Source organism: Azospirillum largimobile (assembly GCF_977007025.2).
In genome coordinates, this window is record NZ_CDRMUA020000001.1 from 911,256 (window position 1) to 968,926 (window position 57,671).

A 57,671-nucleotide genomic window follows, 5' to 3' on the forward strand; every position below is an offset into this window, starting at 1 on the left:
AGCCCATGCTGTCGGCGATGGCCTTGCGGCTGGCATCGTCGGCGTTCTCCGGTGCGTCCAGACGGCGCATGGCGTGGGCGACCAGCGCGTCCAGCGTCTCCGGCACGCCTTCGCTGAGGCCGTCATAGAGCAGCGCCTCCATCGTGCTGACATGCAGGCCGGCGCCTCCGATCGATGCGGCCAGCGCGGTGCTCTTGCGGCCCTCGCTGGTGGCGAGTTCGTTGGCGGCGGCGCGGTTGTGGGCCAGCACGCCGGGTAGCGGCGTCACCGTTTCCGGCGGGTTCGGAACAGGAATGGCTTGGCTGGAGCCGGTCAGCATGCCGGCGATCTCCACCGCCGACAGGTTGCCGCCGGCCCGCCGGATTTCCGGCAACTCCATCAGGTCGCCGATGCGGCGGGGTCCCTCGGCCAGCGCGTCGAAGATCGGCTCGTAATGCTTGGCCTCCAGCGTCGCCTCGCCCAGCGGCACCTGGATGGTGGTGCGGGCATCGGCGCGCGGGATGATCATCGCCATCGCCATGTCCATCAGCATCGCGTCGCGCTTGGCCACGCTGATCCGCCGGGCGCCGCGGACGAACACGTCGCGGCGGAAGGGGCGGCCGACGCAGTAGTCCTTGAAGGTCTCGCGCAGGCTGGGCACGCCGATGCTGTCCAGCGCCGTGCGCTGGTCGGGCGTCAGCGACAGGTCCGGATAGTTCTCGAAAAGGGTGGCGGAGCCGGCATAGGTCAGCTTGGCCTCGCCCAGTTCGCGGGCGACATCGACATGGTAGAGCGGCTGCCAGCTGCCGTTCAGATACTCATGCGCGAGATAGACCGACTGCTCCGTGCTGTTCTTGGCTTTGGTCTCGCCGCGCAGCTTGCCGAACATCGCCTCGTCGCCGAGGATCTTGGCGCCGGCCTTGTAGAGCTGCTCGGCGAAGTCCAGGCCGGCCTTCACCTGAACGTCGCTGCGCTGGTGGACCAGCCCCGAATACTCGTACAGCAGACGCTGCAGCGGCATCATCGGCGCCCAGCCGGGCATGGCGTTGTAGCTGACATAGACCAGCCCGCCGGGCTTCAGCTTCTTCGCCAGGAAACGCGCGATGGCGCCGCGGTTCATCGGGCTGACCCAGCTGTAGACGCCATGCAGCGTGACGAAGTCGAACTCCGGCAGCTCCGGCCCTTCGCCATCGGCCATTTCGGCGAAGCTCGCCTCATGGAAGCTGATGTTGGTCAGGCCGGCCGCCTCGGCGGCATCGCGGGCGCGGGCGATGTGGGCGGGGTGGAAGTCCACCGCATGGAACCGCCCCTGCGGGTTGGCCGCCGCGAACAGCGCCACCGTCGTGCCGTGACCGCAGCCGAGCTCGCAATAGTCGAAGCCGTTCGCAGTGGAGGGCGGGGCGATGCCGTTGATCAGGCAGCTCAGCGTCAGATGCGCGGGGCCCTGTTCGCGGTAGAAGCCCGGCAGATATTCGATGTCCGACACATAGCCGGCGCTCCAGTCGCTCATTGGGTCCTCGTTTCAGCTCAAGCCGTCGGCCCCCACCCCAACCCTCCCACGCTCTCGGCGGACCGTAGGTCCGTCCGACACAGGGGAGGGGGCAAATTGTCCCTCCCTTGCGAAGCGGGGGAGGGAGGGACCCGCGAAGCGGGAGGGTGGGGGCACGCGGGCAACCACTCACAAATCCTGCATCGGAAAAACCGCGTCCTTGCGCTCGACCGGGCTTGGCGCGTGCAGCACCCAGCCGTTCCAGCCCAGACGCGAGGCGTTGGAATCGTCGTCGCCGGCGGCCAGCCGGGCGGCGGGCACCTCGGCCGCCTGCAGGCTCACCTGAAGCTCGAAGTCCAGCTCCGGCCCGACATACATGCGGACCAGATCCTGCAGCTTCCGGAACTCGCGGCCTTCCGGCATGAAGTCGCGGAACTGGTCGTGGTTCAGCGGGCCGATGCGCAGGCGGAACTTGCCTTGGACATCCCAGGCGCGGTCGCCGGCCAGCGCGTCGATCCCCAGCCTGCAATGCTGGCCCTCGGGGTCCGACAGGCTGGGCAGGCGCGTCTGCCCGTCCGGCGCGATCGGCAGCCAGCCGCCGACGAAGCTCTCCACCGTCACCGGTCGGCCGAGGAAATCGGACAGCATCTCCTGCAGATCGTTGGCCGAGCGCGTGCCCCGCGACATCAGGCCGGAATAGTGCAGAAGCGTCTCGTCCTCCACCACCAGCCGCTTGGCGAGCGAGGGCTGGCCGATGCCGACGAAGCTGGACAACGTGGTGCTGACCGGATCGGGTTCGCGCTGGCCCTGGCTGCGCTCGAAGGACACCGGCAGCCGGTATTTGGCCCAGGCGCGGTAGAACAGCGAGAAGCTGCGGTGGTGGAAGACGTCGAAGAAGTCGCGCAGCGCCCGGTTCCGCTCGCGCAAAGACCGGATCATCAACTCGGTATAATGCTGCGGCAGAACGCCCAGCGGCCCGACCAGCCCCAGGAAGGCGCCCACCACCGTCGGCGGCCGACCATCCTGGCCCGGCTCGGCCCCGGCCACCTGGTTGCCGGGGAAGGTCAGCGAGGTCTCGGCGCGCAGGCGCACCACCTCCTCTCGCGGGTCATGGTCGTGGCCCACGGCATGGCGGCGCGTGTTGCGCGGATCACGCGCATCGCGCCGGGCCTGCCATTCCAGCACCCGCACCGCCTGGAAGAAGTCGAAGCGGTGGGGCGCGCGGAACAGCCGGTCGATTACAGAAGCGGGCGGTTGCCGGCGCGGGCGGGCCATGTGCGGAGCACTCCGGTGCGGCCCTTGACCGTAGCGGTCAGCCGCGTGAAGGAATTGATCGAGCAGTACAGCCCCAGGAAATGGTCGAGGATCATCGCCAGCAGGAACATGCCGCTGCCGCTGAAGCGTTGCGGGTCGAATTCGATGCCGACGTCGATGCCGCGGCACATGGCGTCGCCCCAGGCGACATCGCCCGGCCGGGACGGCGCCCGCGCGGTGCCGCGCTTGGTCGTCACCTTGACGATGCCGTCGGCGATGCCGCGGGTCTCGGCCGAATCGCGGAAGTCGTAGAGCCGCAGGATCTCGCGCAGCGCCTCCGTCCCCTCCGCCCCGCCGGAGATCGACAGGTGGTTCAGCAGCAGGTGTGAGACGAGGCGCCAGCGATGGCCCTTGCGTTCGGCGATGCGCAGGGTCGGCGTCGGCGGCGTCAGGCAGGACAGGCCGGCGACCGCCGCCATCCCCTCCGTCAGCTTCAGGTGCGGGTGACCGCCGCCATAGGGCAGCTGTCCCGGCAGATCGCGGTTGAGGCAGGTCGTCTCCACCGACAGCACGGACTCCGCCGGGCTCGACGGGTCGAAGTCGAGATCGACCAGCGCCAGATGCACCTCGGTGCCGGGATCGCGTCCACCCGCCGGGCGGCGGCTGGCGGTGTAGTAGGTGCGGCTGACCGCTTCGACGCCGCCGTGGCGCAGGCCGTAGAAGGGCAGGAAGCGCCGCTGCTTGCCGTCGGGATCGGTGGCCAGCACGCTGTCGACCGAATAGACCTCCAGCGCGCCGGGTCGGCGGGCATCGGGAACCACGCGGTGCTCGTGCTGGGTCTGGGTCAGGGCCACCGGCTCCGCCCGCTGGCGGAACAGGTTGACCACCGGGGTGCAGCCCAGCGCGAAGTTGTCCTTCGACACCGCGCGCTCCAGGTCGCCGTCGGTGTTGTTCAGGTAGATGAAGATCTCCAGCGTGTTGCCGGCGCGGCGCAGCACCTTCGGCGACACATGCAGGTCGAAGAACAGGAACTTCTCCGGGAAGGCGAAATATTCGGTCAGCAGCCGGTAGCCGCCATGGGAGCGGGCGGGGTAGGGCAGCATGCCCTCCTCGTCGCGGAATCCCACCGGGCGGATGGCGTCGGTACCGAGGATCACCGCGTTCGGATCCTGTGGGTCGTCGGCCAGCGCCACCGAGACGGCGTTGTTGAAGATCAGTTCGTGCAGGGCATAGACCTGCTGCGGCTGGCCGCGCAGGAAAAAGCGCAGGGTGTCCGGCGCCAGTTCCGTGAAGGTCATCTCCGGCACGCGGCAGCGCAGGGTGAGGCGCAGCGAGGCCACCGCGTCGCCCGCCCGCGGGTTGGGCGGCGCCACCAGCGGCCGCCCGGCGAGCACCGCCTGGTCCAGCTCGATCGGCCACAGGGTGGCGGGATAGACGGTGCGGAAGCGGCAGGTTTCCCCGCGCAGCGCCTCCGTCTCCAGCTCCGTCCCCTTCGGCACGGTGTGCGAGCCGGTGAGGTCCGCGCTGCTCTTCATCTGCACCACCGCCATCGACGGGATCGGCGCCAGATAATGCGGGTAGAGCACGTCGAGCAGCGTGTCCACCAGTTCCGGATACTCGTCGTCCAGCTTGCGGCTGATGCGGGCGTTGAGGAAGGCGACGCCCTCCAGCAGGCGGGCGACGTGCGGGTCCTCCACCGCATCGGCGCTGAGCCGCAGTCGGCCGGCGATCTTCGGATGCGCCTCCGAGAACTCCGCCGCCATGCGGCGCAGATAGGTCAGCTCGCGGTTGTAGTATGGGAGGAGTTCGTCAGCCACGGGCCTTGCTCGTCACGGTGACCATGTTGGAGGTGGGATCGACCACCGAATCGAAGACCATCGGCTCGGGCGCGGGGTCGGCATGGATCAGCGCCTCGATCCGGAAGCGCAGCGTACGGTCGGCCGGGTCGCTGTTGTCGACCATGGACACCGCCAGATGGGCGAAGCGCGGCTCCCACCGGCGGATCGCCGCCTCGATCTGCGCCACCACCTCGCGCCGCCGGGATTCGGTGGCGACATTCTCGACCAGCAGGTCGTGGCAGCCATAGCCGAGGATCGAATCCGCCAGTTCCGTCAGGTCGTCCGGCCAGCCCAGCACCCGCCGCCGGGTGTTCAGCAGGTTCTCCAGGTCGCGCCGGATCGCCGCCCGCAGGTCCGCCACGGTGTGCGGCCGCGGCGCCACGTGCTCCGGCGTGTCGTCGAGCAGGCGGTCCAGGACGGACAGGGTGATGGACTGGTTGCGATCCATGGAGTGGCTTTCGGAGGTGCTTGGACGCTTGCCCCCACCCTAACCCTCCCCCGCTGGGCGGGGGAGGGGACAGGTGCTGATGCGGGAGAGGGGCGGCAGTCCCTCCCCCGCCCAGCGGGGGAGGTTAGGTGGGGGCATCTGGACTGCGCTTCCTCACACCGCCCCCGAGAACTCCAGCGTCCCCAGCTGCAGCATCGGCACGCTCTCCTCGCCGACGAGGAAGCAGCGCTGGCCCTGGCCGCGCACCGGCGCGTCTTCCGACCAGTCCGTCACCCGGCCCAGCTTCACCGCGGCGTCCGCCTCGGCCGGCGTGCCGCCGTAGAGCGTGGGCAGATAGACCTCGCCGTCCGGGCCGCCGCGCACCACCATGTGGGCCGGGCGCCACAGCAGGTCGCGCGGACGCTGGGGCGCCCGGAACTCGACCTGCTCCACCGTCTCGGTGGCGATCCAGAAATACTTGCCGGTGCTGGTGTAGACCTCGAAGAAACCGCCGGACAGGTCGTCCAGGTCGCGGAAATCGTCGAAGGGCGTGCCGTCATGGCTGCCGGACACCGGCGGGCGGATCTCCTCGGCCTGGGCCAGCTTCGCCACCGCGTCGGCGGTGTCGCCGGAGCGCAGCGCGACAAGCGCCTCCAGATGCAGGCGCAGATGGTCGGCCGGCTGGTCGATGAATTCCGGCACGCGGCCGTCGGCGAACAGCTGGCGCCGCGCCTGTTCGGCCCGCACCAGCTGGCGGAACAGCGCCATGGTGACGGCCACCTGCGGCTCCTGCGTGCCGATGGTGTCGAGCTGCAGGTCGGCGCGCTCCAGATTGCCGGCGAAGCTCAGCAGCTCGGCCAGGAAGACGCGGCGGTCGAGATCGGTCGGGTTCTTCTTGATCTCGCCGTTCAGCGTGGTGATCGCCTCGTCGAGGCGGCCCGCCTGGAACAGTTGGGCTGCGGTTTCGCTCATGGTCTGTATCTCTCCCTGGATGGAGCGCCTGACTTCGGTTGACGGTCGGGTCAGGCCGCGCCGCCGGTTTGGGCCAGCTCGGTCACCAGCTTGAAGGTCGAGAAGACCTGATCCAGCTGGAAGTGCGGCCGAAGGTGGATGACGCATTGGTAGTTGCCGGGCTTGCCCGGAATGGCGCGGACCTGGATGCTGCCCTCGCGCAAGGGATAGCGGGCCTTCTGGTCGAGGCTGGCGTCGTCGTTGCCCAGGCAATAGCCGTGCAGCCAGCTCTGCAGGTCGCGTTCGCATTCCTCCGGCGTGACGAAGGAGCCGACGCGGTCGCGCACCATCACCTTCAGGAAATGGGCGAAGCGCGCGATGCAGAACATGTAGCGCAGCATCGCCGACAGCCGGGCGTTGGCCGTCGCCGTGGTGGTGGTGAACTGGCCGACCCGCTGGACCGACTGGTTGCCGTAGAAGACCAGATAGGGCGTGTCCTTGCAGCGGCTGACCGGAATGAAGCCGAGATCGTCGAGATCGCGCTCCAACTGGTCGGAGATCGACACTTCGACCGAGAATTTCTGCGCGACCTTGATGCTGTCGGTGGCGAAGTCCGGCACCACCAGCTCGGTCACCAGCCCGCCGCCAACCACGTCGCGCTGGGCGCCGCGGATGTCGGCGAACCAGCCATGCTGCAGGTAGGAACGGATCAGCACGGTGCCGAAGGCATAGACGGCATTGCCCCAGCAATGATCCTCCAGCCGCATGCCGCCCTCGCCGCCCACTGATTCCTCGCGGAAGCGGAAGCCGTGGCGGGCCTGCGGATCGTCGCCATAAGGCTCGCGCATCAGCACGCGCGGCAGGGCCACGCCGACGAACCGCGAATCCTCCGTTTCCTGGAAGCGCTGCCAGCGCTGGTATTCCGTCTGCCGCAGCACCGACTTGAGGTCTAGCGGCAGGCCGAGCTCGTGGAAGGTCTCCAGGCCGAACAGCTCGGGCGCCGCGCCGACGATTGCCGGCGCGAAGGCGGCGGCGGCGACCTGGGCCAGCCCCTTGAGACCGGACACGTCGTCGGTCGGCCGATCCTTGGTCGGGCGATGCTGGACCGCATAGTCGCACAGCAGCACGCCGAAGGGGCGGCCGCCGGGCATGCCGAATTCGTCGCTGTAGACCTTGTTGAACAGCTGGCTCTGGTCGAACTCGATGGCGCGCTCCTGGTCGCGGCACAGTTCGGGCCAGGTCAGGTTGAGCAGGCGCAGCACCACCGTCTCGGCGTTCTGCGCCTGCTTCACCAGCGTGCGCACCCCGCGCCACGAGCCTTCCAGCGACTGGAAGCGCTTGTGGTGCAGGATGGCGTTGACCTGTTCGGACAGCAGCGCGTCGATCGCCGCGATGTCGCGGTCGAGCGCGGCGCGCAGCTTGTCCAGGCTGTCATGAACGGGAAGCGTGATGCCGAACCACAGCCGCAACGCCTCCCCGGGGCCATTGGCCGCCAGGAAGGCGTCGAGCGGGCCGGCATCGTCGCGGCCGAGCGCCATGTCGACCGCCCGCAGACGCAATGGCCGTTCAAGGACCGTCGCCTCCGCGTCGTCGGCATGAATTTCGGCCGCGTGCCCGGTCATGCGGTTATCAGCCGGCCTGCGGGATGCGGGCGACCATGCGCATGGAGGTGGTCAGTTCCTCCATCTGCAGCCACGGGCGCATCCAGGCGACGGCGTTGTAGGAGCCGGGCTTGCCTGGGATCTCCTTCACCTGCACCTTGGCCTCGGCCAGCGGGTACTTCGCCTTCATCTCTTGGCCCGCGGCTTCGTTGCCGTTGACGTAGTTCAGGATCCAGCGGTTCAGCCACGCCTCGCAGTCGCTCGCCTCCATAAAGGAGCCGATCTTGTCGCGCGCCATGATCTTCAGGTAATGGGCGAAACGCGAGGTCGCCATGATGTAGGGCAGGCGGGCGGAGATCGCGGCGTTCGCGGTCGCCTCCGGCCGGTCGTACTTCTTGGGCTTCTGCGTGGTCTGGGCGCCGAAGAAGACGGCGTAGTCCTGGTTCTTGTAGTGGCAGAGCGGCAGGAAGCCCAGCTTCGACAGCTCGGCCTCGCGGCGGTCGGTGATGCCGATCTCGGTCGGGCACTTGGCGTCGCTGTCGCCGTCGTCCGAGGTGAAGGTGTGGAAGGGCAGGTTCTCCACCTTGCCGCCGCCTTCGGCGCCGCGGATGGCCGTGCACCAGCCATACTGCGAGAAGGCGTTGGTCAGGCGCTGGCCCATCGCGTAGGAGGCGTTCATCCAGCAGTAATCGTTGTGGGCCATCGGCCGGGCGATACCGCCTTCGTACGGAGCCTCCTCGTACTCGAACTCCTCGATCGGCTTGGTGTTGGCGCCGTAGGGCATGCGGGCGAGCACGCGCGGCATGGTCAGCGTGACGAAGCGGCTGTCGTCGCTCTCACGGAAGCTGCGCCACTTGGTGTACTCGACGCTGTCGAAGATCTTCTCGAGGTCGCGCGGCTTCGACAGCTCGGTCATGTCCTCGAAGCCGAACAGCTTCGGGCTGGCGGCCGAGATGAAGGGCGCGAAGGCGGCCGCCGCGACGTTGGAGACACCGGTCAGCAGCTCCATGTCGTCGGGGTGGTTGGTGAACTCGTAGTCGCCGATCAGGGCGCCGTAGGGTTCGCCGCCGGCGATGCCGAACTCGTTCTCGTAGATCTTCTTGAACAGGTTGCTCTGGTCGAACTCGACCGCCTTCGAGATGTCCTTGTACAGGTCCTTCTTCGGGCAGTTCATGACGCGGATCTTGAGCGTGGAGCCCGTCTCCGAGTTCATGACCAGATAGTTCAGGCCGCGCCACGAGCCTTCCAGCTTCTGGAACTTCTCGTGGTGCATGATGGCGTTGAGCTGCTTGCTGATCTTGGCGTCGATCGCGGCGATCGCCTTGTTGATCGTCTGGCCCAGGTTCTTGTTGAAGGTGACCGTGCCGGCCAGCGCTTCCTGGGTCAGGGTGCGCAGCAGCTCCTGCGCACGGTCCGGCTCGGTCTGCTTGGTGGCGGCGATGGCCTGGTCGAGAATCGAGAGGCCGGTGCCTTCGGCAACGGCGCCGGCGGCGGCCGCGCCCTGGGTCTGAGCGTCGCTCATCGGATCAACCCTCCTTCTTCTCGGTGCCGAGCTCGCCGCTCAGCGCGGCCAGTTCGTCGGTGTTCTGCAGCACGCGCTCCAGCAGGCCTTCCAGCTCTTCCGAGCGGTCGGCCTTGCTCAGCAGGTCGCGCAGCTGGTTGCGGGTCTCCAGCAGCTTGCGCAGCGGCTCGACCTGCTGCACGACGCGGCCCGGCTCGAAATCCTCCATCGACTTGAAGGCGAGATCGACCGACAGCTGGGTGCCGTCGTCGGCCAGCGTGTTGTCGACCTTCATCTTCAGGCCGGGCGTCATGCGGGCCATGACGTCGTTGAAGTTGTCGCGGTCGATCTGGATGAACTTGCGGTCCTTCAGGGGCTTCAGCGGCTCCGTCGGATCGCCCGAGAAGTCGCCGAGCACGCCCACGACGAAGGGCAGCTCCTTGACGACGGTCGCACCCTCGGTCTCGACGTCGTAGGTGATGTGGACGCGGGGCTTGCGCACGCGATCCAGCTTCTGGTGGATACTCGCCATGTTATCGGACCTCCCTGCTCACGCCGTAGGATAGGCGGTGATCGTCAATACCCTGATTGCTCTGCCGGCGGCGGCGCCTTGGCGCCGGACGCGATGAAGAACTGCCGCCGTGTTTCCTCGTCGGTGATGAGCTCCATCAGGAGTTCCTGCAACGACATGCGGCCGCGGCGGACCACCTCCTCCAACGTGTAGGAGATGGGGGAATGGGGTTCCGTCTTGCGGAAGAAATCGGCGACCTGCAAGAGGACCTTGAAGGCCTCCTCGCGCGTTGTCACAGCCCCGCTCGCCTGTGCCTTGGCGCCGGCCGCCACGATCGCGCCGCCGGTCGCGACCAGTTCGGTGGACGTGGAGGCGGCCTCCGCCGCGGCGGGCTCGTCGCCGCCCAGCGTCGCCAGACGGTCGCGTGCGGCGTAGTTCACCGCGTCGAGCGCCGCCGTCAGGACGTTGCGGATGTTGCCGGCCGGCGGCGCGTCGTAGCCGGCCTTGTCGTAGAGGACCTTGCCCAGCGCCTCGAACTCGTCGATGGCGCCCTGGATGTCCTCCAGCAGGGTCTTGAATTCGGAGGCCGGCGTCTCGCGGACGCTCTGCTCGAACTGTTCCCAGGTGACGGCGCCGTTGTCGATGCGCGCCTGTCGGCGCGCCTCGTCGGTGATCTTCGCCAGTTCGATGGCCTGCTCGTACTGCCAGAGCGAATAGGGAATGTCGCCCAGGGTCAGCGGCACCTTGCGGACCGGCTGGATCAGCGTGCCGTCGGCCGATTCGCCGTTCAGGCCGGTCAGCGGGCCGACGCGGGTGGCGATGCCGTCCTCGTCCGGGGCCGGGTACAGATTGTCCCAGAACCGCTCCACCAGACCGCGGGCCAGCGCGAAGCCGTCGCGCAGGCCGGCGTAACCCTCCGCCCGCAGCAGCGCCTCGATGAACCACGCGGTGACCTCGAGGTCCTTCGCCTGGGTGCGCAGGATGCGCGGGCTGACCTCCAGGATGGTGCGCCATTCCGGCAGAAGGCCGCCGGCGTCGTCCTCCACATCCATGGAGCGTTCGGCGGCGCGGGCGGCGCTGCGGGCATCCTTGACGGTGTAGTAGTCGGCCGAGGCATTCTCGCGCAGGTCGATTCCACATTCGGAATCGCCCTCGATCGGCTGCAAAAGCTCTTCGATGTCGAAAATCTGCGGTGTCGGCATGAAGGAAAGCACCCTTTCCACATTCATATGAAGAAGGTCAGAGCCGCAGGTAGCGGAGCCCGCCGATTTGGGGGTAAGCGTTCGTGCCGGGAAATTGATAGCGTTACTTCCGACGGTTCGACAAGGCTATTCGTCATTTCGAAGGCAGCCGAATAGAATATTGCAGTTGCGTAACAAATCAGCGCCCGGGCTACCCCTATGAGCTTGACGAAACGCAATTGCGGATGAATGCTGTTCGCCTGACGTCGGAATGAACCCTTCCCGGGACCCCATTTGCAATGACTCCTGACGCCATTCCAGCTGCAACCTCGGGGATCGCTGCCGCGCCGGTAGAGGGGCCTGGGGCTGTTTCTCCCGTTCTGATTGAGAAGCGGGATCCGGCCGGCCGTGTGGTCGCGCGGGTCGGCATCGCCGACGGGGTGCTGGAGGGGCCCTGCCTCTTCTTTGCCGAGGATGGGGAGACGGTGGTTGCGCGGGCGGAGTTCCGTGCCGGCCGCCCTGTTCTGCCGCCGCCCGGGTGCGATCCCGCGTCCTCGCTGCTCGGCGCCCCGGTGGCGTCGGGCGATTCCCTGTTCTGACCGGCTGGAGACACCAGATGCCGCCCGCCGCCCGCCTCGGCGACCTGATCAAGCAGGACACGCCGCACTGCCACGCACCGATCCACCCGCCGGCCCCCGTGCCGGCGCCGGCGCCGCATCCGGGCCTGCCGCTGGCGATCGTGCTGGGCAGCCCGACGGTGCTGATCGGAAAGATGCCGGCCGCGCGGCTGACCGACATTTCCGCGCCCTGCGTGCTGCCGGGCTGCATTCCGGCCGGGCCGGGCATGATCTCCCAAGGGTCGACGACGGTGCTGATCAACAACCTGCCGGCGGCGCGCATCAACGACATGACCGCCCACGTCAGCTGCGTCGCGCCGATCCCCGCCCCGGTGGGCAAGGTGATGCCGCCCGGCTGTCCGACCGTCATCATCGGCGGCTGACCGCATGCGCCTTTCCCATTTCGAGCGTCTGCGTCCGGTCTGCCCGCGCTGCCTCGCCACCCGCGGCGTGGCGGTGCCGCTGGCGCTCGGCATCGTCGAGGCGGCGGACGCCGTTGCCGTCCATTGGGGAACGCTGGTCTGCGGCGACGAGGCTTGCGCGATGGAGTATCCCATCGTCGACGGCGCTCCGATCCTGGTGCCGGACCTGCGCGGCTGGATGGCGGCGAACGGGCATCTGCTGACCACCCGCACCGACATTCCGGCGGCGATGGAAGGGGTGCTGGGCGACGGGTTCGGCCCCGACAGCGCCTTCAACGCCACCCGCCAGCACCTGTCCAGCTATGGCTGGGACCATTACGGCGACCTCGATCCCGCCACGGCGGACGGGCAGGCCGGGTCGGTTGTCCGCTGCCTCGCCGCCGGGCTGGACCGGCTTGGACCGATGCCGGCGGGGCCGGCGCTTGACCTCGGCTGCGGCGCCGGACGGACCAGTTTCGAACTGGCGGCGCGGGGGGAGGATCTGGTGCTCGGCCTCGACCTGCACTGGCCGCTGCTGATGCTGGCGCGGCGGGTGATGGAGCGGGGGGAAGCGGTTTTCCCGCTGCGCCGTTCCGGCATCGCCTATGACCGGCAGCGGATCGAGGCGCGGTTCGCCGGGACGGAGCGGGTGGATTTCTGGATCGGCGACGCGCTGTTCCCGCCCTTCGCCCCGCGCAGCTTCGCCCTGGTTGCGGCGATGAACGTTCTGGACTGCGTCGCCTCGCCGCCGGCCCTGCTGCGCGCCATCGATGGCGTGGTGGCGGACGGCGGCGGCGCGGTGCTGGCGACGCCCTTCGACTGGTCGACGCAGGCGACGCCGGTCGAGGCCTGGCTGGGCGGCCATTCGCAGCGGGGGGACGATGCCGGCCGTTGCGAGGCCGTGCTGGCGCGGCTCCTGACGCCGGGCGCCCATCCGCAGTCGGTCGAACGCCTGCAGCTTTTGGGAGAACCGGTCGATATTCCCTGGACGGTTCGGATGCATGACCGCGCCGTCATGCAATATAGAACGCATTTGATGATGTTACGTGCATGATTCGAGAATGAAACGAAGAAGTTTCAGTCTTCTTGCGAAGCATAGCAGTGGATTTTTCGAAATGGCTTGGTCAAAGTCCGCGGCACAGCCAGAGGACGAACCGGCCGGTCGGTTGAGTTGGTGCGGGCGCCGCAGGCGCTCTGCCCGCATGGGTTGAAGACACGCAAGTCACACGAAGGGGGTGGAGCCATGGTGGCGGTCGATCTGCAGAGCATGATTTCGCGGCTTAATCCTCTGTGCCGGCGGGCGCTGGAGGCTGCGGCCGGACAGACGCTGTCGCGCACGCATTACAATTGCGAGATCGAGCACTGGCTTCTCCAGCTGATCGGCGCGGCCGACGGCGACATCTCCGCCATTCTGCGCGTTTACGAGATCGACGCCGGCCGCCTGTCCGCCGACCTGACGCGGGTGCTGGACAAGCTGAAGACCGGCAACAGCCGGGCGCCGGCCCTGTCGCCCAATCTGGTGCAGCTGATGCGCGAGGCGTGGGTGCTGGCCTCGCTGCAGTATGGCGAGGGGGCGGTTCGCTCCGGCCATCTGCTGGCGGCCCTGCTGTCCGACGAATCGCTGTCCGCCCAGGCGCGCGACATGTCTGGCCAGTTCGCGAAGATCACCGCGGATGTGCTGCGCCGGGACCTGCCCAAGATCGTCGCCGATACGGCGGAGGCGCGGACCAGCGCGCCGGTCGCAGCGGCCGGCGGCGCTGCCGGCGGGGCCGCCGCGGGCGGCGCGCCGAAGGTCGGCGGGGCGACCCCCAACCTCGACCAGTACACCATCGACCTGACCGACCGCGCCAAGAATGGCAAGATCGATCCGGTGCTGGGCCGCGACGCCGAGATCCGCCAGATCATCGACGTGCTGACCCGCCGCCGCCAGAACAACCCGATCCTGACCGGCGAGGCCGGCGTCGGCAAGACGGCGGTGGTCGAAGGTTTCGCGCTGCGCATCGCCGCCGGCGACGTGCCGCCGGATCTGCGCAACGTCCGCCTGCTGTCGCTCGACCTCGGCCTGCTCCAGGCCGGCGCCGGCATGAAGGGCGAGTTCGAGAACCGGCTGAAGGGCGTGATCGACGAGGTGAAGGGCTCCAGCCAGCCCATCATCATGTTCATCGACGAGGCGCACACCCTGATCGGCGCCGGCGGGCAGGCCGGCCAGAACGACGCCGCCAACCTGCTGAAGCCGGCCCTGGCGCGCGGCGAGATGCGCACCGTCGCCGCCACGACCTGGGCCGAGTACAAGAAGTACTTCGAGAAGGACCCGGCGCTGACCCGCCGCTTCCAGGTGGTGAAGGTGGAGGAGCCGGCGGAGCCGGTCGCCGTCGACATGATGCGCGGCCTGACCGCCACGCTGGAGAAGCACCACAAGGTCCGCATCGTCACCGAGGGGCTGATCGAATCGGTCCGCCTGTCCAGCCGCTACATCCCGGCGCGCCAGCTTCCCGACAAGGCGGTCAGCCTGCTGGATACTGCCTGCGCCCGCGTGGCGATGAGCCAGACCGCGACTCCGCCGGCCATCGAGGACCGCCGCCGCACCATCCAGCTGACCGAGACCGAGGTCGCGATCCTGGAGCGCGAGCAGGCCATCGGCATCGACCATGCCGAGCAGGTCGGCGCACTCAAGGACAAGATCGCCGCCACCCAGGCCGACCTGGAGGCGCTGGAGGCGCGCTGGACCAAGGAACTGGAACTGGTCCGCGCCATCAACGAGACGCGCGACCAGCTGGTCGCCGCGCATGAGCAGTCGAAGGCCCCGGCCGCAGAGGGCGCCGCTCCCGCGGAGCCGCTCGACGCCGATGCGCTGAATGCCAAGCTGAGCGCGCTGACCGCCGAGCTGACCGCGTTGCAGGGCGAGGATCCGCTGGTCAAGGTCGCGGTGGACGGGCAGGCGGTGGCCGAGGTGGTCGCCAACTGGACCGGCGTTCCAGTCGGCCGCATGGTCTCCAACGAGATCAAGACCATCCTGTCGCTGGCCGACCGCATGAAGGAGCGCATCATCGGTCAGGACCACGCGCTGGACGCCATCGCCCAGGCGATGTGGACCAGCCGCGCCAAGCTGACCGACCCGCGCAAACCGATCGGCGTCTTCCTGATGGTCGGCACCTCCGGCGTCGGCAAGACCGAGACGGCGCTGACGCTGGCCGACCTGATCTATGGCGGCGAGCAGAACGTCACCACCATCAACATGACCGAGTACAAGGAGGAGCATAAGGTCTCCCTGCTGCTCGGTTCGCCTCCCGGCTATGTCGGCTTCGGCGAAGGCGGCGTCCTGACCGAGGCGGTGCGCCGCCGGCCCTACAGCGTCGTCCTGCTGGACGAGCTGGAGAAGGCCCATCCCGGCGTGCAGGACATCTTCTTCCAGGTGTTCGACAAGGGCACGATCAAGGACGGCGAAGGCCGCGACATCGACTTCAAGAACACCGTCATTATCATGACGTCCAACGCCGGCACGGACCTGATCCACAAGCTGTGCGCCGATCCGGAGACCGCGCCGGACGCCGAGGGTCTGCTGGAGGCCCTGCATCCCGAACTGCAGAAGAGCTTCAAGCCGGCCTTCCTCGGCCGCTGCACGGTCATCCCGTACTTCCAGCTTTCGGACGAGAATCTGGCGAAGATCGTGGTCCTGCAGTTGAACCGCATCGCCAAGCGCGTGGTGCAGAACTACAAGGCCGCGTTCTCCTACTCCGATGATCTGGTCCAGAGCATCGTCAACCGCTGCCAGGAGGTCTCCAGCGGCGCCCGCAACATCGAGACGATCCTGAGCCGCACGCTTCTGCCGGAGATCTCGTCCCGCATCCTCGCCCGCATGGGCGACGGCGAGCCGATCACCCGCGTCCACGTCTCGGTCGATGGCGAAGACCGCTTCGTCTACGACATCGCCTGAGTCCGAGGAAACGGGAGGGCCGGGGCGGGCGCGCATAAAAATGACGGGCGGTGACGACCGTCACAGCACCCGCCTCAATTCTTTCGTAACCATACAGCACAGACCAAGCTTCACCCGTTAAGACCGACTTCAAGAGAGCGAGGAGACAACCATGGCGATCTATATCAAGTACGACGGCATCGACGGCGAGGCCACGCACGAGACCCACAAGAAGTGGCTGGACGTCGGTTCGCTGCAGTGGGGCGTCGGCCGCGCCATCAGCACCCCGTCGGGCTCGACCGCCAACCGCGAAGCCTCGGAGCCGTCGGTGTCGGAAGTGACCATCACCAAGCTGATGGACAGCTCCTCGCCGAAGTTCTTCGTCGAATCCTGCACCGGCGCCATCGGCAAGAAGGTGCAGATCCACCTCGTCACCACCGGCAGCCCGGGCAACACCTACGCCGAATACACCCTGACCAACGCCCTGGTCTCGGCCTACTCGATGTCGTCGGGCGGTGACCGTCCGTCGGAATCGATCTCCATCAGCTTCACCAAGATGGAGTACAAGTTCATTCCGTACGACGACAAGAACAAGGCCGGCACGCCGATTTCGGTCTCCTACGACCTGTCGACGACCAAGAGCGCCTAAGTTCGGCTCCACTTGCCCCCACCCTAACCCTCCCCCGCTGGGCGGGGGAGGGGATATCTCCCTCCCCTGCGAAGCGGGGGAGGGTAGGGGTGGGGGCAAGACCTTCCTCGACCATTGCTTCCCAACACATAGGACCAAGCCCGCATGTCGGATGCGCCCACCATCTCGCAGACCGGCCGGCTTCTGTCGCTGACCTCGCCGCTCGGCGCGGACGTGCTGATCCCGGTTGCCGTCGAGGGAGAGGAAGGGCTGTCGCGCCTGTTCCGCTACACCGTTACGATGATCTCGCCGCGGATGACCATCGCGCCGGCCGACATCCTGGGAAAGTCGCTGACGCTGTCCGTCGCGCGCCAGGGTGGCAGTCCGCGCATCATCAACGGCATCGTGAAGAGTTTTTCCGCCGGGCCGCTGGCCCTGCGCGGCTACCGCCGCTACACGGCGGAGATCGTGCCGTCCCTGTGGCTCGCGACCCTGCGCTCCGACTGCCAGGTGTTCCAGGACAAGAGCGTCGTCCAGATCGTCGACGCCATGCTGTCCGACTGCGGCGTGACCGAGGTGAAGAAGCAGGGGCTGTCAGGCACCCACAATGCCCGCCCGGTCTGCGTGCAGTACCGCGAGACCCATTACGACTTCATCGCCCGCCTTCTGCAGGACGAGGGCATCTATTTCTATTTCCAGCACGAGGCCGGCAAGCACACGCTGGTGCTGAGCGACAGCGCGTCGGGCTATACCGACTGCCTGGACAAGGACGTCAACCACTCCACCGCGTCGCAGGGCAACACGCTGGCCATCGACGGCTGGTCGCATTCCCAGTCCTACGTGTCCGGAAAATGGACGCTGAAGGACTATAATTTCGAGACGCCCAGCACCGACCTGACCGCCAGCACCACCACGGTGCTCGGCGTCTCCGCCTTCAAGTCGCACGAGATGTTCGCCTATCCCGGCGGCCACATGGTCAAGGCCGACGGCACCGACCTGTCGCGCCTGCGCATGGAGGAGACGGAGACCGGCTATGAGCGGGTGGAGGGCACGGCGACCTACCGCGGCCTGTCGGCCGGCGGCAAGATCTCCATGGCCGGCCATGCGGTGACGGCGGAGGTCGGCAAGGGCTATGTCGTCACCGATCTGGCGCTGAGCGCGCAGGACGAGAGCCATCTCGGCAATGGCGGCATGCCGCCGCAATTCTCCTGCCGCTTCGCCGCGATCCCCGAGGCCACCGTGTTCCGCCCGCCGCCGGTGCCGCGCCCGCGCACCCATGGTCCCGACACCGCCACCGTCGTCGGTCCCAGCGGCGAGGAGATCTACTGCGACAAGTATGGCCGCGTCCGGGTGCAGTTCCATTGGGACCGCAAGGGCGCCAAGGACGAGAAGAGCTTCGTCTGGCTGCGCGTCGCCCAGACCATGGCCGGCAAGAACTGGGGCACCATCTTCACCCCGCGCGTCGGCATGGAGGTGCTGGTCGACTACATCGGCGGCGATCCCGACCGGCCGCTGATCGTCGGCTGCGTCTACAACGCCGAGAACATGCCGCCCTATACGCTGCCCGACAACAAGACGCAGAGCGGCATCAAGACCCGCTCCAGCAAGGGCGGCGACGCGGCGACCTTCAACGAGCTGCGCTTCGAGGACAAGAAGGACGCGGAAGAGATCTATTTCCACGCCCAGAAGGACTTCACCCGGATGGTGGAGAACGACGACAAGCTGACCGTCGACCACGACCAGACCATCACCATCAAGAACGACCGCACCGAAACGGTGTCGGAAGGCAACGAAGCCGTCACCATCGCCAAGGGCAACCGCAGCGTCACCGTGTCGAAAGGCAACGACACCCACGAGGTGACCGAGGGCAACCAGACCCTGACGGTGGGGAAGGGCAACCGCACCGTCACCGTCAGCAAGGGCAACGACACCCACACGGTCGGCGAGGGCAACCGGATGGTCGAGGTCGGGCAGGGCAACGACAGCCTGACCGTCAAGCAGGGCGACATGTCGGTCGACGTCAAGCAGGGCGATTACGCCCTGAAGCTCGGCATGGGCGACGTTTCGGTGAAGGCGTCCGCCGGGCAGATCACCATGCAGGCCGCGACCGGCATCGAACTGAAGGTCGGCGGCAACAGCATCAAGATCGACCAGACCGGCGTCACCATCAAGGGCAGCATGGTCAAGCTCACCGGCGACATGCAGGTGCAGATCAAGGGCGCGATGACGCAGGTGAATGGCGACGCGATGGTTAAGATCCAGGGCGGCGTGGTAACCATCAATTGACGAACGCCGTCCACACTGGGACGGATTTTCAAGCGGGGTTGGGACGGTGGACATCGGGCTTTTGCCGAAGTTGCGCTTTGCCCGCGCGGCCGAAGCGGTCGCGGGGCTGGACCTGTCGACGGAAGCGAAGGCGCTGTACGCGCCGAACGCTCCGACGGCGGTCTTCCTGAAGGCGCTGATCGACGCCGAACTGTATGCGGACGCCATCCGGCTGCTGGGCATGGCCCTGCCGCGGCGCGAGGCCGTGTGGTGGGGCTGCCTGTCGGCCCGCGGCGCGCTTTCGGCCGAGCCGGCGCCGGCCGATGTCGCGGCGCTGGAGGCGGCGGAGGCCTGGGTCTACCGCCCGACGGAGGAGAACCGCCGCGCCTGCTTCGCGCCGGCCGAGGCGATGAATTTCGAGACCGCCTGCGCCTATGCCGCCATGGCCGCCTTCTGGTCGGGTGGCAGCCTCGCCCCGCCCGACGCGGCGGTGGTGGTGCCGCCGGGCGACGGGCTGACCGGGACGGCCGCCGCCGCCGCGGTGCTGATCGCCGCCGCGGCGGTGCCCAAGGAGATCACGGCCCGCCATCGCGCGTCGCTGGTCCAGGCGTTGGACATCGCCAACGGCGGCAGCGGCAAGGTGGGGGCGGCGTGATCCGATGAAGCTGCGCCTGACCCTGATCCAATGCCCGCCCGCGCAGGGCGGCGACATCGCCCGCGATCTCGGCACCGGACGGCTGGTGATCGGCCGCGGTCCCGACTGCGACTGGGTGCTCAACGATCCGGAGCGGATGCTGTCCAAAATCCACTGCATGGTGGAGTTCAAGGGCGGCGTCTACATCGTCATCGACAGTTCCACCAACGGCGTCTTCCTGAACGACGCGCCGACCCCGATCGGCCGCGGCAACTCCGCCGTGGTGGGCGAGGGCGACCGGCTGCGGATGGGCGGCTTCGTCATGCGCGCCGGTTTCGCGGCGGAGGAGGCGCCACCCGCCAACGACCCCTTCCTGGCCGTGCTGCGCGGCTCCGACGAACCGGCGCCGTCGCCGGCGGCCTCGCCCGGGGACGATCCCTTCGCCCTGCCGGCCTTCGGCCGCGGACCGGTGTCGGTGATGCCGATCCCGGAGGACGACGATCTGTTCGGCGACTTGCCGCAGCCGGAAGAACGCTGGAGCGGCAAGCAGGGCGGCGGCTGGCAGCAGACCGCGGCGGGGAACGCGTCCGGCGGCGATCCCGATTGGGCGGGCTCCACCCAGACCGACTTCTCGCCGGACAGCCTCGGCACCATCCGGGTGTCGACCGAGCAGGCGGGGTTCGGCAACGCCAACTCCAATGCCGGCTTCGATGCAGGCTTTGACAAGGGCAATGGCGGTACGTCGATCCCAGACGATTGGCTGGATGATCCTGTCGAGCTGACACCTGCAGCCCAGCCGTCCAACCCGGCTCCTGCCCAGCCCTTCGCGGCGCAGCCGGCCACCCCGCCCGCCATCCCGCCTGACGATTGGGCCGAGGAGCCGCTGGTCCCGCCGGCCTTCGGTGCGCGTCCGTCGCCCTTTGCCACCCCGTCTGCCGACCCGGCCTCCGACGCGCTCAGCCGCGCACTGGTCGATGTCGTGCTGTCGCTGGTGCGGCGGCAGGCGGCGCTGGAGGCTCTGCTCGGCCTCGACCCGGACGAGACGATGGCGCAGGGGGAGTCGATCCTGCGCCGCGCCGTGGATGCCGACGACGCGCTCGCCCGCCTGCGCGCCCTGCCACCCGCCGAGGCGGAGGCATTGCTGCAGGCGGCGGTGTCCGACGGTGCGGCCCACCAGTCGGCCCTGCTGGCCGCGGTGCGCGAGCTGACCGGGGAGACCGCCGACGGCGGCACCCGGCTGGCGGCGCTGTACCGCCGGCTCCTGCCGATCCACCGCCACGCGCTGGGCGGCTGACGGGAGGACGGGGAACCATGGCAACGACCATCAGCCTGCAAGAGGGAAAGCGCCCATGAGTTGGGACGACAAGGTCATCTGGTCCGAAGGCATGTTCCTGCGGGCGCAGCATTTCCAGCAGCAGGACCGCTATGTCGAGCGGCTGGTGCGCGGCCGCGTCGCCGGCATCCGTCCCTTCGCCTGGGGCATCAGCGAACTTACCATCAACCGCGAGCTTCTGGCCGTCGGCAAGTTCGCCGTCCTGCGCTGCAAGGGCATCCTGGAGGACGGGACGCCGATCAACATCCCCGACGACGACGATCCGCCGCCGCCGCTGGACCTGCCGGAAACGCTGGCGAACAGCGTCGTCTACCTCGCCCTGCCGGTCCGCCAGCGCGGCGGCGTGGAGTTCGAGGTGGGCGAGAGCGCCGACGCCGCCACCCGCTATGTCGGAGAGGAGACGGAGACGGTCGACGCCATCGCCGGGTCGGCCAGCGTGTCGCGCATCCGCACCGGGCGCCTGCGGCTGCGCTACCGTCTGGAGCGGCAGGAGCGCGCCGGCTACCACTGCCTGGGCCTCGCCCGCATCCAGGAGGTGCGGTCCGACCGCCATGCTTCGCTGGACGAGCGCTATATCCCACCGGCCCTGAACGTCCAGGCGCTGGCCCCGCTGGCCGGCTTCGTCACCGAGATCCAGGGACTGCTGAACAGCCGGTCAGAGGCGCTGGCCGCCCGCGTCGGCGGTTCCAACGGGCGCGGCGCCGGCGAGATGGCCGACTTCCTGATGCTTCAGGTCGCCAACCGGTCGGAACCGCTGTTCGCCAACATCGCCCGCATGCCCGACATCCATCCGGAACGGCTGCACGGCATGATGCTGGGGCTGGCCGGCGAACTGGCGACCTTCACCGCCGTCAACAAGCGCCCGCCCAGTTTCCCGCCCTACCGGCACGAGGATCTGCAGGGCACGCTCGAACCCGTGATGGCGGAGATCCGCCGGTCGCTGAGCGCGGTGCTGGAACAGACCGCCATTCCGATCGACCTGCAGGAACGCAAATACGGCATCCGCGTCGGCACCATCGCCGACCGCTCGCTGATCACCACGGCGACCTTCGTGCTGGCGGTGCGGGCGGACATGCCGGGCGAGGCGTTGCGCCGCAACTTCCCCGCACTGGTCAAGATCGGCCCGGTGGAGCAAATCCGCGAACTGGTCAATGTACAGTTGCCCGGAATCCGAGTAAGGCCGCTGCCCGTCGCTCCGCGCCAGCTGCCCTACCATGCCGGTGCCGTGTATTTCGAACTCGAACGCGGTAGCCCTATTTGGAAACAGCTTGCAACATCAGGCGGAATCGCGGTTCATCTAGCGGGTGATTTCCCCCAGGTGGCGATGGAGCTTTGGGCGATCCGTGGCTGATGCATCACCTTTTCCTGTTGTAGGGACACCATGAGGCTGGGCGGGGTGCTGGCCCTGCGCACCGGCGCCGTGATCGCGGCGACGGTCGCGACCGCCGTGCTGTTGTCGGTCGCGCTGTCCGGACTGAAGTTCGAACAGAAGCTGCGCGAGGTCACCGGCTCCCGCCTTGCGGTGGTGGCGGACGAGATGCGGCGCCGGGTCGAATACGGGCTGACGCTGGGTCTCGACCTGTCCGAACTGGTCGATCTGCAGGCACAGGCCGAACGCGCGGCCTCCGGCGAGGAAATCCTCGGCGTGGAGGTGGTGGACGACCGTGGCGTCATTCTGTTCGCCGCCGACCGCAACGCCGTCGGCCAGCCCACTCCCGTGCGCTGGGGCGACGACGCTTCGGCCGGAACCCTGCGCCAACAGATCGCCGGCGATGTCCTGATCCTCGGTTCGGACGTGCGCAACAGCTTCGGGCAGACGGTGGGGCAGGTGATCCTGCGCTCTTCCCTGGCCGGGCTGAAATCGCGGGTTGCGACGGTCGAGGAGGGGTTGCGTGGCAACATCCTGGCCCTGGTCGGTGTCGCTGCGCTGGTGACGCTGGCCGCCGTCTTCGTCGTGGTGCGGCAGCGCGGCGGACGTGGTGGATTGGCGGACGGCACCGCGCCGCTGGGCATGGTGCGCGATCGCCTGAATCACGGCATCGCCGACGCCGATCACGCCATGGAGGAGTTGGAGCGTGAATTGGATGCCATGGCGCCGAATGCCCCAGGACCACTCCCAGTGAAGGGCGCGGTGACATGAGCGATCCGGCCCGCGACACCTCCGCCAAGCCGTCTGCCAACTCGACCGCCAAGCCCGCCAGGCGGCGCGACCCGATCAGCGCGCTGGTGCTGCGCCTGACCATCGTCACGGTGGCGGTCCTGCTGCTGGCGGCCGGTGCTGCCTCCTGGCTGTCGCTGCGCAGCTTCGACCCGCTGTTCCAGCCGGAACTGGCGCGCAAGGCGCAGACGGTCGGCGACCTGATGGGCGCGCAGATCGACCGCGGGCTTGGCGTCCGCATTCCGCTGGACCGCATGGCCGGCCTCGACGCCCTGCTGGCGGCGGAGGTCGAGCGCCACGACGACATCGCCTACATCGCGGTGACCGGCCCGGACGGGCGCATCGTCGCCGCGGCGGGCGGACCGCTGGCCGGCATCACGGCGCTGTCGCCGGACCGGCTGACCGGCCCCGCCGACGGGCGGCTGGCCCGCGGCTTCGTCGACGTCCAGCGCCCGCTGGGCGATACCGGCAATCCGGCCGGTGCGCTGCATGTCGGCGTCGACAGCGCCTTCCTGGCCAAGGCCTCGACCGACCTGGCGCTGGACGTACTGTCGGTGGTCATCGTCTCCGTCCTGCTGATCTTCGAAGTGCTTCAACTGGTGGTGAATCTCGCCATGCGGCGGGTGCTGACCCTGCGGCTGCTGGCCGACCGGGCAGAGGAGGGGGATTTCCGCGCCACCCTGCCCGAGATACCCGGCCCCCTGGCGGCATCGGAGGACCGGGCGCTGGAAAGCGGCGTGCGCGCTGCGCTCGACGGCGTCAACGCCCGATATGCCGGCCTCGCCGCGCGGGTGGCGGAGCTGCGTCGCCGTCTGGGCGGCGACGACCCGCGGATCGGCCGGGCGGAGGCCGGGCTGTCGGCGCTCGCCCGCCGCTTCCGCTTCCGCGATCCGGACTCCGCGCGTCCGCCGCCGACGCCGCTGAACCTCGTCTTCCTGCGGTTGCCGGTCTTCCTGTTCTGCCTGTCGGAGGAGCTGTCGCGCCCCTTCCTGCCGGCCTATGCCAAGTCCTTCGCCGGCGAGGTGCCGTGGCTGACGCCGGACATGGTGGTCAGCCTGCCGATCACGCTGTTCATGCTGATCTGGGCGCTGTCGCAGCCGGGCGGCGCCCGCTTCTCCGAACGCTGGGGCCGGTCGCGCGCCTTCACCATCGGCGCCCTGCTGGGTTCCGTCAGCCTCGCGCTGACCGCCTTCGCCGGGTCGCTGGCCGAACTGATGCTGTGGCGCTGCCTGACGGCGCTCGGCTATGGGCTGGTGCTGATCACCGCGCAGGGCATCGTCATCGACCACACCACCCCGCGCAACCGCGCCGCCGGCATGGCGATGTTCATCGGCGCGCTGCTGGCCGCCGGTGTCTGCGGTCCGGTCAGCGGCGGCATCATCGCCGACCAGATCGGCTTCCGCGCCACCTTCCTGCTGGGGGCGCTTCTGGCGCTGGGCTCCGGCCTGTCGGTCAGCCTGCTTCTGCTGCGCGGCCGCGGTGCGGCGCAGTCCCACTCCGGTGCCGCTGCCGGTGCGGCGGCCCGTCCGGCGATGGGCAGCGCCTTGCCGCTGTTCCGCGACTTCCGCTTCTCCGCCCTGATGGTGCTGAGCGCCATCCCGACGAAGATCGCGTCCACCGCCTTCCTCTTCTGCCTCGTGCCGTTGCTGCTGACCGCGGACGGCGCGTCGAAGGCGGAGATCGGGCGGGTGCAGATGATGTATTTCGTCGCCTTCATCCTGGTGTCGCCGCTGGCCGCCAGCCTGTCCGACCGCTGGCAAGCCCGGCGCGGCTTCATCGCCGCCGGCGGCATCGGCACGCTGGCGAGCTGCCTGCCCATCATCGCCACCCAGTCGCTGTGGGGGCCGCCGCTGGCCATAGCCCTGTTCGGCCTGTCGCAGGCGCTGGTCGGTGCCCCGCAGCTGACGCTGGTCTCGCAGATCGCCCGTGACGGCGGCCTGCCGGAGACCGCGGCCATCGGCTGGTACCGGCTGATCGAACGTCTGGGCGGCGCGCTCGGCCCCGTCACCGCGATGGCGGTGGCGGTCGCCACCTCCTACCGCGAGGCGATGCTGAGCATCGGCCTGCTGTGCGGAGCGAGCGCGCTTCTGTTCTGGATCCTTTTCCGCACCGGGCGCCCGGCATCCCCCGCCGCCCGGCCACAGGAGGCTTGACCGCGATGAGAATCGACGAAAGCGATCTCCTCCGCATCCGCCGCCGCTCGCTGCTGCGCCTTGCCGCTGCAGGCGGGCTGGCCCTGCCCGGACTGCCGCTGGCCGGCAGCTCGCTGATCGGATCGGCGCTGGCCGCCACGGTGCCCGACAAGACCTTCCGCATCACCATGGTGCTGGGCCGCGGCGAGAGCGACAACGAGTTCGGCTTCAAGGACTATCTGGCCCGCCGCGGCCTGAAGGTGGACTACACCATCCGCAACACCGGCGGCGACACCGCCAAGCTCCCGGGCATCATCCAGGAGATCAAGGACACGCGCCCCGACCTCGTCTACAGCTGGGGCACGCCGCAGACCCGCGCGCTGGTCGGCCCCCATGACGGGGCGGACCCCGCCAAGCACGTCACCGACATCCCCGTGGTCTTCACCTTCGTCGCCGCACCGGTCGACGCGAAGATCGTGCCCGACCTCGCCCGCTCGGGGCGCAACGTCACCGGCACCATCCACATCGCGCCCATCGCGGTGCAGCTGAACACCATCCAGGCCTATCGCCCGATCAAGCGGCTGGGCGTGGTCTACAATCCGCAGGAACGCAACTCCGTCCTCACGGTGGAGGGGCTGCGGGCCGAGACGGCGCTGCGCGGGCTGGAGCTGATCGGGGAGCCGGTCCCCCTGAACGACCGCGGCGAGCCGATCTCCGCCGCGGTGCCCGATGCACTGGCCCGGGTGGCGAGGCGCGGCGGCGAGGTCCTCTATATCGGACCCGACACCTTCATCGCCTTCCACAACCGCACGGTCGTGGCGGCGGAGGCGTTGCGCCTGGGCTTGCCGACCTTCTCGGTGACCGAGCTGATCGTGCGCACCGACAAGGCAATGCTGGCGCTGGCGAGCAGCGCCTACGGCATCGGCCGCTTCACCGCCTTCAAGGCGGCGCAGATCCTGGTGGACGGCGTCAGTCCGGCTGAAATTCCCGTGGAAACGCTGAAGCGCTTTTCCGTCATCATCAACATGGCCACGGTCCGGGCGCTGGAGTACTACCCGCCCATCGGCCTCCTGAATTTCGCGGAAATCATCGAATCATGAGCGCCCGCATCCCCATGACCCTGCCGTTCGGCGGAACCCCCCTGTGTGGCGAGGCCGCCCGCGCGGTGGCCGCCGTCCGCCTGCAGGCGCTGGCCGCCGACCTGCCGGACGGGCTGACCGCCCGCATGATGGACCTGGACGATTCCAACCTGCTGGCCGACTTCCGCGTCCGCGTGGTGGCGACGCTGGAGGATCCCGACCATTACCGCATGGCGGGCGAGGTCGGGAACTTCGTCGCCGACCATCTGGGCGACAGGGGGCTGACCGCCGGCATCTTCCGTCACGAGGGGCGCGCCGGGGAGAAATCCGGCGGCCGTCTGGTCGCCTATGGCGCGCTGGGCCTGCCGTCCGGCGACGATCCCAACCGGGGCCGCGACCTCGACCTGCCGGAGGCGGAACTGCCCTGGGTGGCGCACATGTCGTCGGCGATGGTCGATCCGTCCGAGCGCGGGCGCGGCCTGCATCACCGGCTGATCGACTGGCGGATCGAGGTGGCGGAGGCGCTGGGCCGCCGGCACCTGATCACCACCGTCAGCACCCGCAACCACCGCAGCTGGGGCCATCTGGCCGGCCACGGCATCTATCCGAAGCGGCTGGTCCGCGTCGGCGGCGATCTGGTCCGGCTGCTGGTCCACCGCGACTTCACCGCCGATCCGATCTTCGACACCGCCAGCGCCGAACTGGTGGCGGTGGAGGAACTGGCCGGGCGCTGGGACGTGTTCGAGCGCGGCCATGTCTGGGGCCGCGTCGCCGCGGGCGACGGTGCCGCGCGCCGCTGGTACGCGCTGTGCGGCCGGGAAAAGGCTCCTCTGGAGCATGACGGGACGGGGCCGGGCGGGCGCTGAGGCGCGCGGCCGGCTGAAGGGGGATGGCCGGGATGGGATCGGGGAGTTTCGGGGCGCGGCTGGCGGCGTTCGTGGCGGTGGCGGTGTTCGTCTCCGCACTGTCCGCCGTCGTGCTGTGGACGCGCGAACAGGCGCGCCGCCTGGACGAGGCGGTGACCTCCCAGGTCGGCTTCGTGCTGAGCGAGGCCAAGGCGTCGCTCGAGACCCAGTTGAACCTCGGCCTCTCGCTGGGTGACCTGCCGCAAGTCGACGGGCTGCTCGCCCGCGCCCGCGTCGCCCTTCCCGGCATCCAGTCCGTCACCGTTCTGGACGAGACCGGCACCGTCCTGTTCTCCACCAACGCGGTGGAGGTGGGCGAGCTTCTGCCTGTCCGCACGGGGGCTGAACCCAATTCCGGCGTCAGCGGCTTCTGGTCGGAGGAGCGCGGGGACGAGCGGGTCTACGGCGTCGGTCTCGCCACCAGCTTCGACACCGTGGCCGGCAGCCTGCTGGTCCGCATGCCGGCCGGCGCGATGGCCGAACCGATGCGCCATTATGCCCTGACCCTCTCCATCGGTGCGGTGCTGATCGCGCTTCCGCTGGCCTTGCTGGGCTGGCTGGCCGGCCTGCGGCTTGCCGCCGGACCGCGCCGTTCGCTGGCCGACCTCGCCACGACGCTCGAAGGGCTGGGGGAGGGCGGTCGCATCCGCGCCGAAGCGCCGGCGCAATCGCCGCAACAGACACTCGGGCTGCCGGCCGCCGCCTTCACCGATGCGGTGCGGCGGCGCCTGACCATCCTGGACGAGGCGGAGCGCGAAGTCGCACGCCTGGACGAACTCGCATGACGACCCGCAGCGCCTCCCGCAGCCCTTACCGCGGCCCCTCCGGCGGCCCCTCCGGCGGCCCCTCCGGCGGCCATCGTCTGTTCATGGTCGGCATTCCGGCCGCCATCCTGCTGGCGGCTACCCTTGCGATGGCCGGCGTCGGGCTGCTCGGCACCTGGCTGGCGCAGGACCAGCTGGGAGAGGCGCGCGCCGCCAAGGCCGCCGCGGTGGCGGAGGCGGTTCAGCACGACCTGGAACGCGCCATCGCCTACGGCATTCCCCTGCCGCGCATCGAAGGGGTCGGGGCCTTCCTTCAGGGTGTTGCCGGACGCAACCCGGACCTGGGCTTCCTGGCGCTGACCGGTGGGGACGGGGGACTGCTGCAGGGGGCGGTGAATACCGGCGGCGGCATCGACGCCGCCGGGCTGCAGGCGCTGACCGCCGGCCTGCGCGGCCTGCCGACGCCGGAGACCCGTGCCGCGACGCTCCAGCCGATCGAGCGCGACGGCCTGCTGATCCTGAGGGTGCCTGTGCGGGTCGGCCGCCTGTCGTCGGAAGGCGGCGGCGGCGGAGTGGGCCAGCCGCCGGCCGGCCATGTTCTGGTCGGCGTCCAGCCGCAGCAGGTGCGCGGCCAGATCGCCGAGGAACTGGCGACGGTGGCGCTGGGGGGGCTGGCGGTTCTGGTGCTGCTGGCCGAACTGGCCGGCGTTCTGGCCCGCGCCAGCTTCCGCGCGCCGTTGCGCCGCCTCGCCTTGGCGATGGCGGAGGCGGTGGACGGGCGTTTCGCCACCCTGCTGGGCCGCCGTCCGCGCGATCAGGTCGGCCGGCTGCTGTTCGCGTTCAACGCCGTCGTCTTCGGCCTGCACGATCGCCGCCAGCGCTTCGCCGCCCATGCCGACGAAGTGCGCGCCGCCGTCTTCGATCCGCAGGTGGCCTCCGCCGTCGAAGACACCCGCCTGTCGGCGCTGACTGCCCTCGGTCCGGGCCTGGAGGCCGCGCCGCGCCGCGAGATCGATTCCCGGTCCGACGATGTCCTTGCCTTCGCCCTGCTGTCCGCCGCCGCGGCGCCCATGCTGGTTCTCGCCGGCAGCCTTTCCCTGGCCGGTCCGGCGCTGGCCGCTGCACTGGTTGGTGCCATTGCCGGCTATGCCGTACCGCCCGGCTGGCGCCGTGTCGCGGCGGTGCTGAGCGCGCTGGCGCTGTTGTCGGCGGCGGCCGTGCTGCTGCTCGGCGGTACCGCGTTGCCGGCCGGATTGGCCGGTGGGCTGGCCGGCGGTTTCGCCGCCGGGCTGGCACTGTCCTATGTGCGCCGTCAGGCGGCGGACGGCGGGCAGCTCTCGCTGCTGCGGGCGCTGGCCTCCGGGATCGGCGCGGCCCTGCTGTGGGCGGCGGCGGTCGGCTGGGACGGCGGGATGCTCGCGGCATCCACGCTGTTGCCGGCCGCCTTGGCCGCGCTGCTGGCCCGTCCCATCGTCGTTCTGCGGAGCTGAGAGGCCCAGATGCTGCTTCAGACCCGCATCATTCTGTTCGTTCTCGCCACCGTCACCGTGGTGGCCGGCCTTCTCCTCGGCTTTGCCGCGCTGCGCGAGGATGCCCTCGACCGCCGTGCGCGCGAGCTGGAACTGGCCCGTCTCGAAACCTCCTGGCAATTGGCAGTGTCGGGCGCCGTCGGGCGCATCGACCAGGGGCTGGGCCGGCTGGCCGGCGATGCCGAGATCGCCCGTGCGGTGGAGGCGGAGGACCGCAGCGCCCTGGACCGGCGCGTTGCGGCGCTCGGCATCGTCGCCGCGCCCGCCACCGGGGGAATCACCGACGTCAACCTTCTGTCGAAATCGGCGGAACTGCTCTACAGCACCGACCCGGCGCTGGAGCCGGAACCGCTGCTGAACCGCGGCGCGCTGGATGCCATCCTGTCGGGCCAGAAGCTGGCGCGAGGCGTCCGTCTGGTCGACGGCGAACGGCTGGTCGTGGTGGCCGGCGTGCCGATCTATGCCGGGACCGGGGCCGGCGGCGGTGCGGGCAGCGGGGCCGGCGTTACCGGTGCCGCCGTGGCCGGGCTGGATTTCGTCGCCGCGCTGGACGTGCTGCGGCGGACCACCGGCGGGCGCGTCTTCGCCGTGACCCGCAACGGCACCGCCTTCGACGGGGAAAGCGATCCGCTGTGGCCGGCGGTCAAGCCGCTGATCCGTCCGGCGGACCGCAGCATCACCACCATCGCCGGCGGCGGGCGCCGCTACGCGCTGGCCAGCCTGCCGGTCGCCGACCTTGCCGGCGGGCGCGTCGCCACCGTGCTGATCGCCAGCGACGTCACCCAGGCGGTTGAGGAGCAGGCGCTGTGGTCGGTCGCCTATGTCGCGGCGGTCGGGCTGGTGCTGCTGGGCGCGCTGGGCCTGCTCTACGGCTTCCTGCGGCGGAACTTCTCCACGCTGGACGGGGCCGTGAAGGCTTTGCAGGATCTCTCCCGCGGGCGCGCCATGGGCTATGTCGAGCTGCCGGCCGGCAACGACGAGATCGGCCGCATCGCCGGTGCCGTGGAGGTCTTCCGTGGCGTGATGCGCGAGATCGAGCGCAGTGCCGGCCAGCGCGAACGGCGCCTGCGCCGCCAGCAGCGCTTCATCCGCCGCCAGATGGAGGCGCTGGCCGTCACGCTTGAGGAGGATGCCCGCCAGAACCTGCTGGAGGAGTTGCGCCAGATCGAGGCGGAGACCCACGACGCCCAGTCCGCCCAATCCAAGGGGGTCGGCGACGAGTTGGGGCTGCTGGCGCTGGGCTTCTCGCGCTTGGCGACGCGGGTCAGCACCCAGCAGGTGCAGCTGACCCAAATGGTGCGCGACCTGCGAGAGGCGCTGGATGACAAGCGGCGGCTGATCAGCCTGCAGCAGGAGTTGGAGATCGCCCGCACCATGCAGCTGACGATCCTGCCGCAGGTCTTTCCCGATCTGCCGGAGTTGGACATCGCCGCGCGGATGATCCCGGCCAAGGAGGTCGGCGGCGATTTCTACGATTTCTTCCCGATTTCCGAGCACAAGGTGGCGCTGGTCATCGCCGACGTGTCGGGCAAGGGCATCCCGGCCGCCTTCTTCATGCTGATCACCCGCACCATGCTGCGCGCCATCGCCGAATCCGGCGTCGGTCCGGCGGAGACCATGCGCCGGGTCAACAACCTGCTTGCCGCGGAAAACGAACAGATGATGTTCGTCACCGTCTTCTACGGTGAGCTGGACCTGCGCACCGGCGTGCTGGCCTTCTCCAACGGCGGCCACAACCCGCCGCTGCGCATGACCGCCTCCGGCGCGGTGAAGGAACTGGAGCGCACCCCCGGCATTGCGCTGGCCGCCATGCCCGACATGCCCTTCGGCGAGAAGACCGTGACGCTGGACACCGGCGACATGGTCGTTTTGTTCACCGACGGCGTGACCGAGGCCTTCAACGGTGAAGACGTGATGTATGGCGACCCGCGGCTTGTTGCCGCAGTCGCCGGGCAGACCAATGCCTCGGCGCGCGACGGGCTGGACGGGGTGCTGACCGATGTCGCCCGTTTTACCGCCGGTGCGCCGCAGTCCGACGACATCACTTGTCTGGTCCTGCGCTGGCGTGGGGCGGCGGACGCGCCCGTCGCCGTCGTGGCGCAGCTGTCCGATCCCGTCGCCTGACACCAGGAAATCGATGGCGGTAGCCGTCCCGTTGTACTGCGAATGCATCGTCGGACCGGCGAGGGCGTGCTATAAGCACGGGGTAGGAAAGATTCGGGTAAGATCCAGCTAAGGCAAGGCGAGGGCAGGGGATGAATATTACCGAACAGTCGGTCAACGGCGTCACCGTGCTGCGCGCGGACGGCCGCATCGACAGCGGCAATGCCGCCCAGTTCGAGGCGGCGCTGCTGTCGGTCATCGGGGCCGAGGGCACGCGGCTCGTTGTCGACATGGAGCGGCTTTCCTACATCAGTTCTGCCGGGCTTCGCTGTCTGCTGGTCGCCGCCAAGGCGGCCCGGGCGAAGCGCGGAGCCATCGCCCTGTCGGCCATGGCGCCGCACATCCGCGAGGTGTTCGACGTCAGCGGCTTCTCGTCGCTGTTCGAAATCCATGCCGATGCGGCTGCCGCCGTCGCGGCGCTGGGCGGATGACAGCGGGGGCAAGGCGTCGGGGGTTTATTCCGCCGGCTTCGGCCGGCCTTGCGATAAGGCGGTTCCCGAAAAGGGGCCGGGAGTGTGATGGGAAGTGCCATTCGGCCAAACATCCTGGTTGTTGAAGACTCGCCGGCCGTACGGCTGTCCGTGGCCGGCTATCTGGAGGGTCGCGGTTTCGACGTGACCGAGGCGGAGAATGGCCGTGCCGCCATTCGCGCGCTGGACCGCCGCAGCTTCGACCTGATCGTCACCGACGTGCTGATGCCGGAGGTGGACGGGATCGAACTGATCAAGGCGGCGCGCACCGCCCAGCCCGACGTGAAGATCCTCGCCATGTCCGGCGGTGCCCCCAACATGCCGGCGGGCTATCTGCTGAAGATGACGCGCATGTTCAATGCGGATGAGATCATCTACAAACCCTTCCTCAACGAAGAGTTGGGGGCTGCGGTTGCCCGTCTGCTCGACCGACCGCTTGCAAATTAAGCAGTTCGAAGTCTCTGCCCAATATTAGGGCGCAAAAGAAAGCGGCTTCGGTGCATGAAGCGCCGAAGCCGCAAGTGATGCGTGGAACCAACCGCTTCCTGCCACGCAAGCTCTGTGCCAGAATTCACTCACTGGACCGTCGGCGGCCGGGAAAAATCCGGAACGCCATTTGGTCCCTCCTGTTGTTCGGGAAACGCGGGCGCACGGGCGCCGGTGGCCGATGCCAATCGCGCCGTGCCGACCGCGGTTCCAAGAATCCAGCAAGAGGGAGCCGACCACGATGGCGCAGAACGAGAATCGGTGGCGCGGTGAAGGCCGCGACTGGCGCGACGACGATCGCGAGCCGAACCGGCACCGGGATTGGGGCGAGGCCAAGCACGCCGGCGTCTACGATCCCGACGATTACCGGTCCAACGACCGTGAAAACATGTATCGCCCGCAGGCGCATCTTCACCAGGACGAGCGCGGACATCTCTACCGCGATCCCGGATACAGAGGGCAGGTCGGCAACGAATCCGGCGGCTACGGCCGCGATCCCAATATGGACCGTGGCGACAACCGCCGCGACAATGCCCGCGAGATGGAGCGGGTCTATGACCGCAGTTTCGGCGGCGGGCGCGACATGAGCCGCGGCGGCTATGCCGCCGGCTATGGCGGGCGGTCCGGGTCGAGCGGCTATGGCGGTTATGCCGGCTCCGGCAATGCCGGGACCGAAGGCAACTACACCAGCCGCGATGTCGGCAGCAGCGAGTATCGCGACCGCGATTACGGCGTGCGTCCCTATGGTGAAGGCGAGCAGGTCGTCCGCGGCCGCGGCTCCCTCGGCTATGGCGGCCGCGAGTATGGCGAGCGCGAAACCGGCGACCGCAACGATGCCAGCCGCGACTACCGCAGTCGCGATTACGGATCGCAGGGTGGTTACGGCAGCGGTTATGGCGGCGGTTACGAATCCGGCCGCGACCGCGGCGAGTGGGAACGCGGCGGTTCGAGCCGGCGCGACTTCGGCGGCAGTTCATCCACCAGTTACGGCGGCAGCCATGGCGGCGGCTATCAGCGCGACGAGGGTCGCGACCGCTCCTGGGGCGAGGACCGCGGCGGGATGTACCGCGCGCAGGAGGCTCGGGGCGGCTACGGCGGCGGCCGGACCGAACGCCGGGGCGAAGACCGCGGCCGTACGCAGCAGCGCGGCTTCTGGGAGCAGGCCGGCGACGAGATCGCGTCCTGGTTCGGCGACGACGATGCCGAGCGCCGGCGGCATGAGGATGAGCGCCGCGCTTCCCAGCATCGAGGCCGTGGTCCGCGCGGCTACAGCCGCTCCGACGAGCGGGTGCGCGAGGACGTCAGCGATCGCCTGACCGATGACGCCTATGTCGACGCGTCCGACATCGAGGTAGCGGTCAGCGGCGGCGAGGTGACGCTGACCGGGATGGTCCCCGACCGCCACACCAAGCGCCGTGCCGAGGATGTCGCCGAGGCGGTGTCCGGCGTGACCCATGTGCAGAACAACCTGCGCGTCCGCAGCCAGACCGGCAACCAGGGAAGCTCCGGCTGGGGCAGCTCCACCGGGGCCGGCGCGTCCGCCATGGCGAATGCGGGGAGCGGCACCGGAAGCGGTCCGACCTCCGGTGCTTCCACCGGCATCAGTTCCGGCACGACCTCTTCCGCCATGAGCGGGACGACGGGCGGACTGCAGGGGGCCGATACCACGGTCGGCACCAATGCCGGTATCGGCGCCTCCACCGGCAGCGGCACCGGTTCCGCGTCGCCGTCCTCCACCGGCACCGGGGCCGGGGCCAGCGGCGGTCCTGCCGGCGCCTCCGCCGGGACCGGGTCGATGACCGGCTCCACCACCGGCGTCACCGGTTCCACCGGCACCAGCCGATCCTCCACCACGCGGAGCTGACCTGCCACGCCCGCAAGGGTGCGTATCCGATAATGGCAAGTCCTCTATAAGGGCGCGGGTTCCGGCTTCCCAGGCAGCGCCGCCTCGGGACTCCGGGGCCCGCGCCCTTCGCGCTTGACTGCTCCCGCTTTGCCGGCAGTACAACGCATGATGGTCGTCCTGCTGAGAGGTCAATCCCTTGGCCGGGATAGGCTTCCAACGATGACGCCGATTTCATTTTTACTGGAGAGCGGTTCCTTGACACTCTAAGGAACTCCACTATCGTCACTTTTCGAAACCCGTGGGTTCCATTCATGCCTCTCGATGCGGAAGAGATACCTGACTGGCGGGCTCGGCGGCGCGAGGTGATCCTCAACGCTGCGGCGGAGCTGTTCGCCGGCCGCGATTATGCCTCCGTCCAGGTCGAGGAGGTGGCGAAGCGGGCCGGCGTCGGCAAGGCGACGCTGTACCGCTACTTCCCCTCCAAGGAGGAGCTTTATCTGGAGTCGCTGGAACGGGCGCTCGGCGGGCTGGAGCAGAAGCTGAACGCCGAAATCGCCCCGCAGCAGGTTCCGGCCTCCGTCCGGCTGTCGGCGATGGTTTCCGCCCTGGTCGGCACGTTGAGCGAACAATTGCAGACGCTGAAGCGGCTGGGCGGCGACCAGTCGGACCTTGCCGACCGCACGCGCCGGATCATCGGCCGCCGAAGCGAGCGCACCGCGACCGCCCTGCAGCAGGTCATGGCCGACGGCATGGCGTCGGGCGAGTTCCGCAAGATCGATCTGGAAATCGTCCCGCTTCTGGTGATCGGCATGGTGCGCGGCGGAATCATGCAGATGGATGAACGCCCGCGCGAGGCGCTGGAGCGCTCCGTCATCGACTTCCTGATGTCCGGCCTGACCAATCTGCCTCCTTTCATATAAGCGCAAGCCGGCCACCGGCGTTTGGAGTCCCAACGGATGAGACGGCTTTTCCTGGCCCTGCTGGTCGCGGCACTGCTCGGCGGCGGCGGGTACTACTGGTATGAGACCCGCCATGCCGGGGGACAGGCACAGACCGCCAAGGCCGACGCGGCGCCGGCGGGAGCTCGTGCGGTTCCGGTGGTGACCCAGAAGGTGACGGTCCAGGCCGTGCCGGAGCAGATCGTCACCATCGGCAGCGTCCAGCCCATCGCCGCCATCGCCATCAAGGCCCGCGTCGACAGCGTGGTCGAGACGGTGAACTTCACCGAGGGGCAGGAGGTGAAGACGGGAGACACGCTGTTCACCCTCGACAGCCGGGCGCTGGAGGCCCAGCTGCGTCAGGCCCAGGCCAATCTGGAGCGCGACCGCGCCAATCTGGAAAAGGCCAAGGGGGACGTGAAGCGCTATGCGGAGCTGGTGCGCACCAGCGCCATCTCCCGCACCACCTATGATGCCGCCGTCGCCACCGCCGATGCGCTGGAGGGCACGGTGAAGGCCGATCTTGCGGCGATCGAGGCGGCGAAGGTGTCGCTCAGCTTCACCCGCATCACGGCGCCGATGGATGGACGCACCGGTACGGTGAACGCGAAGGTCGGCACCATGGTCCGCGCCGCCGACACCAATCCGCTGGTCACCCTGACCCAGCTGCGGCCGATCAACGTCTCCTTCAATGTCCCGGAAAAGCATCTGCCGGCGATCCGCAGCGCGATGGCGACCGGAAGGCTGCCGGTCACCGCCTCCATCGCCGGCAGCCGCGGCGAGACGGCGGAGGGCAAGCTGTCCTTCGTCGACAGCCAGGTCGACCAGCAGACCGGCACCATCCTGGTGAAGGGCGAATTCCCGAACGCCGACACCCGGCTGTGGCCGGGCCAGTTCGTCGACACCGTGCTGACCCTGCGGGTGGAGCCGAATGCCCTGACCATCCCCGATCTTGCGGTGCAGACCGGCCAGAAGGGCCGCTACGTCTATGTCGTGAAGGCCGACCAGACGGTGGAGGTCCGTCCGGTCACGGTCGAGCGGACCCATGGTGGGCTCAGCATCATCGCATCCGGTCTGCAGGCCGGTGACCGGGTGGTGGTCGATGGCCAGTCGCGCCTCTCCCCCGGCGCCAAGGTGACCGAGCGTCCCGGCGGAAAGCCCGCCGGCGCAACTTCCGGCGAGACAGCCGAGGGCGACCGACAGCAGGGTTCCGCCGCTCAGGATGCTGCCGGCCGCAGTGTCCTGACCCAGGGCAAGACAGGCGGGGGTGCGACATGAACCTCTCCGAACTCTGCATCCGCCGTCCGGTGATGACCATTCTCCTGACGGCGGCCCTGGTTCTAGGCGGTCTGGCGGCCTATCGCCAGCTGCCCACCGCGGCGCTGCCGCGGGTCGATTTCCCGGTGGTCAGCGTCACCGCCACGCTGCCCGGCGCCTCCCCGGAGACGATGGCGGCCTCCGTCGCCAGCCCGCTGGAGCGGGAATTCTCCACCATCGCCGGCATCGACACGCTGACCTCCAACAGCACACTCGGCAACACCAACATCACCATCCAGTTCGTGCTGGAGCGCGACATCGACGCGGCGGCGGCCGACGTGCAGGCGGCGATCGCCCGCACCCAGCGCCGTCTGCCGGCGGAGATGACAACGCCGCCCAGCTACCGCAAGGTGAACCCGGCCGACCAGCCGATCCTGTTCCTGTCGCTGAACTCGCCGACCCTGCCGCTTGCGAGGCTGAACGACATTGCCGAAACGCTGATCCAGCCGAAGGTCGCGACACTGCCGGGCGTGGCGCAGGTGCAGATCTACGGCTCGCAGAAATACGCCGTGCGGGTGCAGGTGAACCCCAACGCGCTGTCGCTGCGCGGCATCGGCATCGACGAGCTGCAGAAGGCGCTGGCCGCTGCCAACGCCAACACCCCCGTCGGCACCCTGACCGGCCAGCAGCAGCAGTTGGTGATCGCGGCCAACCCGCAGCTTCCCGACGCCGCCGCCTTCCGCGAGCTGATCGTCGCCTACCGCAACAACGCGCCGGTGCGGCTGGGCGATGTGGCACAGGTGCTGGACAGTGTCGAGAACGACCGCACCGCCAGCTGGCTGAACGGCACGCGCAGCATCATGCTGGCGGTCCAGCGCCAGCCCGACGCCAACACGGTCGACGTGGTGGACCGGGTGCGCGAGCTGGTGCCGGTGTTCCAGGCCCAGCTTCCGGCCTCCGCCGCCATCAAGATCGTCAACGACCGCTCGGAATCGATCCGTCAGGCGGTGGAGGACGTGCAGTTCACCCTGGCCCTGACCATCGTGCTGGTCGTGCTGGTGATCTTCCTGTTCCTGCGCCGGTTGTCCGCCACGCTGATCCCGGCGCTGGCCGTGCCGATTTCGCTGATCGCGACGGCGGGCGGCATGCACCTGATGGGCTTCTCCGTCGACAACATCTCGCTGATGGCGCTGACGTTGGCCGTCGGCCTCGTCGTGGACGACGCCATCGTGATGATGGAGAACATCGTCCGCTACGTGGAAGAGGGGATGAAACCGTTCGAGGCCGCCATCAAGGGATCGCGCGAGATCGGCTTCACCATCCTGTCGATCACCCTGTCGCTGGTCGCGGTGTTCATCCCCATCCTGCTGATGGGCGGCGTCGTCGGCCGGCTGTTCCATGAATTCGCGCTGGTCGTGACCATGGCGATCGCCGCGTCGGCCTTCGTGTCGCTGACGCTGACGCCGATGATGTGCTCCCGCTTTCTCGTCCACAATGCGCATGGCGAGAAGGAGGGCTGGTTCGGCCGTATGCTGGAGGCCGGATTCTCGGCCCTTCTCAACGGCTATGCCCGTACGTTGCGCTGGACGCTGCGCCATCGGCCGCTGATGGGGCTGGTGATGATCGCCACCGTGGTCGGCACGGCGGTTCTCTATCAGGCGATCCCCAAGGGCTTCTTCCCGACCGAGGACATCGGCCAGATCCAGGTGACGACGGAAGCGCGGGCCGACATCGCCTTCCCGTCGATGGCGGAGCGCCAGCAGCAGGTTGCCGCCATCATGAAGGCCAACCCGGCGGTCGTGGACGTCATCTCCTCCGTCGGTGTCGGTGGCAGCACCGGCAACCAGGGCCGCATGTTCCTCACGCTGAAGCCGCGCGAGGAGCGGCCTTCCGCTACCGACGTGATCCAGCAGCTGCGCCGTCAGGTCAACGGCATCCCAGGCATGGCCGTCTACATGCAGCCGGTGCAGAACCTGCGCATCGGCGGCCGGACTTCCAAGAGCCTGTATCAGTATACCATCCAGGGCCTTGACCTGGAGGAGCTGTACCAGTGGTCGGGCCGGCTGGAGCAAACCCTGCACGGCATTCCCATCCTGCAGGATGTCGCCAGCGACCTTCAGCTGAACAATCCGCAGGCCTATGTCCACATCGACCGTGAGAAGGCGGCGACGCTGGGCATCGGCGTCGATCAGGTCCGCTCGACCCTCTACAGCGCCTTCGGCCAGCGGCAGGTCTCGACCATCTACACCCCCAGCAACGACTATCAGGTGCTGATCGAGCTGGAGCCGAAATACCAGGGCGACGACAGTTCGCTGTCGCGCATCTATGTCCGGTCGGCCACGTCGGGCAAGCTGGTGCCGCTCGACGCCTTCGCCAGGGTGGAGCGTACGGCCGGTCCTCTGGCGGTGGCGCACCAGGGCCAGCTGCCGGCGGTGACCCTCTCCTTCAACCTGGCGCCCGGCGCCTCGCTGGGGCAGGCGGTGGACATGATCCGCGCGGCGGAGCGCGACATGGGCCTGCCGCCCACCATCACCACCGGCTTCGCCGGCACAGCCCAGGTGTTCCAGGATGCCCAGGCCGGTCAGGCGTTGTTGCTGTCCGCGGCCGTGCTGGTGATCTACATCGTGCTGGGCGTGCTGTACGAGAGCTTCGTCCACCCGCTGACCATCCTGTCCGGCCTGCCGTCGGCGGTGATCGGTGCGCTGGGCACGCTCATGCTGTTCGACATCGAACTCAGCATGATCGCCATGATCGGCATCCTGATGCTGATCGGCATTGTGAAGAAGAACGCGATCATGATGATCGACTTCGCGGTGGAGGCGCGGCGCAACGGCATGTCGGCGCATGACGCCATCGAGCAGGCCTGCATCCTGCGCTTCCGCCCGATCATGATGACCACCATGGCCGCCATCATGGGCACGCTGCCCATCGCCATCGCCCATGGTGCGGCCGCCGAACTGCGCCAGCCGCTGGGCCTTGCCGTCGTCGGCGGCCTGTGCGTGTCGCAGGTGCTGACGCTCTACATCACGCCGTCGCTCTACCTCTACATGGAGGATTTCGGGCGCTTCGTCGGCAACCTGTTCCACCGCGGCGGCAAGGCCGATCTTCCCCACGGCCCGATGCCGGCCGGCGGCGACGACTGAGCGCATGATCGCTCCGCGTGCAGAAGCATCTTGCGGGACGCGGGAAATGGCTTATCTTTAGGGACAGGCGCGCCGAGAATTGCCGTTCCCGACGCGCCCATCCGATCAGCGGTTCAGAAGATCAAGGCACGCCTTGATGATCTGCAACAGCAGGATCAGGAGTGTGAGGATTTTCTCCATCCTCTTCTCTCCCTTGGTGTGCGGCGGTGGCGGCCCATCCGCCACCCCGTCCGCATCCGTCCACTATGGCCTCATGGTTGCAGATGTGTGCGCCGCGATGTGCTCTCGGCGTGCGGAATTCTGTGGATAATCGTTTTTCGGCACAAAGTCGTGCCGTTCGCCGCCACCCGGGCATGCAAAAGGCCGCTTCTTCAGCGGCCTTTTTGATTGGCATGCGGGAGACGCCTACCCGCGCGCGGTCGTGCGCAACGTCTCTTCCGCGGCGCGGATCAGTGCCATCGACTTGTTGACCGTCTCCTGGTACTCGGCCTCGGGATCGCTGTCCGCGACCACGCCGCCGCCGGCCTGGACATACATCATCCCGTCCTTCAGCACGGCGGTGCGCAGTGCGATGCAGGTGTCCATGGCACCCGACGCACCGAAATAGCCGACGCAGCCGGCATAGACGCCGCGGCGGGCCTTCTCCAACTCGTCGATGATCTCCATGGCGCGGACCTTGGGCGCGCCGGACACCGTGCCGGCCGGGAAGCCGGCGACCAGCGCGTCGAGCGCGTCGAACTTCGGATCCAGTTCGCCCTCGACGTTGGAGACGATGTGCATGACATGGCTGTAGAGCTCCACGATCATCTTGGCCGTCACTTTGACGGTGCCGACCTTCGCCACCCGGCCGACATCGTTGCGGCCGAGGTCGAGCAGCATCAGATGCTCGGCCAACTCCTTCGGATCGCTGAGCAGGTCGGCGGCCAGCGCCTCGTCCTCCGCCGTGGTGGCGCCGCGCTTGCGGGTGCCGGCGATCGGGCGGACGGTGACCTTGCCGTCGCGCACGCGCACCAGGATTTCCGGGCTGGAGCCGACGACGGTCAGATCGCCGAAATCGCAATGGAACAGGAAGGGTGACGGGTTCAAGCGGCGCAGCGTGCGGTACAGCGACAGCGGTGACGGCTTGAAGGGGAAGCGGATGCGTTGCGACGGCACGACCTGGAAGATGTCGCCGGCGCGGATGTACTCCTTCGCCTTCTCCACGATCGCGTGATACTCCTCGCGCGTCGTGTTGGAGGTCCAGGCCAGCGGCAGGCCGTTCTCGGTGCGCGGTTCACGCCGGTAGGGCAGGGGACGTTCCAGGTCGGCCAGCGCATCGGTCAGCCGTTCCCGCGCGTCGGCATAGGCCGTGGCGGCATCCTTCCCCACCTTCGGCCAGACCGGCGTCACCAGCGTGATCGAATCGGTGTGGCTGTCGAAGATGGCGACGATGCTGGGCCGGGTCAGGATCGCATCCGGGATGTTCAGCTCGTCCGGATTGTTGTCCGGCAGCCGCTCCATCAGCCGCACCATGTCGTAGGTCATGTAGCCGAACAGCCCGGCGGCCATCGGCGGCAGTTCCTCCGGCAGTTCGATCCGGCTTTCGTTGATCAGGGACCGCAGAGCGTCGAGCGGTGCGGACTCGAGCGGCTGGAAGGCGTCGCGGTCATGCAGGGCGTCGCGGTTGATCTCCGCCCTGTTGCCCCGCGACCGCCACACCACGTCCGGCTTGAAGCCGATCACCGAATAGCGGTCGCGCCGCGAGCCGGCCCCACGTTCCGCCGATTCCAGCAGGAAGCCGAAGGGACGCCCGTCCGCCAGCTTCATATAGGCGGAGACCGGAGTCTCCAGGTCGCTGACCAGCGTGGTCCATACCACCTGCGGCCGACCGGCGGCGTAAGCGGCGTCGAAGCTGGCGATATCGGGCTGGACCTTCACGGCACGAGACCTCTTGCTTGGCTGTCGGCTAAGCCGGAGCCTCAGTTGCTGGCGAAGAACTGGTCGATGCGCTGGCGGTAGATCCGCACCGGGTACTTGTCGCGCAACGCGTTGGTGAACTCGGCCACCAGATCGTTTTCCAGACCCTGCTCGACCGAGGCGCGGACTGGCGCCAGATCGGCGTCGGCAGCCTTGGGATCGGCGGGAATGACTTCCCGGAGGCGGGCGACGACCTGGGCATCGGCGGTGTTGCCGCTGATCACCTCGTTCGGCTTGGCGGCGAACAGCTTGGCGACCATGTCGCCCGGCAGGCCCTGGACCGACTGGGCATCGCGGGTGAAGGGCGCCGTCATGGCGAAGCTGGCGCCGGCCTGGGTGGCGACGTCCTGGGCCGCTGCCTCCGCACCCTGCTTCAGCCGGGCGGCGATCTCCTCCGCCTTCTTGGCGGCGCGCTCTGCGCGCTGCTCCTGCTGCCAGTCGGCGATGACCTGATCGCGCACGTCGGCCAGCGGGCGGACCGCGGCGGGGATCACGCTGTCGACGCGGACGGCGGTGAAGACGCTGCCCTCACCCTCGGTCAGGTTGGAGGTGGCACCGGTCTTCAGTTGGAAGGCGTTGGGCAGCAGTGCCTTCAGGCTGGGCAGGTCCGGGGCGGCGTCCCTGCCGTCCGGCGCCTTGCCGGTGCTGTCGATGGCGGCGACCTTGGTCAGGGCCAGCCCCTGCGCCTGCGCCACCTCGTCCAGCGATGCGCCGCTGGCAAGCTGGTCTTCGACGCGGTTGGCGATGGAGAAGACGGAATCGAGCGCCTGCTCCTTCTTCAGGTCGTTCGCCAACTGGTCGCGCACATCCTCGAAGCTGCGGGTGGTCGCCGGGGTTACGCCGGTGACGGCCATGACGTGCCAGCCGAGCGAGCTCTTCACCGCGTCGGAGGTCTTGCCCGGCTCCAGCGCGAAGGCGGCGTCGCCGATTTCCGGCAGGTCGGCGCTGGCGATGTTGTCGAGGGTCACCGGCTCCTGGCCGGCATCCTTGGCGGCTTCGGCCAGCCCCTTGGCCTTGGCGGCTTCGGCGATCTGCTTCGCCTTCGCCTCGTCATCGACGACCAGCATCTGGACGGTGCGCTTCTCCGGCGCGCCGAACTCGCTTGCCCGCTCCTCATACGCCTTGCGCAGTTGGGCGTCGTCGATCTTGATGTCCTTGGCCAGCACGTCGGGGGAGAGGCGGGCGACGGTCAGCGACCGGTATTCCGGGGCGGTGAAGCGGACCTGATGGTCGTCGTAGGCCTGCTTGATCGCGGCGTCGTCCGGCACCCCGACATCGCCGATGGCGGCGTTCGGCAGGGTCACGACCTCCGCCACGCGCTTTTCGCCGCGGAAGCGGTAGAGGTCCTGCACCAGCGGCTGCGGCGGCGTCAGGCCGGCGGCGACGGCGCCGGCGACCAGCTGGCGCGCCGTCTCGCGCTGGATCATCGCGACATAGCCGTCCTCGGTCAGCTGGGCGTTGCGCAGCGCCGAACGGAAGATGTTGGGATCGAACTGGCCCTGCTGGTTGCGGAAGGCCGGCTCGTCGGCGATGCGCAGCCGGACCACCTCCGGACCGACGGAAATGCCCATGTCGGTCGCGGCGAGGTCGAACAGCGTACGCTGGATCAGCGACTGCAGCGACTGGTCCAGAAGGCCGAAGCGCTTGGCCTGCTCGGTGGTCAGGGTGCCGCCCAGCATCGGGCGCAGCCGTTCCATCTGCCGGCGGAACTCCTGGTCCAGCGTCTGCTGCCCGATCTCCACCTTGCCGACTTCGGCGACGGTGGTGGGCGTGGAGGCACGGAACACGTCGCCGATGCCCCAAACGCCGAAGCTGAGAATCAACAGGACGAACAGGATCTTGACGACCCAGGAGCCGGCGAAATTGCGGATGAACTGGAGCATGGGACCCGAATCTAAGCGCGTCGTTCGGCCATCCGGCCGGGGCGGCGCATCATAGATAGGGCAGGGTGGGGCGGCAACAGCCCTTTTCCGCGCGGTCGATTTCCGCGAAGTGGATTTGCGGATGGCGTTTTCGCACGGCAGAGCCCCGGCACCGCATCGGATGCGGTGCCGGGGCTCTCGGTCGTTCAGGCCCGACGCTTACTTCAGAGCGTCGCGGGCGGCATCCTTGGCGCCGCCGATCGTGTTCTGAACCTTGCCGGCAGCCTTGTCGGCCTGGCCCTCGGTCTCGGTCTTCTTGTCGCCGGTCAGCTTGCCGGCGGCTTCCTTGATCGAGCCCTTGGCGGAGCGGGCGGCGCCCTCGATGCGATCCTTGTCCATGGTGGCAACCTCCTGTGTGTTGGTTATACCGAGACAACAGACCGGAAGGAGAATGGCTCCATTAAAATTAGTACACCAAAGTCAAACCTCGGCAGAGCGGGCAGTCAGGCCCGTCGCGGCCCGTCGATGCCGCGGCCGGCTGACCGTGCCGACCCCGGGGCTGCGACAGGCATCGGGCCGGCGCTGCGGCGCCGCAGCGTGGCCAGCGTCAGTGCGTGATGGCTGATGCGGTTGCGGAACTCTCCGTCCACACGGCTGAAGGCGCTGTAGGCCAGTTGTACAGCGGCCGGGGACCGGGTCCGTCGCGCTTCCTGCAGTGCGTCGCGCAGGGTGCGCAGTTCGAGGATGCCCGGCACGAAGGCCATCTCCACCGCTTCGGCGAGGATTTCGATCGAGCAGAGCGCCGCTTCGTCTTCGAGCACGCAGGCGTCGAAGGGGCGCTTTTCGGGTGGGAGGCCCATCGGCATGCCTCCGTTACGATGTTCAGGAACCGAGCAGGTCGAGAACCGCCGCCAAACAACGGCGACGGGTTACGCAGTCGTCACAGCAGCCGGTCGCCTGGAGATGCTGCGGGCAGTGCTGGCGGCGCAGCGCCTCCAATCCCTGGCGCAACGCATGCTTCTTCGCGTCCGAGATCACGTCGGTGGCCCGGATGGTCTCCAAAGCGTCCTGCATGGGATTGGATGCGTCTATGAACATTTCGCTATGCCTCCACTCCCGAAAAATCTATGCCGCGCCCACGGACAAGTCCATGAACAGCCTGTAATATTAGCGGTGCAAATTGAAACGAGCTGTGGCGCATTTCGCCGCGACGCAACGAATCGGCGTTTCGGGATCGGCATCAGGCCATTGACGCAGGTCCGGGCGCGCCGCAGCATCGCCGCGACTGATTGATCGATCGGTTGACAGCGGCGATGCGGGGGATGGATGGAGCGGGCGGTGTGGCCGACGCTGGCCTTGTACGGAGCTGCGGCGCTGGCGGAAATCGCCGGCTGTTTCGCATTCTGGGCCTGGGCACGGCTGGATCGCAGCCTGTGGTGGACGCTGCCGGGCGTGGCCAGCCTTTGCCTGTTCGCCTGGGTGCTGACGCGGGCGGACGCCGATTTCGCCGGCCGGGCCTATGCGGCCTACGGCGGCGTCTACATCGCCGCGTCGCTGCTGTGGCTCTGGCTGGTCGAGGGAGCGCGGCCGGACCGTTGGGATGCGGCCGGCGCTCTGCTCTGCCTGGCCGGGGCGGCGATTATCCTCGCTGGTCCCCGCGCGGGCTGAGGGCGGGCGGGACGGGCCGGTTGACCGACCGCCGCAGGGCAGGGCCGTTCACCAGCACCAGACGAACCCCATCCACCTGCAGATACGCCCCGACGCGCACCTTGCCGCGCAGGATGTCGTCGTTGAGCATGATCTGCGCTTCGGCCAGGGACAGCGGGGTGCCCTGGTAGTATGCACGGCCGTCGGCATGGCGGATTTGGCTGAATGCGTTGGTCATGTCACGGTGCTCCCTATCCTTGTTCTTGAGCGGCGGACCGCCGGCTTTCCCGATGCGTAACGGCGGCAGCCATTGCCGATGCCGATATCGGACGAACGCCTTGAAGGTCCGGTTTATTTCTCCATCGAATGCACGCGGGTCGATAGGCACTGGGGAGAGGCGCCTTGCAGCCGTTCCGGCCGATACGCTCCCATTCGCGAATATCCTGCGAGGAACACTGCCGCAGGTCCAGGCGCAAGTGGGCAATGCCACCGAATTGTCGCAGATCACACGCGCAAAAGCTGTGGTGGTGCGTCGCGCGGCGGTCGATTATTCCCGGGAACCGTACTGCGCATTGAACCATGTCAATCGCGCATCCGACTTCAACCGTTAGAGTGCAAATGCATCACGGTCCGGCGGCCATGCGAATCATCGGTATGCCGCAGCTTGGCCGAACGTTGGAAAAGTCGCCGATCGGGGTCATAATACCTCCGTCGGGTACTCGAATGATAATATGGGTTGCCCGCTCCTGTTTCGGCAGGCCGGCAGACAGAGACCTGCAGAGAAAACGGATCGCTTCGTGAACCTACAACCGGCGGATCAGATGAACGGCTCCGAAATCAGCGGTCCCGGCGGCGATGCTTCCGCCCGGGAAGGCGGTGCCGCCGCCCTGCCGCGCGATCCGGCCTTCCTGGCTTCGCTGGCATCAAGCCTGCTGGCCGCCAGTCCCCTCGACCCTGGCGGGGCGGTGCTGGTTTATGTCGACCGCGACCGCGTGCTCCGCCATGCTGATCCGCGGTTCGCAGCCGTGCTGGACGCCAATTCTGAGGATCTCGTCGGCCACCTGCTTGCCGACTTCGATCATCCGGCGATCGCAGCGCTGAGGTCGGCCATCGAGACGGTCGGCCAATCGCCGTCGCGGATTTCGGCGCCGCTCGATTGCCTGACGGCCGGCTGTGACGGCCGCCGCTCGATTCTCAGCGGCAGCGTGCTGGCCCACCGCGACGCCGCGGGCGAGACGGTGGGGTATCTCGGCACCTTTTACCAGACCGGCGACCCCGACCGCATCGCGGAATTCGTGACCTGCCGCGACACCTTCATCGCGACCCTGCTGGACGCCGCGGTGGACGGCATCATCGTGTCCGACCGCAGCGGCATCATCCGTTCCATCAATCGGGCCTGCTGCCAGCTGTTCGGGTACGAGGAGGGCGAACTGCTCGGGCGGAACATGACCATCCTGATGCCGCCGCCCTTCTCGCGCGACCACAACCGCTACATCGACACCTATATGAAGACGGACCGGGCCAAGATCATCGGCATCGGCCGCGACACGCTGGGCCAGCGCAAGGACGGCACCGTGTTCCCCATCCATCTCAGCGTCGGCCAGGCGCGGCTGGGGGAGGAGGCGACCTTCGTCGGCATCATCCGCGACATCTCCGAACGTCTGGCCGCCGAACAGCGCGCCACATATCTGGCGCGGCACGATCCGCTGACCGGCGTCCTCACCCGAACCGCCTTCCTGGAGGATTGCGAGGCGCTGTTCGCCGGCCACGGCGCTGCGGAGGGCGAAGCGGCGGGCGAGGGGCTGTTCGCGCTCTTCTCCCTCGACGTCGATCAGTTCAGCGACGTGAACGAGGCCTTCGGCTTCCATGTCGGCGACGCGGCGCTGAAGGCCATGGTCAGCCGGGTGATGGAGGTACTGCCGCCCAACACCATCGTCTGCCGCATCGCCGCCGATGAATTCGCAGCGCTGTCACGGGTGACCGACGGCGAGCATGCGCGCACGCTGGCCGGGGTTCTGCACGACCGGCTGACCGCCTCCATCTATGCCGACCGCCATTGGGTGCGGCTGCGCCTGTCGGTCGGGGCGGCGGTACAGGACGACTCGGTCAGCACGCTGGAGGATCTGAACGCCAAGGCGAAGCTGGCCCTGCAGGCGGTGCAGCACAATGGCGGCAACGCCGTCTGCTTCTACACGCTGGAAATGGCGGCGGCGGCGACGCGGCGGATGATGCTGACCATGCATCTGACCCACGCCATCGAACGCAACGAGCTGCATCTGGTCTATCAGCCCATCGTGGACTGCCACGGCCGCGTCCGGTCGGCGGAGGCGCTGCTGCGCTGGACCCACCATGCGCTGGGGCCGGTCTCGCCGGGGGAGTTCATCCCGGTGGCGGAGGAAAGCGGGCTGATCGTCCCCATCACCGACTGGGTGCTGTCCGCCGCCATCGCCCAGATGTCGCGGTGGGAGGAGGAGGGCGTGCTGCCCGATCGCGTGTTCCTGAACATCTCCGGCCAGCAGTTCCTGCGCGGCAATCTGACGCTGCGGCTGGAGGAGTTGCTGGGCCGGCATCCGTCCCTGCGCAGCCATCTGGGGCTGGAGATCACCGAACAGGCGGCGGTGCGCGATCTGAAGGTGGCGGTGCGGACGCTGGGGGAGCTAGCCGATCTCGGCATCCAGGCGGCCATCGACGATTTCGGCTCCGGCTATTCCTCGCTCAGCTATGTGCAGCAGTTGCCGGTGGCGAAGCTGAAGATCGACCGCGCCTTCATCATCGACGTTCCGGACAACCCGAAGAACAACGCGCTGGTCCGCGCCGCCGTCGGCATGGCGCACGGCCTGGGCCTGACCACCGTCGCCGAGGGGGTGGAGACGGCGGAGCAGCGCGATTTCCTGGTGTCGGTCGGCTGCGACATGATGCAGGGCTATTACTTCGGCCGGCCGATGGCGCCGGACGCGCTGGCCGACATGCTGCGGGCACAGGCGATGCAGGCTGCCTCCTCCGTCGGGTAAATCCCGTCTCGACAGCATAAGCTGCAACTGATATCCATTCTCACGACCTTGAGAGTCATTCGCAGTCCGGGAGTGAAGAATGTTCATCGATAAGTTCGCCGGGATCGCTTTCGCCGTTGGTGCCTTGACTGCCTTCTCCGTGCAGGCTCAGGAAGTAAACGTCTACAACTCGCGACATTATAATACCGACCGCGTCATCTATGAGACCTTCACGAAGTCGACCGGCATCAAGGTCAACATCATCGAAGGCAACCACGACGAACTGATCCAGCGGATGAAGTCGGAGGGGGCCAGCAGCCCGGCCGACCTGTTCATCACCGTGGATGCCGGCCGTCTGGCCGCCGCGGCGAAGGAAGGGCTGCTCGCCCCGGTCGCCTCGCCGACGCTCGACGCCATCAAGGTTCCGTCCAACCTGCGCGATCCGAACGGCGCCTGGTGGGGCCTGTCCAGCCGCGCCCGCATCGTCGTCTACGCCCGCGACCGGGTGAAGCCGGAGCAGATCAAGAACTACGAAGATCTCGCCAAGCCGGAGTGGAAGGGCCGCGTCCTGACCCGCAGCGGCACCCATCCCTACAGCCTGGCCCTGACCGCCTCGATCATCGAAGCCCAGGGCGAGGAGAAGACCGAGGAGTGGGTGAAGGGGCTGGTCGCCAACCTCGCCCGTCCGCCGCAGGGCGGCGACACCGACCAGATCCGTGCGGTCGCCGTGGGCGAGGGCGACGTCGCCATCGCCAACACCTATTACGTCGGCAAGCTGATCACCTCGGCCAAGCAGGAGGATCGCGAGGTCGCCTCCAAGATCGGCGTGATCTTCCCCAACCAGGACAACCGCGGCACCCATGTGAACCTCAGCGGCGCCGGCGTGGTGAAGACCTCCAAGAACCAGGACAACGCCCGCAAGCTGCTGGAATATCTGCTGAGCCCCGAGGCGCAGCGGCTGTTCGCCGACGGCAACATGGAGTATCCGGTGAACCCGGCGGTCCAGCCGCATCCGGAGTTGGTGAAGCTCGGCACCTTCAAGGCCGCCGACGTCAACGCCGCCGCCTTCGCAGCCTACACCCCGCAGGCGCTGCGCATCATGGACCGTGCCGGCTGGAAGTAAGATGACCGACGCCCCGTTCACCGCGACATCGTCCGCCCCCTCTCCGTCGTCTGTCGTCCTGACGGGCATCACCCACCGCTACGGGCCGCTGACCGCCGTCGACGACGTGTCGCTGTCGGTTGCCCCGCGGGAGGTGGTCTGCATCGTCGGCCCATCCGGCTGCGGCAAATCGACCCTGCTGCGCCTGATCAGCGGGTTGGAGACGGTCCAGGCCGGCACGATCACGGTGGACGGGGCGCCGCTCGCCACCGCCGACCGTTCCCTGCCGCCCGAAAAGCGGCCGGTCGGCATGATGTTCCAGGATTTCGCGCTGTTCCCGCACCTGACCGTCGCGGGCAACATCGCCTTCGGCCAGACCGACCGCCCGCGCGCCGAGCGCAAGCGCCGGGTGGCCGAACTGCTCGAGACCATGGCGCTGACCCGCTACGCCGACGCCTACCCGCACACCCTGTCGGGCGGGCAGCAGCAGCGGGTGGCGCTGGCCCGCGCCATGGCGCGCGACCCCAAGGTCCTTCTGCTGGACGAACCCTTCTCCGCCCTCGATGAGCAGCTTCGCCGTTCTGTCCGGGAAGAGGTGGTGCGGATCATCCGCGCCAGCGGCATCGCCACCATCGTCGTCACCCACGACCCGGAAGAGGCGATGGAGATGGGCAACCGCGTCGTGGTGATGGAGACCGGGCGCATCGTCCAGGCCGACACGCCGGTGAATCTCTACCAGCGCCCGGCCAACAGCTTCGTCGCCCGCCTGTTCGGCGAGGTCAACCGCTTCGAATCGACGGTGCGCGACGGCCAGATCGTCACGCCGCTCGGCCGCATCCAGGCGCCGCACCTGCCCGGCGGAACCAGGGTGGAGGTCGCCTGCCGCGTCGAGGATCTGGAACTGGTGCCGCTGGGCGCCCGCCCGGACGCGGTGCCGGTCCGCGTCCGCCACTCCAGCTTCCTCGGACCGGCGACGCGGGTCTGCCTGGATTTGCCGGGCGTTGCGTCGGAGATCCACGCCCGCCTGCCGGGCCATGTGGATGTCCGTGCGGGAGAGGAGTTGTCGGCTGCGATGGCGGCCGAACGGGTGATGGTGTTTCCGGCGGAGTGAAGGAGTTGTCGGAGCGGATGCCCCCTCCCTAACCCTCCCCCTCTTCGAGGGAGAGGGGACTGCCGCTTCTCCTTTGCCGAACCTTACCAAGCGTTCTACCCCCTCTCCCGCGATCGGACCGGCCTTCGGCCGGCCGAGAGCGGGGGAGGGATGGGGAGGGGGCCTCAGACAAGACCCCTCAAGCCCCCGCCCGCACCTCATCCTCGCCGAACTGCAGCCGGCAGAGCCGCGCATAGGCGCCGTCGGCGGCCAGAAGGGCCTCGTGCGTGCCCTGTTCGATGATGCGGCCGCTCTCCATCACCACGATGCGGTCCGCATTGCGCACGGTCGCCAGCCGGTGGGCGATCACGATCGTCGTGCGCCCCTCCGTCAGCCGCTCCAGCGCCGCTTGCACCAGACGCTCCGACTCGCTGTCCAGCGCGCTGGTCGCCTCGTCCAGCAGCAGGATCGGCGAGTCCTTCAGGAAGGCGCGGGCCAGCGCCAGACGCTGGCGCTCGCCGCCGGACAGCTTTACGCCGCGGTCGCCGATCACCGTGTCGTAGCCCTCCGGCAACCGCGATACGAAATCATGGGCGGCGGCGGCCTTGGCGGCGGCGACGATCTCGTCCATCCCGGCATCCAGCCGGCCGAAGCCGATGTTCGCCCGCACCGTGTCGTTGAACAGCACCGTGTCCTGGCTGACGATCGACACCGCGCCGCGCAGGCTGCGCAGGGTGGCGCCGCGCACGTCCTGGCCGTCGACCAGAACCTCGCCCCCCGTCACGTCGTAGAGGCGCGGGATTAGGTTGAAGACGGTCGATTTGCCGGCGCCGCTGCGCCCGACCAGCGCCACCGTGCTGCCGGCCGGCACGTCGAGGTCGATGCCCTTCAGCGTGTCACCCCCCTCCTCATAGGAGAAGCGGACGCCGCGCAGGGCGACCGCACCCTCGGTCACGGCGAGCGGCTTGGCGTCCGGCCGCTCCAGGATGGTCGGCTGCTGGTCCAGCAGTTCGAAGATGCGCTGGGCGGCGGCCAGCCCCTCCTGCAGGGCGGCGTTCAGCGTGCCGATGGCGCGCACCGGCTGGGCGGCCATCAGCAGCGCGCCGACGAAGCCGGAAAAGGCGCCGACCGAGCCCTCGCCCATCGTCATGCGGTAGCCGGCAAAGGCGATCACCCCCGCCACCGCGACGCCGCCCAGCACCTCCATCATCGGGTCGATGCGCGAGCGGGCGCGCACCGCCTTCATGGTCAGCTGGTAATTCTCGTGAAAGGCGCGGCCGGCGCGGGCGCGCTCATAGTCTTCAAGATTGTAGGTCTTGACCATGCGCGCGCCCGACAGGCTTTCGGTCAGCAGCGAGGTCATGTCGCCCATCTGTGCCTGGGTGTCGCGCGACACGCGGCGCAGGCGCTTGCCGATGCGCACGATCGGCACCGCGGCGATGGGATAGATGATGAAGACGATCAGCGACAGGAACCAGTCGAGATAGAACATCGACCCGACCAGCGCGATCACCGTCAGGATGTCGCGCACCAGACCGGTCAGCGTGCGGGTCAGCGCGTTGCGGATCAGGTCGACGTCGTTGATGAAGCGCGAGGTCAGCGACCCGGTCGGGGTGGCGTGCAGCTGGGCCATGTCGGCGGTCTGCAGATGCGTGAACATCGACAGGCGGACGTCGGCGATGACGCGCTGGACGATGTCGCTGGTCACCACCGTCTGGGAATAGAGCGACGTGCCCTTGATCACCGTCACCGCGACGATCGCCAAGGGGATCGCCAGCAGCATGCCGCGGTCCTGGGCGGAGAACATGGCATAGGACCGGTCGATCAGCAGCGGATAGGCGCCGGTGGCCGCCGCCACCACCGCCATCAGCAGGAAGGACAGCATCAGCTTGCCGCGATAGGGCCGCACCCACTCGCGCCACATCCGCGCCACCAGCCGTTCGGTCGCCGCATCCAGGCGCAGGGGCTTGCCGCTCTTGTTCGTCACGGTCGCATCCGATCTCTTGTCCGTTGCGGATGGCTTAGCCCATGGGCTTCGGCTTTGTCCACCGGTCGGCGTGCCGGCCCTGGTTCTGGTTACAGGCTTCCTTTACCGCTTTCGTGCCAAGCTGCTGATCATCGGCATGGCGGATATCCGTGCCGCCGGAAAAGGGGGAGGTCCATGGCGAACGGAAACGGTTCGAATGGAAGCGGTGCCAACGGTCGAGACGGCGGCGCGCGGCGTCCGCGCATCGGCCTTGCGCTTGGCGGCGGGGTGGCGCGCGGCTGGGCGCATATCGGAGTGCTGCGGGCGCTGAAGCGCTATGGGATCGAGGCCGACATCGTCTGCGGCGCCTCGGTGGGTGCGCTGGTCGGCGGGCTCCATCTGGCGGGAAAGCTCGACGCGCTGGAAGAGTGGGCGCGCGAGCTGACCCGGCTCAAGATCGTCGGCTATCTGGACCTGCGGCTGCGCCAGGGCGGTGGGCTGATCAGCGGCGACCGGCTGCTGGCCGAGCTTCGCCTGCATCTGGGCGACCAGCGGATCGAGGAGTTGTCCTGTCCCTATGCCGCCATCACCACCGATCTGGTGACGGGGCACGAGGTGTGGCTGCAGCGCGGCGAGCTGGTCGACGCCATGCGGGCGTCCTTCTCGCTGCCGGGGGTGTTTCCGCCGGTGCTGATCGACGGGCGCTGGATGATCGACGGCGCGCTGGTCAATCCGGTACCGGTGTCGGCCTGTCGGGCGCTTGGCGCGCAGATGGTGATCGCCGTCAATCTGGCCGGCGATATCCTGGGCAAGGCGCGCAAGCCCGGTGCCAACGTGCCGACGGCCGCCGGGTTCGACCTGCTGCGGCTGGTGGAGGGCGAGACGCCGGAGCACCGCCCGCCGAGCGGAATCGGGGCGCTGACCCGCCGCATCTTTCGCCGGGACTATGAAGGGCCGAGCCTGTTCGGCGTGATGGTGTCGTCGCTGGGCATCGTCACCGACCGCATCACCCGCTCGCGGCTGGCCGGCGATCCGCCGGACGTCCACATCGTGCCCAGGCTGGGCCATATCGGCTTGACCGAGTTCGACCGGGCGGAGGACTGCATCCGCGAGGGCGAGGCGGCGGTTGAGCGCGTCCTGCCGGAACTGCACGACGCGCTCGCCGTTTTCGCGACCGGTCCGCGGGAATCCTCCCGCGAGCCGGTGCGCGGATAGCTCCGTGTGGGGAGCGGTGCTTTAATGATCGATGGCCGTGCCAAGCGCCGCACCGCCCAGGCCGCCGATCACGGCGCCGCGGGTGCCGTCCACCGCGTAACCGCCGGCCGCGCCGGCCGCACCGCCGACCACGCCGCCAGTCGAGCAGGCGGTGAGGGAAAGAAGCGCGAACACCGCACCGATCATACGCAAACGGGACATCATGCAACCCTCCTCGTGTTGACTGTTCGATGTCTAAACACGCGGAACCGCATTTTGCTTCCATCGCCTCCTGATCTTTTGGTTCTGACTCTTTCGAGGGGAACCTCTTAACCCCACAAGCGTTGACCGGACTTTGACCATGCAACGTTGATACGGGGGAACAACCATGCGGCGCATCACCAACCGCCTGCGCGCAACCGCCATCGCCGCCACCGCGGCGCTGTCCCTGGTCGCCTGCCAGACCGGCAACAGCGGCGGCATCGGCGGGATGAACACCACGGAGACCGTCGGCACGCTGGGTGGCGCCGTTGCCGGCGGCCTGCTCGGCTCGCGCTTCGGCGGCGGGGCCGGCAAGCTGGCTACCACGGCCATCGGCACGCTGCTCGGCGCCTATGCCGGCCAGCAGCTGGCCCGCCAGTTCACACCGGCTGACCAGAACCGGGCGTCGGATGCGGAGGAGCGCGCGGTCGCCAACAACCAGACCATCACCTGGAACAACCCGCAATCCGGCAACAGCGGCACCATCCAGCCGGTGCGCACCTATCAGGGCGACAGCGGCCAGACCTGCCGCGACTACAACCATACCGTGGTGATCGAAGGCCGGACCGAGGTCGCTCGCGGCACCGCCTGCCGTCAGGCTGACGGAAGCTGGAAGCTGGTGTCGTAAGCGTACAGCCTTTCCGAATGACCGCCTCCGGCTTCTACGCCTTGCGGATGTGCAGGGTTGCCGTCAAAATCAAAGGGTTCCGCCAAGTGGCGGCCTGATGCCAACGGCGTGTGAGGCATATGGAGGCGGTCAGCTACATCATTCTCATCGGGTCCACGCTGCTGATCGTCAGCGTGCTGACCAGCTACCTCGCCCTGCGCATCGGCGCCCCCCTGCTTTTGATCTTCCTCGGCATCGGCCTGCTGGCGGGGGAGGACGGTATCGGCCGGATCGCCTTCAACGATGCCGGTTCCGCCTTCCTGATCGGGTCGATGGCGCTGGCGGTGATCCTGTTCGAAAGCGGATTCGACACCAAGCTCGCCAGCTACCGCGCCGCGGCCTGGCCGGCGATGACCCTGGCGACGGTCGGCGTCGCCGTGACCACCGGCGTCGTCGGCGTGGCCGCCCATTACCTGATGAATCTGGGGTGGTGGGAGGCGCTGCTGGTCGGCGCCGCCTGCAGTTCCACCGACGCGGCGGCGGTCTTCTTCCTGCTGCGGGTGGGCGGCATCACTCTGCGCGACCGCGTGCGTTCGACACTGGAGATCGAATCGGGCAGCAACGACCCGGTCGCCATCATGCTGACCATCCTGCTGGTGGAGGCGGCGACCCATGGTCTGGCGTCGCCCGCCGCCATCGTCGGTGAGCTGGTGCTGGCCTTCGCCCTGGGCGGGGTGATGGGGTTGGCCGGCGGCTGGCTGCTGGTGGCCTTCATCAACAAGGCGAATTTCGAGACCGGGCTGAACCCTGTGGTGACGCTGACCTTCGCCCTGTTCATCTTCGCCGCCACCAACGTGCTGGGCGGCAGCGGCTATCTGGCCGTCTATGCCGCCGGGCTCTATGCCGGGAACGTCAAGCTGCGGGGAGCGCTGGAACTGCGGCGCTTCCATTCCGGCCTGACCTGGCTCAGCCAGATCGTCATGTTCGTCATGCTGGGCCTGCTCGCCACCCCGCGGGAGTTCGCGGGCATGCTGCTGCCTGCCCTGGGGGTGGCGCTGGTGCTGATCGTCGTCGCCCGGCCGCTTGCGGTGTGGATTTGCCTGCTGCCCTTCCGCTTCTCGGTGCGGGAGACCAGCTTTATCGCCTGGGTCGGATTGCGCGGCGCCGTCTCGCTCCTGCTGGCGCTGGTTCCGGTGCTGGGCGGGCTGGAGAACGGGCAGCTGATCTTCAACACCGCCTTCGTCGTCGTGGTCGTCTCGCTGCTGGTGCAGGGCTGGACCATCGGCACCATGGCCCGCGCGCTGGAACTGATCGTCCCGCCGCGACGCGGCCCGGTGGAGCGCGTGGAACTGGAGCTTCCCGGCAACGCCGACCAGGAGCTTGTCGCCTACACCGTCCACGGCAAGAGCCCGGCGGCGCGCGGGCAGCGCATGCCGCGCTGGGCCAAGCCGTCGCTGGTCATCCGCTCGGGCGCGGTGGTGCCGCTGCACAAGGCCAAGCCGCTGCAGACCGGCGACCATGTCTATCTGTTCACGCCGCAGCACCGCCTGCCGCTGATCGACAAGCTCTATGGCGGCAGCCGGGCGCTCGACCAGTCGGACCGCGAGTTCTACGGCGATCTGGTGCTGAGCCCCGATGCGACGGTGGAGCAGATCGCCGAGATGTACGGCCTGCCGCTGTCGCTGCCTAACGCCCGGCTGACGCTGAGCGACCTGCTGCGCAACGAGTTCGGCGGCTCCTGCGAGCTGGGCGACCGGGTGCGCATGGGTGGTGTCGAGCTGATCGTGCGCGACATGGACGAGAACACCATTACCTCGGTCGGGCTGGCGCTGGAGCCCGTCCGCGTCACCAGCCGGCGTCGGCCGCTCTACCAGCGCGTCACCGACGTCCATGGGCGGCTGCGCGGCTGGTGGAACGAGCACGCCTTCCGCCGCTGGAAGGAGCGCGAGAAGCTGCGGGCCCGGCGGCTGGCGGCCCCCCTGCCTGTGGCGGAACCGCCGCGCGAGGACAGGGTGGAGAGCCGCAACGAGGTGTGAGCGGCGCTACCCGCGATGGCCTGGGCGCGACGAGGCGATGGTGCGGCTCAGATAGATGACGGGGGCGAGGCCGACCAGGACGATCACCAGGGCGGGCAGGGCGGCATCGTCCAGCCGCTCGGTGGAGGCCATGCGGAAGGCCTCGATCGCCAGCGTGTCGAAGTTGAAGGGCCGCAGGATCATCGTCGCCGGCAGCTCCTTGGTGATGTCCACGAACACCAGCATGGCGGCGCTCAGCAGGCTGGGGCGCAGCAGCGGCAGATGGACCCGGCGCAGCACCTGCAGCGGCGTGTGGCCGAGCGAGCGCGCCGCCCCCTCCAGATTGGGGCCGATCTTGGCGAAGCCGGATTCCAGCGGCCCATAGGCAACCACGAAGAAGCGGATCAGATAGCCGTAGAGGATGCCGGCGATGGTGGCGCCGAGGATGGCGCCGACCGGCCAGCCGGTCCAGTCGCGGGTCAGCCCGACGGTGATCAGGATGCCCACCGCGATCACCGTCCCCGGCGTGGCGTAGCCGAGCGAGGCGAGCCGCGCCGCGCCGGTGGCAAGTCCGCTGCGGTCGTGGCGCACGCCATGGATCACCATCAGCGCCACGGCGACCACCAGCGCGGCGCCGCTGGCGCCGAGGATGAAGGTGTTGACCGTCAGGTCGGTGAAGCGGGCGAGCGTCAGCTCAGTGCCGCCGCGCAGGATCATCCGGATCAGCACGGCGCCCGGCAGCAGGAATCCGAACAGCACCGGGGTCAGGCAGACGATCCAGGCCACCACCGTGCCGCGGGCCGACAGGCGCGGGGCGGGCAGGGCGCGATAGCGGCCGGTGGTCTGGTGGAACCGCATCTTCCCGCGCGACAGACGCTCCAGCCCGACCAGCGCCAGCACCACCAGCAGCAGCACCGCGGCCAGCTGAGCCGCCGCGGCCGCGTCGCCCAGCGCGAACCAGGTGCGGTAGATGCCGACGGTGAAGGTGTCGATGCCGAAGTAGCGCACCGCGCCGAAATCGGCCAGCGTCTCCATCAGCGCATAGCCGACGCCGGCAACCAGCGCCGGGCGCGCCAGCGGCAGCGCCACGCGGCGGAAGGCACCGAATTGGGTGCAGCCCAGCGTGCGGCTGGCCTCCAGCACGCAGACGGATTGTTCAAGGAAGGCGGCGCGGGTCAGCACATAGACGTAAGGGTACAGCACCGACGACAGCACCAGCCCGGCGCCCCATGCGGTGTGGATCTCCGGGAACCAGTAGTCGCCGCGGCGCCAGCCGAATGTGGCGCGCAAGAAGGACTGCAGCGGCCCGGCGAATTGCAGGAAGTCGGTGTAGGTGTAGGCCAGCACATAGGCCGGCATGGCAAGCGGCAGGAGCAGCACCCATTGCAGCACCCCGCGTCCGCGGAAGTCGTGCATGGTGACGGTCCAGGCGCAGGCGACGCCGGTCACAAGCGTGACCACGCCGACGATGCCCAGCAGGATCAGGGTGTTGAGAATGTAGCCGGGAAGCACCGTCCGCGCCATGTGCCCCCACAAATCGGTGGAGACGCCGGCCGCCTGGACGAAGACGGCAAGGATCGGCAGGGCG

47 protein-coding genes (2 of these 47 cut by a window edge) are annotated in these 57,671 nt (G+C 68.5%); 29 read left to right on the top strand and 18 right to left on the bottom strand.

The genetic code is table 11. The annotated features are described in order from the left end of the window. The 9 genes from ACWPKK_RS04245 to tssA all read right to left on the bottom strand — a co-directional run. Positions 1-1,489 carry the 5' portion of a class I SAM-dependent methyltransferase gene (locus ACWPKK_RS04245; RefSeq protein ID WP_452001267.1) on the bottom strand. The gene continues 53 nt to the left of window position 1, outside the view, so only the first 1,489 of its 1,542 coding nucleotides appear in the window; it begins with the start codon at positions 1,487-1,489; its stop codon lies off the left edge, out of view. A gap of 168 nt (positions 1,490-1,657) precedes the next feature. Continuing rightward, positions 1,658-2,743 (bottom strand): type VI secretion system baseplate subunit TssG, encoded by a 1,086-nt coding sequence (gene tssG, locus ACWPKK_RS04250; RefSeq protein ID WP_452001269.1) that lies wholly within the window; start codon positions 2,741-2,743, stop codon positions 1,658-1,660. After that, positions 2,707-4,539: a type VI secretion system baseplate subunit TssF gene (tssF, locus tag ACWPKK_RS04255; protein WP_452001271.1), complete on the bottom strand. Its 1,833-nt coding sequence runs from the start codon at positions 4,537-4,539 to the stop codon at positions 2,707-2,709. Before tssF ends, tssG begins: the two co-directional genes overlap by 37 nt. Further along, the gene (gene tssE / locus ACWPKK_RS04260) at positions 4,532-5,008 is read right to left on the bottom strand and encodes a type VI secretion system baseplate subunit TssE (RefSeq protein ID WP_452001273.1); all 477 of its coding nucleotides are present in this window, start codon (positions 5,006-5,008) and stop codon (positions 4,532-4,534) included. Before tssE ends, tssF begins: the two co-directional genes overlap by 8 nt. 153 nt (positions 5,009-5,161) lie before the next feature. After that, positions 5,162-5,959, bottom strand: coding sequence for a type VI secretion system accessory protein TagJ (locus ACWPKK_RS04265; protein WP_452001274.1), 798 nt, complete (start codon positions 5,957-5,959; stop codon positions 5,162-5,164). 50 nt (positions 5,960-6,009) lie between these two features. Then, the gene (gene tssC / locus ACWPKK_RS04270) at positions 6,010-7,560 is read right to left on the bottom strand and encodes a type VI secretion system contractile sheath large subunit (RefSeq protein WP_452001276.1); all 1,551 of its coding nucleotides are present in this window, start codon (positions 7,558-7,560) and stop codon (positions 6,010-6,012) included. Positions 7,561-7,567: 7 nt separating this feature from the next. Continuing rightward, positions 7,568-9,061, bottom strand: coding sequence for a type VI secretion system contractile sheath large subunit (gene tssC, locus ACWPKK_RS04275; RefSeq protein ID WP_324871796.1), 1,494 nt, complete (start codon positions 9,059-9,061; stop codon positions 7,568-7,570). A gap of 4 nt (positions 9,062-9,065) precedes the next feature. Further along, positions 9,066-9,572: a type VI secretion system contractile sheath small subunit gene (gene tssB, locus ACWPKK_RS04280; RefSeq protein WP_111065970.1), complete on the bottom strand. Its 507-nt coding sequence runs from the start codon at positions 9,570-9,572 to the stop codon at positions 9,066-9,068. A gap of 44 nt (positions 9,573-9,616) precedes the next feature. Beyond that, positions 9,617-10,753, bottom strand: a complete 1,137-nt coding sequence (tssA, locus tag ACWPKK_RS04285; RefSeq protein ID WP_324871797.1) for a type VI secretion system protein TssA — start codon at positions 10,751-10,753, stop codon at positions 9,617-9,619. Positions 10,754-11,142: 389 nt separating this feature from the next. Here tssA and ACWPKK_RS04290 point away from each other — a divergent pair, with 389 nt between their 5' ends. From ACWPKK_RS04290 to ACWPKK_RS04395, 22 genes are all read left to right on the top strand, one after another. Next, the gene (locus ACWPKK_RS04290; RefSeq protein WP_452001279.1) at positions 11,143-11,331 is read left to right on the top strand and encodes a hypothetical protein; all 189 of its coding nucleotides are present in this window, start codon (positions 11,143-11,145) and stop codon (positions 11,329-11,331) included. 17 nt (positions 11,332-11,348) lie between these two features. Continuing rightward, a complete protein-coding gene (locus tag ACWPKK_RS04295) occupies positions 11,349-11,732 on the top strand; it encodes a PAAR domain-containing protein (protein ID WP_324871799.1) in 384 nt (127 codons plus the stop codon). A 4-nt stretch (positions 11,733-11,736) separates the two neighbouring features. After that, positions 11,737-12,804: a methyltransferase domain-containing protein gene (locus ACWPKK_RS04300; protein WP_452001282.1), complete on the top strand. Its 1,068-nt coding sequence runs from the start codon at positions 11,737-11,739 to the stop codon at positions 12,802-12,804. Between the two features lie 189 nt (positions 12,805-12,993). Then, positions 12,994-15,684 (top strand): type VI secretion system ATPase TssH, encoded by a 2,691-nt coding sequence (gene tssH, locus ACWPKK_RS04305; RefSeq protein ID WP_452001283.1) that lies wholly within the window; start codon positions 12,994-12,996, stop codon positions 15,682-15,684. Between the two features lie 151 nt (positions 15,685-15,835). After that, positions 15,836-16,312: an Hcp family type VI secretion system effector gene (locus tag ACWPKK_RS04310; RefSeq protein WP_149223339.1), complete on the top strand. Its 477-nt coding sequence runs from the start codon at positions 15,836-15,838 to the stop codon at positions 16,310-16,312. A 144-nt stretch (positions 16,313-16,456) separates the two neighbouring features. After that, on the top strand, positions 16,457-18,577 hold the full coding sequence (locus ACWPKK_RS04315; RefSeq protein WP_452001285.1) for a type VI secretion system Vgr family protein: 2,121 nt from the start codon (positions 16,457-16,459) through the stop codon (positions 18,575-18,577). A gap of 46 nt (positions 18,578-18,623) precedes the next feature. Next, positions 18,624-19,211 (top strand): DUF6931 family protein, encoded by a 588-nt coding sequence (locus tag ACWPKK_RS04320; protein WP_452001287.1) that lies wholly within the window; start codon positions 18,624-18,626, stop codon positions 19,209-19,211. A gap of 4 nt (positions 19,212-19,215) precedes the next feature. Next, a complete protein-coding gene (locus ACWPKK_RS04325) occupies positions 19,216-20,484 on the top strand; it encodes a type VI secretion system-associated FHA domain protein (protein ID WP_452001289.1) in 1,269 nt (422 codons plus the stop codon). Between the two features lie 55 nt (positions 20,485-20,539). Continuing rightward, complete coding sequence (tssK, locus tag ACWPKK_RS04330) at positions 20,540-21,874, top strand: type VI secretion system baseplate subunit TssK (RefSeq protein ID WP_310114162.1); 1,335 nt, start codon at positions 20,540-20,542, stop codon at positions 21,872-21,874. A gap of 30 nt (positions 21,875-21,904) precedes the next feature. Continuing rightward, positions 21,905-22,663 carry a hypothetical protein gene (locus ACWPKK_RS04335; protein WP_324871806.1) on the top strand — a complete coding sequence of 253 codons (759 nt, stop codon included), beginning with the start codon at positions 21,905-21,907 and terminating at the stop codon, positions 22,661-22,663. After that, positions 22,660-24,834 (top strand): MFS transporter, encoded by a 2,175-nt coding sequence (locus tag ACWPKK_RS04340; RefSeq protein WP_452001291.1) that lies wholly within the window; start codon positions 22,660-22,662, stop codon positions 24,832-24,834. The genes ACWPKK_RS04335 and ACWPKK_RS04340 overlap by 4 nt, the downstream gene beginning before the upstream one ends. A 5-nt stretch (positions 24,835-24,839) precedes the next feature. Further along, a complete protein-coding gene (locus ACWPKK_RS04345; protein WP_452001293.1) occupies positions 24,840-25,913 on the top strand; it encodes an ABC transporter substrate-binding protein in 1,074 nt (357 codons plus the stop codon). Then, a complete protein-coding gene (locus ACWPKK_RS04350; protein ID WP_452001295.1) occupies positions 25,910-26,758 on the top strand; it encodes a GNAT family N-acetyltransferase in 849 nt (282 codons plus the stop codon). Before ACWPKK_RS04345 ends, ACWPKK_RS04350 begins: the two co-directional genes overlap by 4 nt. Before the next feature lie 32 nt (positions 26,759-26,790). Beyond that, entirely contained in the window at positions 26,791-27,582 is a 792-nt protein-coding gene (locus ACWPKK_RS04355) for a hypothetical protein (protein ID WP_452001296.1), read from the top strand. Beyond that, complete coding sequence (locus ACWPKK_RS04360) at positions 27,579-29,051, top strand: HAMP domain-containing protein (protein ID WP_452001298.1); 1,473 nt, start codon at positions 27,579-27,581, stop codon at positions 29,049-29,051. The genes ACWPKK_RS04355 and ACWPKK_RS04360 overlap by 4 nt, the downstream gene beginning before the upstream one ends. A 9-nt stretch (positions 29,052-29,060) precedes the next feature. Continuing rightward, positions 29,061-31,214 carry a PP2C family protein-serine/threonine phosphatase gene (locus tag ACWPKK_RS04365; RefSeq protein ID WP_452001300.1) on the top strand — a complete coding sequence of 718 codons (2,154 nt, stop codon included), beginning with the start codon at positions 29,061-29,063 and terminating at the stop codon, positions 31,212-31,214. A 131-nt stretch (positions 31,215-31,345) separates the two neighbouring features. Next, positions 31,346-31,684, top strand: a complete 339-nt coding sequence (locus ACWPKK_RS04370) for an STAS domain-containing protein (RefSeq protein WP_324871814.1) — start codon at positions 31,346-31,348, stop codon at positions 31,682-31,684. Between the two features lie 87 nt (positions 31,685-31,771). Next, positions 31,772-32,170, top strand: coding sequence for a response regulator (locus tag ACWPKK_RS04375; RefSeq protein ID WP_149223352.1), 399 nt, complete (start codon positions 31,772-31,774; stop codon positions 32,168-32,170). A gap of 280 nt (positions 32,171-32,450) precedes the next feature. Continuing rightward, on the top strand, positions 32,451-34,073 hold the full coding sequence (locus ACWPKK_RS04380) for a BON domain-containing protein (RefSeq protein ID WP_452001302.1): 1,623 nt from the start codon (positions 32,451-32,453) through the stop codon (positions 34,071-34,073). Between the two features lie 293 nt (positions 34,074-34,366). Continuing rightward, positions 34,367-34,975, top strand: coding sequence for a TetR/AcrR family transcriptional regulator (locus tag ACWPKK_RS04385; RefSeq protein ID WP_310114146.1), 609 nt, complete (start codon positions 34,367-34,369; stop codon positions 34,973-34,975). 36 nt (positions 34,976-35,011) lie between these two features. Next, complete coding sequence (locus ACWPKK_RS04390) at positions 35,012-36,271, top strand: efflux RND transporter periplasmic adaptor subunit (RefSeq protein WP_452001304.1); 1,260 nt, start codon at positions 35,012-35,014, stop codon at positions 36,269-36,271. Next, the gene (locus ACWPKK_RS04395; RefSeq protein ID WP_452001306.1) at positions 36,268-39,393 is read left to right on the top strand and encodes an efflux RND transporter permease subunit; all 3,126 of its coding nucleotides are present in this window, start codon (positions 36,268-36,270) and stop codon (positions 39,391-39,393) included. The genes ACWPKK_RS04390 and ACWPKK_RS04395 overlap by 4 nt, the downstream gene beginning before the upstream one ends. 405 nt (positions 39,394-39,798) lie before the next feature. Here the strand turns inward: ACWPKK_RS04395 and trpE are convergent, their stop codons facing one another. The 5 genes from trpE to ACWPKK_RS04420 all read right to left on the bottom strand — a co-directional run bounded on the left by trpE (position 39,799) and on the right by ACWPKK_RS04420 (position 44,309). After that, on the bottom strand, positions 39,799-41,310 hold the full coding sequence (gene trpE / locus ACWPKK_RS04400) for an anthranilate synthase component I (protein ID WP_452001308.1): 1,512 nt from the start codon (positions 41,308-41,310) through the stop codon (positions 39,799-39,801). Between the two features lie 41 nt (positions 41,311-41,351). Next, positions 41,352-43,232, bottom strand: a complete 1,881-nt coding sequence (locus tag ACWPKK_RS04405; RefSeq protein ID WP_452001309.1) for a SurA N-terminal domain-containing protein — start codon at positions 43,230-43,232, stop codon at positions 41,352-41,354. A 198-nt stretch (positions 43,233-43,430) separates the two neighbouring features. Next, positions 43,431-43,610: a CsbD family protein gene (locus ACWPKK_RS04410; RefSeq protein ID WP_149223359.1), complete on the bottom strand. Its 180-nt coding sequence runs from the start codon at positions 43,608-43,610 to the stop codon at positions 43,431-43,433. A gap of 104 nt (positions 43,611-43,714) precedes the next feature. After that, positions 43,715-44,071 carry a hypothetical protein gene (locus ACWPKK_RS04415; protein ID WP_452001311.1) on the bottom strand — a complete coding sequence of 119 codons (357 nt, stop codon included), beginning with the start codon at positions 44,069-44,071 and terminating at the stop codon, positions 43,715-43,717. A gap of 22 nt (positions 44,072-44,093) precedes the next feature. Next, positions 44,094-44,309 carry a hypothetical protein gene (locus ACWPKK_RS04420; RefSeq protein ID WP_324871821.1) on the bottom strand — a complete coding sequence of 72 codons (216 nt, stop codon included), beginning with the start codon at positions 44,307-44,309 and terminating at the stop codon, positions 44,094-44,096. 228 nt (positions 44,310-44,537) lie between these two features. On the opposite strand from ACWPKK_RS04420, the gene ACWPKK_RS04425 reads away from it, so the two are divergent. Further along, positions 44,538-44,879 (top strand): YnfA family protein, encoded by a 342-nt coding sequence (locus ACWPKK_RS04425; RefSeq protein WP_452001313.1) that lies wholly within the window; start codon positions 44,538-44,540, stop codon positions 44,877-44,879. Here the strand turns inward: ACWPKK_RS04425 and ACWPKK_RS04430 are convergent. Next, positions 44,851-45,096, bottom strand: coding sequence for a hypothetical protein (locus ACWPKK_RS04430; RefSeq protein ID WP_452001315.1), 246 nt, complete (start codon positions 45,094-45,096; stop codon positions 44,851-44,853). The genes ACWPKK_RS04425 and ACWPKK_RS04430 overlap by 29 nt on opposite strands. A gap of 583 nt (positions 45,097-45,679) precedes the next feature. Between ACWPKK_RS04430 and ACWPKK_RS04435 the strand changes: the two genes are divergently transcribed. From ACWPKK_RS04435 to ACWPKK_RS04445, 3 genes are all read left to right on the top strand, one after another. Beyond that, entirely contained in the window at positions 45,680-47,869 is a 2,190-nt protein-coding gene (locus tag ACWPKK_RS04435; protein ID WP_452001316.1) for a putative bifunctional diguanylate cyclase/phosphodiesterase, read from the top strand. 79 nt (positions 47,870-47,948) lie between these two features. Continuing rightward, positions 47,949-48,971: a Fe(3+) ABC transporter substrate-binding protein gene (locus tag ACWPKK_RS04440; protein ID WP_452001318.1), complete on the top strand. Its 1,023-nt coding sequence runs from the start codon at positions 47,949-47,951 to the stop codon at positions 48,969-48,971. A gap of 1 nt (position 48,972) precedes the next feature. Further along, on the top strand, positions 48,973-50,061 hold the full coding sequence (locus ACWPKK_RS04445) for an ABC transporter ATP-binding protein (protein ID WP_452001319.1): 1,089 nt from the start codon (positions 48,973-48,975) through the stop codon (positions 50,059-50,061). 178 nt (positions 50,062-50,239) lie between these two features. Here the strand turns inward: ACWPKK_RS04445 and ACWPKK_RS04450 are convergent, their stop codons facing one another. Next, positions 50,240-52,027 carry an ABC transporter ATP-binding protein gene (locus ACWPKK_RS04450; RefSeq protein WP_452001321.1) on the bottom strand — a complete coding sequence of 596 codons (1,788 nt, stop codon included), beginning with the start codon at positions 52,025-52,027 and terminating at the stop codon, positions 50,240-50,242. A 174-nt stretch (positions 52,028-52,201) separates the two neighbouring features. Here ACWPKK_RS04450 and ACWPKK_RS04455 point away from each other — a divergent pair, with 174 nt between their 5' ends. Further along, complete coding sequence (locus ACWPKK_RS04455; RefSeq protein ID WP_452001323.1) at positions 52,202-53,221, top strand: patatin-like phospholipase family protein; 1,020 nt, start codon at positions 52,202-52,204, stop codon at positions 53,219-53,221. Between the two features lie 21 nt (positions 53,222-53,242). Here ACWPKK_RS04455 and ACWPKK_RS04460 read toward each other — a convergent pair whose 3' ends face one another. Next, on the bottom strand, positions 53,243-53,425 hold the full coding sequence (locus ACWPKK_RS04460) for a hypothetical protein (RefSeq protein ID WP_452001324.1): 183 nt from the start codon (positions 53,423-53,425) through the stop codon (positions 53,243-53,245). A 163-nt stretch (positions 53,426-53,588) separates the two neighbouring features. Between ACWPKK_RS04460 and ACWPKK_RS04465 the strand changes: the two genes are divergently transcribed. Then, a complete protein-coding gene (locus ACWPKK_RS04465; protein WP_452001326.1) occupies positions 53,589-54,089 on the top strand; it encodes an RT0821/Lpp0805 family surface protein in 501 nt (166 codons plus the stop codon). A gap of 119 nt (positions 54,090-54,208) precedes the next feature. After that, positions 54,209-56,104 (top strand): potassium/proton antiporter, encoded by a 1,896-nt coding sequence (locus ACWPKK_RS04470; protein WP_452001328.1) that lies wholly within the window; start codon positions 54,209-54,211, stop codon positions 56,102-56,104. A 6-nt stretch (positions 56,105-56,110) separates the two neighbouring features. On the opposite strand, the gene ACWPKK_RS04475 is transcribed toward ACWPKK_RS04470, so the two are convergent. After that, on the bottom strand, positions 56,111-57,671 hold the 3' portion of the coding sequence (locus ACWPKK_RS04475) for an ABC transporter permease (RefSeq protein WP_452001330.1). It continues 113 nt past the right edge of the window; the window shows 1,561 of its 1,674 coding nt (coding positions 114-1,674); its start codon lies beyond the right edge, outside the window — the gene reads right to left on this strand; its stop codon occupies positions 56,111-56,113.

Bases quoted from the DNA above. Each gene is read 5' to 3' on its own strand.
- tssG (WP_452001269.1), bottom strand. From the start codon at position 2,743: ATGGCCCGCCCGCGCCGGCAACCGCCCGCTTCTGTAATCGACCGGCTG.
- tssE (WP_452001273.1), bottom strand. From the start codon at position 5,008: ATGGATCGCAACCAGTCCATCACCCTGTCCGTCCTGGACCGCCTGCTC.
- ACWPKK_RS04265 (WP_452001274.1), bottom strand. From the start codon at position 5,959: ATGAGCGAAACCGCAGCCCAACTGTTCCAGGCGGGCCGCCTCGACGAG.
- tssC (WP_452001276.1), bottom strand. From the start codon at position 7,560: ATGACCGGGCACGCGGCCGAAATTCATGCCGACGACGCGGAGGCGACG.
- tssC (WP_324871796.1), bottom strand. From the start codon at position 9,061: ATGAGCGACGCTCAGACCCAGGGCGCGGCCGCCGCCGGCGCCGTTGCC.
- tssB (WP_111065970.1), bottom strand. From the start codon at position 9,572: ATGGCGAGTATCCACCAGAAGCTGGATCGCGTGCGCAAGCCCCGCGTC.
- tssA (WP_324871797.1), bottom strand. From the start codon at position 10,753: ATGCCGACACCGCAGATTTTCGACATCGAAGAGCTTTTGCAGCCGATC.
- ACWPKK_RS04295 (WP_324871799.1), top strand. From the start codon at position 11,349: ATGCCGCCCGCCGCCCGCCTCGGCGACCTGATCAAGCAGGACACGCCG.
- ACWPKK_RS04300 (WP_452001282.1), top strand. From the start codon at position 11,737: ATGCGCCTTTCCCATTTCGAGCGTCTGCGTCCGGTCTGCCCGCGCTGC.
- tssH (WP_452001283.1), top strand. From the start codon at position 12,994: ATGGTGGCGGTCGATCTGCAGAGCATGATTTCGCGGCTTAATCCTCTG.
- ACWPKK_RS04310 (WP_149223339.1), top strand. From the start codon at position 15,836: ATGGCGATCTATATCAAGTACGACGGCATCGACGGCGAGGCCACGCAC.
- ACWPKK_RS04315 (WP_452001285.1), top strand. From the start codon at position 16,457: ATGTCGGATGCGCCCACCATCTCGCAGACCGGCCGGCTTCTGTCGCTG.
- ACWPKK_RS04325 (WP_452001289.1), top strand. From the start codon at position 19,216: ATGAAGCTGCGCCTGACCCTGATCCAATGCCCGCCCGCGCAGGGCGGC.
- tssK (WP_310114162.1), top strand. From the start codon at position 20,540: ATGAGTTGGGACGACAAGGTCATCTGGTCCGAAGGCATGTTCCTGCGG.
- ACWPKK_RS04335 (WP_324871806.1), top strand. From the start codon at position 21,905: ATGAGGCTGGGCGGGGTGCTGGCCCTGCGCACCGGCGCCGTGATCGCG.
- ACWPKK_RS04340 (WP_452001291.1), top strand. From the start codon at position 22,660: ATGAGCGATCCGGCCCGCGACACCTCCGCCAAGCCGTCTGCCAACTCG.
- ACWPKK_RS04345 (WP_452001293.1), top strand. From the start codon at position 24,840: ATGAGAATCGACGAAAGCGATCTCCTCCGCATCCGCCGCCGCTCGCTG.
- ACWPKK_RS04350 (WP_452001295.1), top strand. From the start codon at position 25,910: ATGAGCGCCCGCATCCCCATGACCCTGCCGTTCGGCGGAACCCCCCTG.
- ACWPKK_RS04355 (WP_452001296.1), top strand. From the start codon at position 26,791: ATGGGATCGGGGAGTTTCGGGGCGCGGCTGGCGGCGTTCGTGGCGGTG.
- ACWPKK_RS04360 (WP_452001298.1), top strand. From the start codon at position 27,579: ATGACGACCCGCAGCGCCTCCCGCAGCCCTTACCGCGGCCCCTCCGGC.
- ACWPKK_RS04365 (WP_452001300.1), top strand. From the start codon at position 29,061: ATGCTGCTTCAGACCCGCATCATTCTGTTCGTTCTCGCCACCGTCACC.
- ACWPKK_RS04370 (WP_324871814.1), top strand. From the start codon at position 31,346: ATGAATATTACCGAACAGTCGGTCAACGGCGTCACCGTGCTGCGCGCG.
- ACWPKK_RS04375 (WP_149223352.1), top strand. From the start codon at position 31,772: ATGGGAAGTGCCATTCGGCCAAACATCCTGGTTGTTGAAGACTCGCCG.
- ACWPKK_RS04380 (WP_452001302.1), top strand. From the start codon at position 32,451: ATGGCGCAGAACGAGAATCGGTGGCGCGGTGAAGGCCGCGACTGGCGC.
- ACWPKK_RS04385 (WP_310114146.1), top strand. From the start codon at position 34,367: ATGCCTCTCGATGCGGAAGAGATACCTGACTGGCGGGCTCGGCGGCGC.
- ACWPKK_RS04390 (WP_452001304.1), top strand. From the start codon at position 35,012: ATGAGACGGCTTTTCCTGGCCCTGCTGGTCGCGGCACTGCTCGGCGGC.
- ACWPKK_RS04395 (WP_452001306.1), top strand. From the start codon at position 36,268: ATGAACCTCTCCGAACTCTGCATCCGCCGTCCGGTGATGACCATTCTC.
- ACWPKK_RS04405 (WP_452001309.1), bottom strand. From the start codon at position 43,232: ATGCTCCAGTTCATCCGCAATTTCGCCGGCTCCTGGGTCGTCAAGATC.
- ACWPKK_RS04410 (WP_149223359.1), bottom strand. From the start codon at position 43,610: ATGGACAAGGATCGCATCGAGGGCGCCGCCCGCTCCGCCAAGGGCTCG.
- ACWPKK_RS04415 (WP_452001311.1), bottom strand. From the start codon at position 44,071: ATGGGCCTCCCACCCGAAAAGCGCCCCTTCGACGCCTGCGTGCTCGAA.
- ACWPKK_RS04420 (WP_324871821.1), bottom strand. From the start codon at position 44,309: ATGTTCATAGACGCATCCAATCCCATGCAGGACGCTTTGGAGACCATC.
- ACWPKK_RS04425 (WP_452001313.1), top strand. From the start codon at position 44,538: ATGGAGCGGGCGGTGTGGCCGACGCTGGCCTTGTACGGAGCTGCGGCG.
- ACWPKK_RS04430 (WP_452001315.1), bottom strand. From the start codon at position 45,096: ATGACCAACGCATTCAGCCAAATCCGCCATGCCGACGGCCGTGCATAC.
- ACWPKK_RS04435 (WP_452001316.1), top strand. From the start codon at position 45,680: ATGAACGGCTCCGAAATCAGCGGTCCCGGCGGCGATGCTTCCGCCCGG.
- ACWPKK_RS04440 (WP_452001318.1), top strand. From the start codon at position 47,949: ATGTTCATCGATAAGTTCGCCGGGATCGCTTTCGCCGTTGGTGCCTTG.
- ACWPKK_RS04445 (WP_452001319.1), top strand. From the start codon at position 48,973: ATGACCGACGCCCCGTTCACCGCGACATCGTCCGCCCCCTCTCCGTCG.
- ACWPKK_RS04455 (WP_452001323.1), top strand. From the start codon at position 52,202: ATGGCGAACGGAAACGGTTCGAATGGAAGCGGTGCCAACGGTCGAGAC.
- ACWPKK_RS04460 (WP_452001324.1), bottom strand. From the start codon at position 53,425: ATGATGTCCCGTTTGCGTATGATCGGTGCGGTGTTCGCGCTTCTTTCC.
- ACWPKK_RS04465 (WP_452001326.1), top strand. From the start codon at position 53,589: ATGCGGCGCATCACCAACCGCCTGCGCGCAACCGCCATCGCCGCCACC.
- ACWPKK_RS04470 (WP_452001328.1), top strand. From the start codon at position 54,209: ATGGAGGCGGTCAGCTACATCATTCTCATCGGGTCCACGCTGCTGATC.